Here is a 57,671-nt window from a genome sequence, read left to right as displayed (position 1 = left end):
TACACGCCATCGGAGTCCTCGGTAGCCTCGGGGCGTCCCATGGAGTCATAGAAGGTCTGCTGGAACCCTCCCATACCATCCGTCACCTGTGCGACGTGTCCACGCCGGTCATACGTGGTGGTCTGTGTCACCCCATCAGGATCGGTCATCGACGTCACCTGGCCAATGGCGTCATACGTGTAGGACGTGACACCGCCGCCGGCGTCAGTCACGGATGTGACCTGACCGAGCACGTCGTAAGCCGTCGTGGTGGTGTGTCCCAGGGCATCCGTGGTGGTGGTGAGTCGACCGGCGTCGTCATACTCATACGTGGTGACTGCACCGAGCTCGTCGGTGGTGGTCGCGACGCGACCTGCCCTGTCGTAGGAGGTCCGAGTGATGAAGTGCTCGGCGTCTCGGGTGCGGATCAGCCGGTCTGCAGCGTCGTAGTTGAACTTGGTGGGACGCCCCAGTGCATCGGTCGTCTGGATCAGTCCACCAGCCGCGTCGTACGTGTTTGTGGTGGTCGCCCCAGCGGGGTCAGTCGCGGTGAGCAATCGTCCTGCGACGTCATACGAGTAACTCGAGACTGCTCCCGAGGGACTCGTCGTCGAGGTCACCCGGTGTGCATTGTCATAAGTGGACGTGGACGTACGCCCGCCCGGGCTGGTGGTTGAGACCATGTCACCGGCAGCGTCGTAGGTGAACGTGGTGGTGCGACCCAACGGGTCCGTGGTGCTCGCGAGCAGATTTGCGGGTGCGGCACCTGTGCCATCGGTGTAGGTGTAGGCAGAACTTCCACCATCAGGGTTGTCGACCGAGGTCACCAGTCCTGCGGCGTTGTACGTGTACGTGGTGGTGTACCCGTCGGCATCGGTGTGGCTTGTGACACGGTCCTCTTCGTCGTAAGTCCACTCCTCCGTGTAGTTCAAGGGCGCCGGGGCGATCCGTTTCACCAGGCGGTCGCGCTCGTCATAGTTATTTCGGAATAGTTTGCCAGCGGCATCAACAACCGCTGCTTGGTTGTTGTCGCCATCGTAGAGTTGCTCGACGACCTGGCCATTGCCGTCAATCTGCTGGACGAGGTTAAGACCAACGTATACATCTGTGCGCACCTTGCCCGTCGGGTCAGTAATGGTGGCAGTCTGAGTGGACTCATCCCACCCGAAAGTGGTCTTCGCTCCTCTCTCGTCACGTTGGCTTGTGATGCGGCCAGCGGCGTCATACTTGTTGCGTGCGCTGACGTGGCCGAGCGGGTCTGTAATCGCGGAGATTCCACCGGTGGACGCATAGTCGTAAGTAGTGGCCGTCCCGTCAACGGCGGTCACTCCCGTGAGGCGCTTCGCACCGGCAGTGCTCGCGTAGGTGTAGCCCACCGCTCTGCCATCAGACGTGGTCGCAGAAGAGATACGTGCATCGTCTCCCGCGCCCGCATCCCATACGAACGTTAAGGACTGCCCCAACTCATCTGTGATGGTGGTGAGCTGGTCTGCGGTGTAACCCATAGTCAGACCCTGACCACGCTCATCGGCAGTAGCGATCAACGCACCGGTGGCATCAAACGTCATGGTGTCGCCCGACAAGTTACGCATCACCCTCGTGCCGTTCGGCCCGTCAGACAGGTCCGCGGACACCGCCGCATCGATGGGCGCATACCCTCCACCCAGAAGTGCACCGAAACGTGTTTGAGTACCAGAACCGTCACTGAACACAAACTCGCCGGCCTCGTTCTGTATCAGCGTTGCGCCGTACGCGTAGGACCAGCCCGGACCAAACGGCCCCGATGACGTATCCATCGAGTTGTAAGTGCGGGTCAAATTGATGGACTGGCCCAAACCCGCGAGCGACACGTCACCAAATATTTCCATCAACGCACCCGTAGCAGTGTTCACCGGGTCGGCAGCCAAAGCCTGATTTGTTGTCGACGTTCCAGCCCAACACGTGCAACCAAACGTCTGCTCAAGGGTCAGTGGACGTGGCACGGGGTAGCCGTCGTACACCAGACGTAAGTCGGGATCGGTTACACGAACCTCGTTTCCGTCGTGCCCAAGAGCAAAACCTGCGACTGGTCCGGTGGGGCCCTGTCCACTAGCCGCTGCTTGGACCGTTTCTGTGACGTCAGCCGAAAAGCGCACCGTCCCTTCGGGATTTGGGTCGTTCGATGGCCAAGTGAGCTCCGTCCAGCCCATTCCCGCGTCACTTTCCGCGCATAAAGCCCCCGCGAGGTCCGCACCCGAACTATCGGTGGTGATAGGGGAGCACAGCGGCTGAAAGGATCCTTCTTGCTGGTAGTACTCGTAACCACCCAAGACTGCCGATGAAATGTCACGTCCAGCCAAACCAGAGACATCAGCGCCGGGGACTCCGACGGCACCTACGACCTCACCAACCTCGACGCGTTCTACGACCCCATAGCAGTCGCACGCACCCACGACATCGTCATCGGAAACCGCCTGTCACCTCGCCCCAGCCGAAACTCCATGAGCAGCGTCAACTACGCCGGCAACCAGGCACTCTCCGCCCTCACGCGCATCGCAGCACGTACACCTGTCGGGACATCCACTGTGGTCTGCGGTCCTTCACACGCAGCTCAATGATGGACCTGCCCACCTGGAGCACCGGCATGGAGTTCGCAACCCACATGCTCACCCACGCCCAACACCACCAATTGTGCATCACCGAAACCCCGACCGCCCTAAAACCCGCCGCCCCAGGACGGCGATCTCACCTGCGCCCGTTTCGAGATGGACTGCGCCACCTCGCTGCTATTGCGCGCAAGGCCTGACCCGCGAGCCTTACTGGCGCAGGGCAACTCCTGTCACGGTGCGGTGCGAATGAGTTTCTTGTTCACAAACTCGTCCGCGGCCAACAGACCCATTTCACGCGAGGTCCCCGACCGCTTCACGCCGCCAAAGGGCAACTCTGGGCTGTCCGCGAGCACGCAGTTGATGTAGACCATGCCGGCCTCAATGGCATCGGCTACACGCGAAGCCTGGGCGGGGTCCGTGGTGTACACGTAACTGCCCAGCCCGTAGTCGGTGGCATTGGCGAGGTCGACCGCCTCCCGCTCCCCGGCAACCTTGTAGATGACCGAGGCAGGACCGAACAACTCCTGCCGGTACACGTCCATCTCAGGAGTGACATCGGTGAGCACGGTGGGCGCATAGAAGGCTCCATCGCGGGTCCCGCCCAGGGCCAAGGTGGCGCCCTGCGCGACGGCATTGTTCACCTGCTCCTCCAGGCGCTCCGCCGCGAGTAGCGAGGACAGCGGGCCGATGGTGCAGTCGTCAAAGCCGTCGCCCATGGTGGCGCTCTTCATCGCCTCGGTGAACTTTTCCACAAAAGCGTCGTAGATGTCCTCGGCGACAATGAACCTCTTGGGCGCGTTGCAGGATTGTCCGGAGTTGTCGAGGCGCGCCTCGACGGCCTGGTCAACCACCGAGCCCAGGCCCTCGGTCGACAGCACGATGAACGGGTCCGAGCCGCCCAGCTCGAGCGCGACCTTCTTGAGATTCGCTCCCGCCAGTGCGGCGACGGCGGACCCGGCACGCTCGGAGCCGGTCACCGACACGCCCTGCACGCGGCGGTCAGCAATGATGGTGGCCGCTTGTTCATTGGAGGCGTACACGTTGACGTAGGCACCCTCGGGGAAGCCGGCGTCCGCGTACATCTGGGCGATGGCCGCCGAGGACTCGGGGCACTGCGGGGCGTGCTTCAGGATGATGGTGTTTCCCAGCACGATGTTGGGGGCCGCGAAGCGTGCCACCTGGTAATAGGGGAAGTTCCAGGGCATGATTCCCAGCAGTGGGCCTATTGACGAGCGCTGGATGACCGCAGTGCCCTCCCCCAGAATCTCCAACGGGGTGGCACCCGTGAACTTGTCCCAGTTGTCCGCGTAGAACTCCGTGATGTCAGCCGCGAACTCCACCTCTCCGGTCGCGTGGGACAGCGGCTTGCCCATTTCGCGCACGATGATCGCGGCCAGGTCGTCCTTGCGCTCGCGGTGCAGCTCGGCCACCTTGCGCACCATGGCGGCCCGTTCCTCGGGAGAGGTCTGACGCGACCAGGTGCGGTGTGCGGAGTGGGCGGACGCGATCGCGGCCTCAATCTCCGCATCCGTGGCCTCCGGGTATTCGGCGTGGACCTCGCCGGTCGACGGGTTGGTAACTGCGTAGCTGCTCATGACTCTCCTCTATTGCGCGCTAATTCGCGGGGATCAGCGTGTACTTGGTGGACAGATATTCGTGAATACCTTCAAGGCCGCCCTCACGACCGAGGCCGGACAACTTGACGCCTCCAAAGGGCGCCGCGGCATTCGACACCACTCCAGCATTGAGGCCCATCATGCCGGTCTCCATGAGATCGATCATGCGGTGCCCGCGGGCAAGGTCCCTGGTATAGACGTAAGAGACGAGGCCGAACTCGGTGTCGTTCGCCAGCGCCACCGCCTCGGCTTCATCGGTGAAGGTGGCGACCGCGAGCACCGGCCCAAAGATTTCTGACGTGAGTATCTCGCTGCCCGGCTGCACATTCGCCACCACGGTGGGCGCGAAGAAGGTGCCCGGACCGTCGATGGCCTCCCCGCCGGTCGTGACGCGCGCGCCCTTGGCGACCGCATCGGCGATCAGGTTGGCCGAGGTCTCGACGGCGGAGTCGTTGATCAGCGGGCCGATGTTCACGCCGTCCTCGGTGCCCCGGCCCACCTTCATGGCGGAAACTCGCTCAGTGACCCGCTTGGTGAATTCCTCCGCGACGGACTCGTGCACGATGAAGCGGTTGGCGGCCGTGCAGGCCTGGCCGATGTTGCGGAACTTCGCGGCCATGGCGCCCTCGACCGCGGCGTCCAGGTCCGCGTCCTCGAAGACTACGAATGGGGCATTCCCGCCGAGCTCCATGGACACGCGCAACACGCGCTCCGACGCCTGCGAGATGAGTTTGCGGCCCACCTCGGTGGAACCGGTGAAGCTGAGTTTGCGCAGCCGCGGGTCCGCGATGATGGGGCCGGAGACCTCTCGCGAGTGGTGGGTAGTGATGACGTTGACGACGCCGTCCGGCACGCCCACTTCCTGCAGCACCTTGGCGAAGTACAGCGTCGTCAATGGGGTCAGTTCCGCCGGCTTGACTACCACGGTGCATCCGGCCGCGAGCGCGGGGGCAATCTTGCGCGTCGCCATCGCGAGCGGGAAGTTCCAGGGCGTGATGAGGAAGCACGGCCCCACGGGGCGTTGCGAGACCACCATGCGGCCGGTGCCCTCGGGGTTGAGCCCATAGCGGCCGGTGACTCTCACCGCCTCCTCGGAGAACCATCGGAGGAACTCGTTGCCGTAGGTCACTTCTCCGCGCGCCTCCGCGAGCGGCTTGCCCATCTCCAGCGTCATGAGCAGCGCGAACTCGTCGGTGCGCTCGCGCACCAGCTCGAAGGCGGACCGCAAGAGTTCGGCGCGCTCACGCGGCGCCGTGGCCGCCCAGTCGTCTGCCGCCGATGCCGCGGCACCCAGCGCTCGCAGGCCGTCCGCTTCTCGCGCCGATGCGATGGTCCGGAGTGTCTTGCCCGTCGCGGGATCGCTCACGTCGAGGGTCTCGCTGTCTTCGCCGTCTACCCATTGACCGCCAATGAACAGTTGATTAGGCACTGAGGCCAATAGGTCGTGTTCAGTGATCATGAGATCTCCTTCAAGGCCGCGGCAACCACGTCGAGGCCCTCGTCGAGTAAGTCGTCGCTGATCGACAGCGGCGGCAGGAAGCGCACCACGTTGCCGTACGTGCCGCAGGTGAGTAGCACCACCCCTTGCGCGATGGACGCCTTCGCCACGGCGACGGCGAGCGCCGCATCGGGCTCCCGCGTTCCCGGCCTGACGAACTCGGCCGCCACCATTGCACCGCGACCGCGCACCTCTCCAAGGCGCGAGTCGGCCGCCTGGATCTGCTGGAGCCTGTCGACGAGCTTGGCGCCGATCTGGCTCGCACGCTCCACCAGCCCGTCGTGCTCGAAGGCCTCGATGGAGGCGAGCGCCGCGGCACACGCGATGGGATTGCCGCCGTACGTGCCGCCCAGGCCACCCACGTGGGGCGCGTCCATGATGTCCGCGCGTCCCGTGACTGCCGCGAGGGGTAGACCGCCCGCAATTCCCTTGGCCGTGGTGATCAGGTCTGGGACGATTCCGAACAGCTCGGACGCGAACATCGCTCCGGTGCGCGCGAAGCCCGTCTGCACCTCGTCCGCGATGAAGACCACGCCGTTGGCGGTGCACCATTCGCTGATGGCGAGCAGGAAGCCATCCGCGGGGACGATGAAGCCGCCCTCGCCAAGGATCGGCTCAATGATGACTGCCGCGAGATTGCTCGCTCCCACCTGCTTGTCGATGACTGAGATGGCGCGCGTGGCCGCCTCGGCGCCGCTGAGCCCATCGTGGAAGGGATAGCTCACCGGGGCCCGGTACACCTCGCCGGCGAACGGGCCGAAGCCGCTCTTGTAGGGCATGGACTTGGCGGTGAGCGCCATCGTCAGATTGGTTCGGCCGTGATACGCGTGGTCGAAGGCGACGACCGCCTGGCGGCCGGTGAACTTACGCGCGATCTTGACGGCGTTCTCCACTGCTTCCGCACCTGAGTTGAAGAGCGCCGACTTCTTAGCGTGATCACCCGGAGTGAGCCGATTGAGCGCCTCCGCAACGGCGACGTAGCCCTCGTACGGCGAGATCATGAAGCAGGTGTGGGTGAAGGCAGCCGCCTGACGCGTCACGGCCTCGACCACGCGCGGGTTGGAGTTGCCGACGCCCGTCACGGCGATGCCGGAGCCCAGGTCAATGAGCGAGTTCCCGTCGGCGTCGACGATCACGCCACCACCGGCGGCAACAGCGGCGATCGGCACCGTGTGGGCGACGCCCGAGGCGACCGCCTCTGCCTTGCGCGCCAGCAATTCGCGCGACTTGGGGCCCGGAATGGCGGTCACCATCCTTCGCTCCTGCGGAAGCCCTGGCCCGCCGAGGACCGGATCAGACGTCATGGTGTCGGTCATGATTCCGACCCTAACCCCGGTACCTCGAGTGCCGCATTGTCTGCGACCTCGAGCGCCGCGTCTAGCACGTCCAGGCCCCGGCGAAGCTCGTCTTCCGTGATGACTAACGGCGGCGCCACGTGCATCCTGTTGAAGTGAATGAAGGGCCAAACCCCACCCTTCTTAGCGGCCGCAGCGAAGGCGGCCATGGGTGCGGCATCGGCGCCGGTGGCGTTGTATGGCACCAGCGGCTCGCGAGTGTCCCGATCGCGCACCAATTCCACGGCCCAGAACAGTCCCGTGCCTCGGATCTCGCCCACCGAGGGGTGGGTCTCAAGCCAGCCCTCGAGCACCGGCCGCACCACCCTCTCGCCCAGGTCCTTCACGTGAGCCAGGATGCCATCGCGCTCGAAGACCTCGAACGTCGCGACGCCCGCCGCGCAGGCCAGCGGGTGACCTGAATAGGTCAGGCCGCCGGGGAACGCGCGGTCGTCAAAGGAGCGTGAGATGCGGTCGCTGATGACCACGCCACCCAGCGGGACGTAACCGGAGTTGATGCCCTTGGCGAACGTGATCAGGTCAGGCACCACGCGGTCGTGTGAAACGGCCTGCGACTGGAACGCGAACCACTCGCCCACGCGACCAAAGCCCACCATGACCTCGTCAGCGATGAAGACGATGTTGTACTTGTCGCACAGCGCGCGGACGCCGGCCAGATACCCGGGAGGCGGGATGAGCACGCCGTTGGTGCCGACGATCGTCTCCAGCACAATCGCACCGATGGTGGACGCGCCCTCCAGGATGATGGTCTGCTCGAGGTGCTCCAGGGCGCGAGCCCCCTCCTGCGCCTCGTCACTCGCGTGAAACGCGGATCGGTACGCATAGGGCCCAAAGAAGTGCACGACCGATGGGTCCCCCGGATCGTTTGCCCAGCGCCTCGGGTCGCCCGTCATCGACATCGCGGTGGTCGTGTTGCCGTGATAGCTGCGGTACGCCGCGAGCACCTTACGCTTGCCGGTCGCAAGACGCGCCATCCGCACCGCATTCTCGTTCGCGTCCGCCCCACCATTGGTGAAGAACACCTTGGTAAACGACTCCCCCGCGACCCCCACAATGAGCCGAGCGAGCTCGCCGCGCACATCGTTCGCCACCGATGGCTGGATGGTGGCGAGCCTGCCCGCCTGCTCCTGAATCGCGGCTACGAGGTCGGGTTGCTGGTGGCCAAGATTCAGATTGACGAGTTGCGATGAGAAGTCGAGGTACCGGTTGCCCTGGTAGTCCCAGAACTCGGCACCCCGCCCGCCCGCGACGGGCAGCGGGTCGATGTGAGCCTGCGCGCTCCAGGAGTGAAACACGTGGGCACGGTCGTCCGCCCTGACTCGAGCCTCGGCGTCGGTTGCTTGGTTTGCGGTCATGATTCTCCTCGTCAGTGCCGGATCAGTGGTTGCTCGGAAAGCCGAGGTCGAGCTGCGACTCGCTGGGGTCGGGCCAACGCGTGGTCACCACCTTGGAACGCGTGTAGAAGTGGATGGACTCGGGCCCGTAAATGTGGGAGTCGCCAAACAGCGAGTCCTTCCATCCGCCGAACGAGTACGCGCCAATCGGGACGGGCAGCGGCACGTTGATGCCGACCATTCCCACCTCGATGTCCTCCGTGAAGCGGCGCGCGGTAGCCCCGTCGCGGGTGAAGATCGCGGTGCCGTTCGCGAACGCGTTGGCGTTGATGAGGTCGACCGCTTGGTCGTAATCGTCCACCCGCACTACGGACAGCACCGGCCCAAAGATCTCATCGGTGTAGACGCTCATCTGCGGCGTCACGCGGTCCACCAGGCTGACACCCAGGAAGAAGCCGTCCGAGTCGAACTCCGCGGACCGACCGTCGAGCACTACCTCCGCACCCTGCCCGGGGGCGTCGGCCACGTAGGACGCCACCTTGTCGCGGTGCTCACGGGTGATGAGCGGCCCCATCTGTGAGGCCGGATCCGTGCCGGCGCCGATCGTCAGGGACTCGGCGCGCTCGCGAATCTTGGCCACCACAGCATCGGCCGTCGCGTCTCCCACCGCCACCAGGACGGAAATGGCCATGCAGCGTTCGCCGGCGGAACCATAAGCGGCATTGACGGCGGCGTCCGCTGCGGAGTCCAGGTCCGCATCGGGCATCACAATCATGTGGTTCTTGGCACCGCCAAGTGCCTGCACCCGCTTGCCGTTGGCCGCGGCGCGCGAGTAGATGGCTCGAGCGATGGGCGTTGAGCCCACAAAGCTCACGGCGCCGATGCCGGGCGAGTCGAGCAAAGCGTCCACCGCCTCTTTGTCCCCGTGCACCACGTTGAAGACCCCAGGCGGAACACCCGCCTCTTCCCACAGGCGCGCGAGGATCATCGCGGTGGACGGGTCCTTCTCGCTGGGCTTGAGGATGACGGCATTGCCGGTCGCGAGCGCGGAGGCACTCATCCACAGCGGCACCATCGCGGGGAAGTTGAAGGGCGTGATGCACGCGACCACCCCAATGGGCTGCTTGAGCGTGTGCACGTCGACGCCCGTGGCGACGCCCGTGGAGTACTCACCCTTGAGGAGGTTGACGAGTCCAGCGGCGAACTCGACGTTCTCGATGCCGCGCGAGATTTCCCCTGCGGCGTCGGAGAGCACCTTGCCGTGCTCGGCCGTAATGGCGGCTGCAATCTCGTCGGTGTGCTCGATCAGCAGTTGACGCATCCTGAAGAACACGCCCGCACGCTTGACCAGGCCCATCTTCTGCCACTCGACCTGCGCCGCGGCGGCAACCTTCACGACGTGGTCGACCTCGCCGGCCGATGCGAACGCCACCGTCGCACTCTGCTCACCCGTCGCGGGATTAAAGACCGCCCCAGACCGGGCGGCCTCGCCACATGGGCCACCGGCCACGTGATGCTGAATGTTGATCATCGCATTCCTTCCTCAAGCACTCGGAGTCGCGAGGTCCGCGACGTTGCACACATAGATCTTGCGAAGCGTTTCGTGGACCGTCCAGGTGGTCCGCATTCCCGCTGACAGCCGTACGACGTCGCCCGCCGTGACGTGAAGCTCGCCACCGTCGACGATCGCGATGGTGGCGCTGCCGGAGACCACCACAAAGACCTCGTCTTCTTCTACGTCCGAGCTGGCACCGGCGGTGTGCTCCCACACTCCCACCTCACAGCCATCGAGCGTCGCGAGTGGCACGAGTCCCGCGCGCGGTTCCTGCGCGTCTGCATGGATGGCCTCGATCGGGACCTCGACGGCGGATGCCGACACGACTTTTCCACTGGCGAGCACATCCGTCATGAGTCGAACCCCATTCCCACCGCGTCCAAGGTCCGCAGGAGGGCGTCGCGCTTGCCCTCGCGATGATCTGCTTTATTCAGGGAGCGGCGGGTCAGGTTGATTCCGATCGATGCGATGGGCTCCGGCGGGAACGGGAGCGGGCGGCTACGTACCATGTCGGTTTCGGTGCGCTCCGTGGACTCGCCATCCAGCAGGTCGAGCATGACGTTGGCGCCAAAGCGGGTCGCAGCGACGCCGAGTCCGGTGAAGCCGAGCGAATACGCCACCGCTCCACCTCGGGCTGTGCCGAAGAACGGGCTGAACCTGCTGCACGTGTCGATGGCCCCAGCCCACCGGTGCGTGAACTTCACGCCGCTCAGTTGCGGGAAGGTGGTGAGGAAATGGCTGGCCAGCATCTCGAAGGTCTCACGCCGGTCCTCATACTCGCGTCGCACATGTCCGCCGGCGTGATAAATCGCGTCGTAGCCTCCGAACAGGATGCGGTTGTCGGCAGTGAGGCGGTAGTAGTGGAACTGGTTTCCCATGTCGCCGATGCCCTGGCGGCCTTCCCAGCCGATGCTCGCCATCTGCACCTCGGTAAGCGGCTCAGTGACCAGGACGTAGTCGTAGACCGCGACGGTCATCAAGCGATTGCGCTTGAGGAGAGGTCGGAAAGCATTGGTGCCCAAGGCCACCTGCCGGGCGCGCACCGTTCCTACTTTTGTCACGAGGTCGGTGCCGGTCATTGTTCGCACTGGCGTGCGCTCATGAATGCGCACGCCGAGTTCGGTAGCCACCCGCGCGAGCTCGATTGCCAGCTTGTACGGATGGACCAGCGCACCCTCACCGTCGAACTCCCCACCAAGGTAGGTAGGTGAGTCAACGAAGGACCGCACTGCCGCGGCATCGAGGGCGTCCTCCCCCAGCCATTCGAGCTGGTGCGGCTCCACCGCCACGGTGATTCCACCTGTGCGCTCAAACTCGGCGTCCATGCCGTACCGGGCGACCGTGGCTTCAATCTCGTCAAGGTTCTGTGAGCCGAGTGCGTCCAGTCGGTCGATCTCGTGGGGCCAGCGGCTCTCGCCGTTGGCACGGCCATGGGTCAGGCTGGGCTCGCAGAATCCACCATTGCGCCCGGAGGCTGCTCCTCCGACGCGCCCGCCCTCGAGCACGACCACGTCCCTCTTGGGGTCGCGCTCCTTGGCAAGGATTGCAGTCCACAGTCCGCTATATCCGCCGCCCACGATCGCCAGGTCTGCGTGGGCATCGGCTTCGAGGGGTGTGTAGCGGGGCCGCGCCACCGAGTCGATCCAGAAGGATCCGAGTTTGCTGCCCTCCAGCGCTGCGGACACGGCGGAAGCATCGGGAACACTTCGCTCAAAAACGGTCAAAACCACCCGTTTGCCCCCTTCGGCCGCGTCAATTGAGAGATGCGAAATCCGCAGTCAAGCATTGTCGGAACCGCGCATTTCTTTGTCCTGGCCCAATACTAGCGAAGAATCGGTTGCTTTTGTGACGTTGAGGCGCGATACTAGCGAAATGGACTACAACCAGATGCAGACTGCCGCCAAGGACAACCTGTGGATGCATTTCACCCAGCACCACCGCTACGCCGATGCCGACGTGCCCATCATCGTCCGCGGCGACGGCGCCTACATCTGGGACGTCAACGGCAAGCGCTACCTCGACGGTTTAGCCGGCCTCTTTGTTAACCAGCTCGGTCACGGCCGCGAGGAACTCGCACAAGCCGCCGCTGATCAGGCCAAGCAGCTCGCCTTCCACCCACTGTGGTCGTACGCGCACCCGGGTGCGATCGAACTAGCACAGCGACTCGCCGAGGCCGCTCCCAGCGAACTCAACCGCGTCTTCTTCACCACGGGTGGAGGCGAGGCGGTCGAGACGGCCTGGAAGCTCGCCAAGAACTTCTTCAAGCTCACCGGCAAGCCCATGAAGACAAAGGTGATCTCGCGTGCCGTCGCCTATCACGGCACCACACAGGGCGCGCTGTCCATCACGGGCATCCCCGAGCTCAAGCAGCAGTTCGAGCCCCTCGTTCCGGCGACCTTTCGCGTGCCAAACACGAACATCTACCGTGCAGGCGAGGTCACCGGCGGACTACTCGACGGCTCGGACCCCGAGGCCTTTGGCCGGTGGGCCGCGGACCAGATCGCGATCGCCATCGAGAACGAGGGCCCCGACACCGTCGCGGCTGTGTTCCTCGAGCCCGTGCAGAATGCAGGAGGATGCTTCCCTCCGCCTCCCGGTTACTTCCAGCGAGTGCGCGAGATCTGCGACAAGTACGACGTCCTCCTCGTCTCCGACGAGGTGATTTGCGCATACGGACGCCTCGGCACCATGTTTGGTGCGCAGCGCTTTGATTACGTTCCCGACATGATCACCACCGCCAAGGGCCTTACCTCGGGGTACTCGCCTCTGGGCGCGGTGATGATCGCGGACAAGCTCATGGAGCCGTTCCTCGAGCAGAAGATCGCCTTCGCCCACGGCTACACCTTCGGTGGCCACCCCGTCTCGACGGCCGTGGCGCTCAAGAACCTGGACATCTTTGCCGAGGAGAACATCTTCGGACACGTCAACGACAACAAGGATGCCTTCCGCGCAGTTCTCGAGTCGTTGCGCGATCTGCCCATCGTTGGCGACGTACGCGGTGACGGCTACTTCTATGGCATCGAGCTGGTCAAGGACAAGGCCACCAAGGAGACATTCAGCGACGACGAGTGTGAGCGCATCCTCCACGGCTACCTCTCGGGCGCGCTCTACGAGGCCGGGCTGTATTGCCGCGCCGACGACCGCGGCGACCCCGTCATTCAGCTGTCCCCGCCACTCATCATCGGCCAGGCCGAATTCGACGAGATTGGCAGCATTCTGAGGGAAGTACTGACCGAGGCGTACGCGCGTCTGTAGTACTTGCGAAACAAGTACGACCCCAACCGCATGATGCGGCTGGGGTCGTACTTGTTGGTGGCTAGTCGCTACCGATTGGCGAGCATCTTCGCCCGGCGTCGAGCGCCAATCTCACCAGCCGCCACGATGACCAACGAGATCAAGAACATCGCGGTGCCGATGACGTTCACCTGCATCGGGATCCCGCGCTGAGCGGAACCCCACACAAACATGGGGAACGTGACGGTGGTGCCGGAGTTGAGATTGGTGATGATGAAGTCGTCGAACGACAGTGAGAATGCCAGAAGGGCGGCCGCGAGAATTCCCGGGAACACGAGCGGGAACGTGATGCGCCAGAACGTCTGCCATTCATTGGCATAGAGGTCCATCGCGGCCTTCTCGAGATTCGAGTCGAGACCCGCCAGACGCGTCCTGACGGTGACCACCACGAATGACAGGCAGAACAGGATGTGGGCAATCAAGATAGTCACGAATCCCAGGCTGCCCCCCATGCCCGCGGCAACGAAGAGCGCCAGGAGCGAGGAACCCATGACGATTTCCGGGGTAGCCATTGGCAGGAAGATGAGGAGGTTCATCGTGGAGCGCCCCTCGAAGCGGTGGCGTACCAGAGCAAACGATGCGAGCGTGCCCAGGATCGTGGCGACAATTGTGGCCACCAGGGCAATCTCCACACTGACCTTGAGGGACTCGCACATCCCGTTCGGCGCACATGGATTGAGCCAGTTGTCCCAGGTAAAGGCCTGGAACTGGTAGAGGTTTCGGGACCCGGATGAGTCGTTGAAGGACATCAACGCCACGACAAAGTTAGGAATGTACATGTAGATCAGCACCAAGATCCCGAGCGTGATCATCAGGTGCTTGCCGATCCAGTTGCCAACGCGGTGCATCACAGTAGCTCCTCCGTTCCGGCGCGGCGTACATAGACCAAGACCATCACCAGGATCAGCACCATCAGGATCACCGAGAGGGCGGACGCGTGCGGATAGTCACCCGCTGTGGTGAACAGCGCCTGAATCTTGTTACCCACCATCTGGGTATTCGGATTTCCGAGCAGGGATGCGTTGATGTAGTCACCGGATGCAGGAATGAAGGTCAGCAATGTGCCGCCCACCACGCCTGGAATCGACAGTTTCCACGTCACGCTCCAGAACCCCTTCCACGGGCTCGCGTAGAGATCCTGAGAGGCCTCGAGGAGCTGCGGGTCAATCTTCTCCAAGCTCGCGTAGAGCGGGAGGATCATGAAGGGCAAGAAGTTATACGTGAGGCCAGCGATCACTGCGAACGGCGTCGCCAGGAGCCGACCATCCTCGCCCAGGATGTGTAGCCACTGCAAGGACTCCACCACGAATCCGTTGTCCGCAAGAATGAGCTTCCAGGAGAGCGTTCGCACCAGGAAAGACGTGAAGAATGGCGCGATTACCAACACCAGCATGACGGTCTTCCATCGCCCTGCCTTGAAAGCGATCGCGTAGGCGAGGATGTATCCCAAAATGAGACAGAGCACCGTCGCGATGCCCGCATACGTCAGCGAGCGCACAAAGTACGGCCAGTAGTCCGCGATCACGTCGACGTAGTTCGCAAATCGACCCGTGAGACGGTAGCCGGCGATGGGGTTGCCCGACGGGTCGGACAGCGAGGTCGTGAACAGCGACAGCAAGGGAACCAGGAAGAACAGTCCGAGCCACAGGGCGGCGGGGGCAATCAGCCAGTAGCCGACGTTCTTGCCGAAGACTCGCTGCAGCGAAGCCACGCTACTCCTCCTCGCGCCCGGCCTGGGCGTCCTGCGAAGAGTCAAGGAGGAACACGTATTCCTGACGCCAGGACACGTCGACCTTGGTGCCGAGCTCGACGATTCCACCGCGGACCCCGCGGTTCTGCTCGAAGCACATGAGCTCCTGGCCCCACGGCATCTTCAGCACGTACTCCGTGGATACGCCGAGGTAGCTCGCCCCAACGACGACGGCGCTGGAGAAGTGGTTGCCGGGGTCGGCGAGAGACGTGCCCTCGGGCTGGATCAACAGTTTTTCCGGACGGATACCGATCCACCCCTCCTTGGAAACCGTATGCACCCGGTCCTGTTTGATTGAAATCACGGTGCCGTGCATATCGACCTTGACCACAGCATCGGCGCCGGAACCTTCGCGACCGATCACAGTTCCCTTGATGAGGTTCGAGCGGCCCAGGAAGTTCGCGACAAAGGTGGTCTGCGGGTTGGTGTAGAGCTCGTAGGGCGAGCCCAACTGTTCAATCTCACCCTGGTTCATGACCGCGACGGTGTCGGCCATCGTCATGGCCTCTTCTTGGTCGTGCGTCACGTGGACGAAAGTGAGGCCCACTTCCTCCTGGATGCGCTTGAGTTCCCCCTGCATTGAGCGACGCAGCTTGAGGTCCAGCGCACCTAAAGGCTCGTCGAGGAGCAGCACCTCGGGGCGGTTGATCAACGCCCGCGCCAACGCCACGCGTTGCTGCTGACCTCCCGACAACTGCGCCGGCTTCTTCCCCGCCTGCTCCGTCAGCTCGGTGAGCTCCAGGATCTCCTTCACCTGTGCGGCGGACTCCTTGACTCCGCGGCGCTTGGGACCGAACTCGATGTTCTCCGCGATCGTGAGGTGCGGAAACAGCGCGTAGTTCTGGAACACCGTGTTGACGGGCCTACGGAACGGCTTCTCGCTGGTGATGTCCTGGTCGCCAATCTTGATGGAACCCGCCGTGACCTCCTCGAGGCCGGCGACCATGCGGAGCGTCGTCGTCTTGCCGCAACCGGACGGGCCCAACAATGCAAAGAACGAACCCTGCGGAATCACGAGGTCCAGCGACTTCACCGCGGTGAAGCCGTTGGAGTAGCGCTTGTGCAGCCCACTCAGGCGCAGGTCGCGCCGCGACTCACTAACCGATGACACTCGTGTATTCCTTCTCGAGGACTGCCCGCTCGTCGTCCGTGATCGCCTTGAAACCGTGAGTCTTGGACAGGTACTCGTCCGTGGGGAAGATCAGGGGGTTGTCCACGAGCGATGGGTCAATCGACTCCATCTCCGCCCGCGCACCTTCAACCGGGCAGACGTACCACACATAGGCGGCGAGCTTGGCGGCGACCTTGGGGTCGTAGTAGTAGTTGATCCACTTTTCCGCGTTCGCCTTGTGCAGGCCCTGGACCGGCACGAGCATGTTGTCGGACCAGATCATCATGCCCTCGTCTGGCGGCAGGAAGACCAAGTCCTCGTTGTCGGCCGCGGCTACGTCGCCGGACCATGCCACGCATGCGGCGATGTTCCCGGCGGCCAGGTCGTTGATGTACTCGTTGCCGGTAAAGGCGCGGATCTGACCTTCCGCACGTGCCTTCGACAGCTTGTCGAGGGCCGCCGCGTACTGGTCATCAGTGAAGTTCTCGGGGTCCGCCCCGTCCGAGAGCATCAGCAGGCCCATCGTGTCTTCCATCTCCGTCAGCAACGTGACCTTGCCCTTGAGGTCGGCACGCGTGAGCAACTCGTCCATAGTGCGCACCTCTGGGACGAGCGACTTGTTGTACGCAATGCCGGTGAAGCCGGCCTGCCACGGTGCGGAGTAGTCGCGGTTCTGGTCCCATGTGGGTGCTCGAAGCGACGAGATGAGGTTCTTGTCGAGGTTCGGCACGTTTGCCTTGTCGAGCTTCTGCGTCCACCCGGCCTGCACCATGCGCGCGGCCATCCAGTCCGTCAGCACAAACAAGTCCCGGCCCGTCGGCTGGCAGGCACCAAGTTGGTTGCGTACCTTGGCGAAGAACTCGAGGTTGTCGTTCACGTCCGGGGTGTACGTCACCTGGAGTCCGGAGTCCTCCTGGAACTGGGTGAGCGTTGACACGTAGTCGCCGTCATCGACGTCGATGTACTCGGGCCAGTTCGACACCGCGAGCGTGGGTTCCGAGGCCGACAGGTCGGTCGTGACGCAATCCGCGGTTGCGCTCCCGCCGCCTCCACCGCGACCACTCAGGAATGCGAAGGCCGCGATACCGGCCACACCTGCCGCGCCCCCAATCAGCACGCCCCTGCGCGAGACGCCCTTCTTGCTGTTTTCCTCCGGCGAGACTTCAGACACGTCAACCTCCTGGTGGTCAGTTCCAACGAAGGCGAACCTAGAGGTCCGCCTCACTTCGATGTGTGCACGGATCCTGCGTCAGCGGGATTCTGAAATTGATACTGGCATGAAAATACAGTCCTGGCGAGCATTTGCGCGGAAAAGAGCGATTTTCGCCGCTAATCCAGCGTAAGTATTTACAAGATTGTAATGAAACCGTAGGACTGAACCGCCTGGCGGGTTGACCGAACCCCTGGGGGCGACCACACTGCTAACCATGAACAATGCCGATGCCGCCAAGAACACTAGCCCGCTCGACCCCGTCAACAAGGTCATCATCGAGCAGCTGCAGCACGACGGCCGGCTGTCCTACGCGGCCATCAGCAAAGTGGTGGGACTGTCGGAGGCCGCCGTGCGCAGCCGTGTCCAGCGGCTCATCGACACCGGCGTGATGCAGATCATCGCGGTCACCAACCCCGTCGAGATGGGATTCGCGCGCCAGGCCATGGTCGGTATCAAGGTGTCGGGACCACCGGAACCAGTCGCCGATGCGCTGGAATCGATTGACGAGGTGGATTACGTGGTCATCACTGCGGGCTCCTTCGACCTTCTTGTCGAGGTCGTCTGCGAGTCCGACGCTCACCTGTACTCGCTGATTAGCAAGCAGATCCGCTCTATCCCGGGCGTTGTCACGACAGAGACCTTCGTCTATCTCGAACTCCGCAAACAGACCTATTCGTGGGGGGTGAAGTGACCGCACCCCCACCCTCACTATGGTTGGACGGGCTCGACTCCCCTATTACTCCCACCCGCCCCCTCGCGCGTGACATTGACGTCGACGTCGCGATCGTGGGCGCCGGCTTCACCGGCCTGTGGACCGCGTACTACCTCAAGCGCGCACGGCCCGATGCGCGCATCACCATCGTCGACAAGGAATTCGCGGGTTTCGGCGCCTCGGGGCGCAACGGCGGGTGGGCATCGGCGCTCCTGCCCACGTCCATCGCCACCCTCGCGAAGGAGCACGGCCGCGACTCGGCACTCGCCTTCGATGCCGCGATGCGGGCCTCGGTGGACGAGCTCATCGCTGCCGCTGACGACGTTTCCGCCGATGCCCACATCACCAAAGGCGGCACGGTGGTGGTGGCGCGCACCGAGCTTCAATGGGAGCGCGCGCAGGCGGAGGTGAGCGAGGCGGACGAGTTTGGCCTCGGGGATCGCGTCCACCTCCTCGACCGCGACGCCGCGGCGACACGACTCAACGCGACCGGAACCCTGGGCGGCACCTACACCCCGGACTGCGCCGTCATCCAGCCCGCGCGTCTGGTGCGAGCCCTGGCAGCAGCCGTGCAGGACATGGGCGTGGACCTCTACGAGGGCACGCCCGCCACCGCCATCGGCCCGCATCGTGTGGCCACCCCCGGCGGTGAGATCACGGCAGCGCACGTCATCCGGGCCACCGAGGGCTACACCGCCCAACTACCCGGGTACAAGCGCGCCGTGGCGCCCGTCTACTCACTCATGATTGCGACCGCCCCGCTGAGCGACCCGCAGTGGCAAGAGATCGGCCTAGCGCAGCGCGAGACCTTCAGCGACTACCGCCACCTGATCGTGTATGGGCAGCGCACGGCGGACGGTCGCATGATCTTTGGTGGCCGAGGCGCGCCCTATCACTTTGGGTCCGCGACCCGACCCGAGTTCGACACCCACACCAAGGTCTTCGCCAAGCTGCAGGCCAGCATCGTGGAGATGTTTCCCACGCTCGCCGGTACGCCGATCACTCACCGTTGGGGCGGGGCACTCGGCATCGCGCGCGACTGGCACGCCTCGGTGGGTCTCGACGCAGACACGGGCATCGGCTGGGCTGGAGGTTATGTCGGGGACGGCGTGACGACCACAAACCTGGCGGGCCGCACATTGCGCGACCTCATCCTGGGTGAGGACACTGCCCTGACTCACTTGCCGTGGGTGGGACACCGGTCCCGGCGCTGGGAGGTGGAACCCCTGCGCTGGCTGGGAGCGAACGCCGGCTTGGTTGGATTGAGCGTCGCCGATGCTGAGGAACGCCTCACCCGCCGCCCGTCGGTGATCGCGCGGGCACTATCTCCCCTCGTAGGCGGGCATCTCTAGCCTCGGGACGCCAAAACGCCCCGACCTCTTTGCAGAAGCCGGGGCGCGGTGGTCCGCCGGAGTGTCCCCGATCCGACGGAAATCTATACGGGGCGTTAGGCCTTAGCCTTGCGACCGCCCTTCTTGGGTGCGGGGGCTGACTCAGTGACCGCGCGGTCGCGGACCTCCTCGTAGCGGGCCCCGTAGTACGCGGATTCCATCATGATCTTCATGTCGTCCAGCATGGGCAGGCGGGGGTTCGCGGGTGCGCACTGGTCCTCGTAGGCGTTCATGGCCAAGGTATCGAGACTCGACATGAACGCCGCCTCGTCCACTCCCACCTCTTGGAAGGAACCCTCGATGCCGACCTTGACGCGTAGCTCCTCGACCGCCGTGGCGTAAGCCTCGACCGCGATCTCGGGAGTCTCGTGGGCCAGGCCCAGCATCTTGGCGATCTCCTGGAAGCGCTCGGGGGCGACGTAAGTCTCCTGCTTGGGCCACGACGTGGGCTTGGTGGGGACCTTGCCGTTGTAGCGGATGACGTGCGGGAGGTAGATCGCGTTGGTGCGGCCGTGGGCGACGTGGAACATCGATCCGGTCACGTGCGACATCGCGTGGACCAGGCCGAGGAACGCGTTTCCAAACGCCATGCCGGCGATGGTCGCCGCGTTGTGCATCTTCTCGCGTGCCTTGACGGCGGTGCCACCCACCGTGACGGACTCCTCGATGTTTTCGAAGACCAGGCGGATAGCTTGCAGGGCCATGCCATCGGTGAAGTCGTTGGCGTACACGGAGACGTACGCCTCGGTGGCGTGGGTCAGGGCGTCGAAGCCGGAGTCGGCGGCCACGCGGGACGGCAGGTTGGCCGTCAGCACGGGGTCGATGATCGCGACCGTGGGGGTCAAGGCGTAGTCGGCGAGCGGGTACTTGCGGCCCGTCTCCGTGTCCGTGATGACCGCGAACGGGGTGACTTCGGCGCCGGTGCCCGACGTGGTCGGGATGCACACCAGCTTGGCGAGTTCGCCCAGCTTGGGGAAGGTGAAGGCACGCTTGCGGACGTCGAAGAACTTCTCCTTGAGGTCAGAGAAGTCGACCTCGGGGTGCTCGTAGAGCAGCCACATCACCTTGGAGGCGTCCATCGGCGAACCTCCGCCCACCGCGATGATCGTGTCTGGCTTGAAGGCACGAATGGTCTCGGCTCCGGCCTTGACCGTGGCGATGGAGGGCTCGGGCTCGACGTTGTCGATGATCTGCAGTGCCACGTTGTTGTTGCGACGGCGCAGCACGTCGATGACCGTGTCCACGACGCCGATGCGGGTCATGGTGGCGTCGGTGACGATCGTTACCCGGTCGACGTCGGGCATGTCGCGCAGGTACTGGATCGCGTTGGGCTCGAAGTAGACCTTACTGGGCACCTTGAACCACTGCATGTTGTTGTTCCTGCGTCCAATTCGCTTAACGTTGATGAGGTTGACCGCGGTCACGTTGTTGGAGACCGAGTTGTGGCCGTAGGAGCCGCAGCCCAGCGTCAGCGAGGGCAGGAAGGCGTTGTAGATGTCGCCGATTCCGCCGTGGCTTGAGGGTGAGTTGCAGATGATGCGTACCGCCTTGACCCGGCGTCCGAACTCCTGAATCAGCGCATCGTCCGTCGCGTGGATGGCCGCGGAGTGGCCAAGTCCATTGAACTCCACCATCTGCTCGGCGTAGGCCAGGCCCTGCTCGGTGCTCGTGGCACGCAGCACGGCGAGAACGGGGCACAGCTTCTCGCGGGTGAGCGGCTCGCTCTCGCCTACCTCGGAGACCTCGGCCAGGATGATGGACGTCTCGTCGGGCACGGAGAATCCTGCCTGTTCGGCAATCCACTGCGGCGACTTGCCCACCACGTTGGGGTTGAGCTTGGCGCCGGCGCAGTTTGATCCGTCGGCAGCAACACCGAAGATGAACTCCTCGAGCTTGGCCTTCTCTGCGGGGGTGACCCGGTACGCGTGAAGGCGGTCAAAGAGGCTCAACGCCTCGTCGTAGATCTCGTCGTCCAGGATCACCGCCTGCTCCGATGCGCACACCATGCCGTTGTCGAACGCCTTGGAGATCACGATGTCGTTGACAGCGCGACCCACCTTGGCAGAGGTGTGAATGTAGGCGGGAACGTTGCCGGCGCCCACGCCGAGGGCGGGCTTGCCGCATGAGTAGGCGGCCTTCACCATCGCATTGCCGCCGGTGGCAAGGATTAGCGCGACGCCGGGGTGGTTCATGAGCAGGCCGGTCGCGTCGAGCGAGGGGGTCTCCACCCACTGCACGCAGTTCTCGGGGGCTCCGGCGGCAACGGCGGCATCGCGGACGATGCGTGCTGCGGCCACGGAGGACTGCTGGGCGTTCGGGTGGAACGCGAACACGATGGGGTTGCGGGTCTTGATCGCAATGAGCGCCTTGAAGATCGCGGTCGAGGTGGGGTTGGTCACCGGGGTGACGCCACAGATGACGCCCACGGGTTCCGCGATTTCGGTGATGCCGAGGATGGGGTCCTCGTTGATGACGCCCACGGTCTTCATGGGTCCCATCGAGTGGGTCACGTGTTCGCAGGCGAAGATGTTCTTGACGGCCTTGTCCTCGAACACGCCACGTCCGGTCTCCTTGACCGCGTGGACCGCGAGCTCGCCGTGGTGGTTCAGCGCGGCGACCGAGGCCTTCTTGACGATGTGGTTGATCTGTTCCTGGTCGAACGCGTCGTACTCTGCGAGTGCGGTCTGCGCTTTGTCGACCAGGGCATCGATGGCGGCGGCAACGTCAACGACGGCGCCTTCCTGCGCACTGGCGGTCGTCACGTCGGGGTTCGTGGTGGTCATTTCCGGACTTCTCCTAGAGTGGGAACTCGGCTCGGGATTCGGGTCGATGAACTACTTCCACGCTATGCCCGCAATGGACGGCTTCCTCGGGCCCTTGGTCCCAACTTTTTAGCCCCGATGCGGCGACGGCCAGGGAATACCGGCCACAGCATCGGCCGATGCTTGGGAACAGCAAAATCGACCGGCACCATGTCCCGTGGGCCGGTCGATCTTGTGTTGTCCCAGGCGAGGTGTCCGCTCGCCTAGAAGTCTGTTTTGCCTAGAACACCGTCAGGCCGCGGCGGGCGAACTGGGCGCGCACGCGTTCCTGGAGTTCGTCCGAGGGCGGCTTGGTGTCGGCTAGGGCGTACGCCTCGTCGAGCTCGGCCCACTTGTCCTTGCCCATCTGGTGGAAGGGCAGCACTTCGACGCGCTCGACGGTGTCGAGGCTCGCGAGGTAGTCGGCCACCGCCTCGACGTTGTCTTCGCCGTCAGTCAGACCTGGCACCAGCACAAACCGGGCCCAAATCTTCTTGCCCTGGGCGGACAGGCGGCGACCAAAGTCAAGGGTGGGCTGCAGTGGGCGGCCCGTGGCCTTGCGGTAGACGTCCGGCAGGCCGGACTTCACGTCGAGTAGCACCAGGTCGGTGTCGTTGAGCAGTTGGTTCGTGGCGCGACCTCCCAGGAACCCGGAGGTGTCCAGGGCCGTGTGGATGCCGAGCTTCTTGCACTCCGCGAAGATGCTCTCCACGAACTGGGCCTGCAGCAGCGGCTCGCCACCCGACAGGGTGACTCCCCCGCCGGTTGCCTGGAGAACCGGCGCGTAACGGCGCACCTTGGCCATGACGTCGTCGAGCGTGTGACGCTCGCCGCGGCGCATCTGCCAGGTATCGGGATTGTGGCAGTACAGGCAGCGCAGTGGGCAGCCGGCCAGGAAGATAGTCAGTCGACTACCCGGACCGTCCACCGAGGTGACGAGCTCCCACGAGTGGATGGAGCCTGCCTCGCCAGGGTTGCGGAGCGAGTGACGAAGGTCCTCGTCGGCGACTGAGATTGACGGTGACTTGATGAGATCCGGGGCGATGCTCATGATGTGCTCCTAGAGTCCTGCGTGGAAGGTGCGGGAGAGGACGTCGAGCTGCTGCTCGCGAGTCAGGCGCACAAAGTTAACGGCGTATCCGGAGACGCGGATGGTGAGCTGCGGGTAGTTCTCCGGGTGCTCCATGGCGTCCTCGAGAGTGGCACGGTTGAGAACGTTGACGTTCAGGTGGAAGCCATCCGAGATGTTGTAGGCGTCCAGGATTCCCACCAGGTTCTTGACCTGTTCGGCCTTGTCGCGTCCCAGCCCCGCAGGGACCACGGTGGTGGTCAACGAAATGCCGTCCTGAGCATCGGCGTACGGCAGCTTGGCCACCGACAAGGCCGAGGCGATCACGCCGTGGTTGTCGCGTCCGTTCATGGGGTTGGCTCCGGGAGCGAAGGGCTCGCCTTCGCGGCGACCATCCGGGGTGTTGCCGGTCGCGGTGCCGTAGACCACATTGGAGGTAATGGTCAGCACGGACTGCGTGTGCTTCGCATTGCGGTACGTGGGCTGCCGGCGGACCTTGGCCATGAAGCGGTGGACGAGGTCCACGGCGATGTCGTCGACACGATCGTCGTCGTTACCGAAGGTGGGGTACTCGCCGTTGACGTTGTAGTCGACGACCAGGCCGGTCTCGTCACGCACAGGACGGACGGTCGCGTACTTGATGGCCGACAGCGAGTCAGCCGCCACGGACAGGCCGGCGATGCCGCAGGCCATGGTGCGCAGGACGTTGCCGTCGTGCAGCGCCATCTCGATGCGCTCGTAGGCGTACTTGTCGTGCATGTAGTGGATGCAGTTGAGCGCGTCCACGTAGGTCTGTGCGAGCCAGTCCAGCTGGGTGTCGAAGGCCGCGAGGACCTCGTCGTAGTCCAGGACCTCGTCGGTGAGCGGTGCGGAGACCGGCGATACCTGCTTGCCGGAGACCTCATCGCGGCCACCATTGATCGAGTACAGCAGTGCCTTGGCGAGGTTGACGCGAGCTCCAAAGAACTGCATCTGCTTGCCCACCTCCATGGCGGACACGCAGCACGCGATGGCCGCGTCGTCGCCGCACTGGGAGCGGATCAGCTCGTCGGACTCGTACTGAATCGCGGACGTGTCGATCGACACCTGGGCGCAGAAGTCCTTGAAGCCCTGCGGCAGCTTGTCCGACCAGAACACGGTGAGGTTCGGCTCGGGCGCAGGGCCCAAGTTGTACAGGGTCTGGAGAAAGCGGAAGGAGTTCTTGCTGACCAGCGGGCGGCCGTCGTCGCCGATGCCGCCGATGGACTCCGTCACCCACGTTGGGTCTCCCGAGAACAGGTTGTCGTACTCGGGGGTGCGCAGGAAGCGGACGATGCGCAGTTTGATCACGAAGTCGTCGATGATCTCCTGAGCCTCACCCTCGGTGAGTACTTCGCCGTCGAGGTCACGTTGAATGAAGATGTCCAGGAAGGTGGAGGTACGTCCCAGCGACATCGCCGCGCCGTTCTGCTCCTTGACGGCCGCGAGGTACGCGAAGTACAGCCACTGAACGGCCTCCTTGGCGTTGCTGGCGGGGCTGGAGATGTCGAAGCCGTAGCTGGCAGCCATCGTCTTCAGCTCCTTGAGCGCCTTGACCTGCTCGGAGTTTTCCTCGCGGTCGCGGATGATGTCCTCGGTGGAACGCTCCATGTCCAGGCCCACACGCTCGAGCTTCTTGGCTGCGATGAGCGCGTCAACCCCGTAGAGCGCCACGCGGCGATAGTCACCAATGATGCGGCCGCGGCCGTACGCGTCGGGCAGCCCGGTGACGATGTGGCTGGAGCGCGCAGCGCGCACGTCCGGCGGGTAGGCGTCGAACACGCCGTCGTTGTGGGTCTTGCGGTAGTTGCTGAAAATGTTCTCGAGCTCGGGATCCACCGCGTACCCATAGGTCTCCAGCGCCTTGGCGACCATGCGCCAGCCACCGAAAGGCATGATGGCGCGCTTGAGCGGGGCATCGGTCTGGAGGCCAACGATGACCTCCGCGTTGCGGTCGATGTAGCCGGGCTTGTGCGCGGTAATGGACGATGGCGTGGCGGCGTCGACGTCGTAGACGCCCTTCTCGCGCTCCTCAGGGAAGAGCTTGGTGATCTCCTCCCACACGTGCGTGGTGCGCTTGGTGGCACCGGCGAGGAAGTCAGCGTTGCCCTCGTACGGGGTGTAGTTGCGCTGAATGAAGTCGCGCACGTCGATCGCGTCGCACCAGGGCCCGGGCGTGAACGTTGCCCACTGCGTAGGCTGCTCATTCGCGGCGGAGGTGTTGGTGCCGGTTGCGCCGTTGCTCGCAGCGGCTGATACGGCTGGGGTGTCGATGCTCATGATGGTGCGCTCCTCTTGCTCGCCATGGGTGCTGGCGAGGGTGCCTGTGCGCCGGGTCCTGGTTGGGCCAACGCGATAGTTCAACGCTACGTCTGGCCGCGCACAATAAACCGGGACCAAGGGCCCTCATCGCGGTCCGGTACGTACCGAGGATCCGGGTTCGCCGCTAGGAAGCGCGCGCTGTGCCGGTCGCCGTCAGATTCACCCCGCTGAGGAACGGCAAGATGCCCTCGGCTCCGAGCATCGGATGCACGGTGAGGCCGACCGTCACGACGGCACTTTGACCATCCGGTGTCGTCACGTGAAGAACCTGAATATCAGCCAGCCTGGAGCCAGAGGCAGCAACACGATCCGCGACGGCGCGCTGCATCGCCTCACTCGACAGCACCACGCCGTGGTTGCCGGCCAAGACCTCCTCGGCTTCCCCGGTGAAGTAGGCGTCGAGGTCTGCGGCATCGGCGGCATCGAGGGCAAGTTCATCAGCGACGGCAGCCAGGCGCATGTGCTGGGTATGCACAGTCGTCACCGCGGAGACCACCAGAATCAGGGCGAGAGCGAGCACTGTCATACCCAAGGTGAGCAGCCCGATGGTGCCGTCGTCGCCGCGCGGGCCCGACGCATCGGCCGGCAGCCGTGCGGCAAGCCTTCTCATGGTCCTACGTGTCATGGCGCGCCCACCGCGAGCCACTCGTCTCCGCCGATCCCACCCACCGGCGAGGCCGCGTCCGCGCTCACCGTCACGGCCAACGGCACCGCGCCACGCAGAAATGACGGCACGCCGGGTAGCGGCACCGTCACGCTTACCCGTGAAGTGACTTCGCTTCCCGGAGTGAAACAAGGGTCCTCGGAACACGACAACTCGATCGTGCTCGTCGCGGCACTTCCCAGCCCAAAGTCCGAGATCGCAACGGAACTCGCCGCGTGGGCATAGCCGTCCGCGATTCCGAGCGCATCCGCCTCAGTTTCTCCGTCCTCCAGTGCGGCGACTCCCGCCACCACGGCGCCGCGCGCAGCGGCTCTCGCGCTTGCCTCGGCCGCGAACGTACCCGCCTGGATTTGACCGACCGCGATGACGAGGTAGACCAAGGGAACGAGCAACAGCAGGGTGAGCGCGATGAATTCGAGGCTCGCGCTGCCCTCGTCGCTCAACGTGCGCAGACGTGAGGGGCGTAGCCTACCCACGTGGCACCTCCGCGAGCGCGTGGGCGGTGATGTGCTGCTCGCCGGCGCCCCACATGCCGACAAGGGGGACGCGCGCCGTGACCGTCATTTCAATAGCGGGCAACCCGTCGATGACAGTCTGCTGCGCAGAAAAACTGGTGGGGACCCCACCCAAGGATCCATCCATCAGCACCTCGGCACGGGCCTCGCCGTCGTCCAGTGACTTGTCCGCGAGCGCCGCATACTGCGCCCCCTCGTGAGCGCTGGAAATCAGGATGTTGCGCACGTGGAGCGCTATGGCTAATTGAATGACCCCGAGCGCAACCGCCACCACCAGCACGGAGACGAGAAGAAATTCGACCGTTGCGCTGCCGGCGTCGCGGGCTCGGCTAGCCCCCGGTGACGGAATCAATGGCTGAGGTGAACACATCGGCCAGTCGGGGTCCAGCGATGCCCCAAATTAGGGCAACTAAACCAGCCGTCATGAGCGTGATGAGCACCCAGCCGGGAACATCTCCTCGGTCGGAGGAGCCACCCTCGTCACGCAGTTGGCGCAGAAACTTCTGAAACGCAGTCATCTGTTCTCCTCTTAGTTGATAGACGCGGGTCTAGCCGCCTAGGTCGATGGCAATGAGTCCGGGAAAGACCGCGAAGACGATCGTGATGGGCAAGATGAGGAACACCACCGGGACCATCATCGCGATCTCCTTCTTGCCGCCTTGCTCCATGAGCTCGCGCCTGCCAGTCGCACGCGCATCCTGCGCCTGCGCCCGCAATACGGCGGCGAGTGGGGTGCCGCGATCGATGGCGGTGGCCGTCGCATCGGCGAACCGCCGCACTCCGCTGGCGCCAGTGCGCTGAGCCAGCCCCCGAAGTTCCTCGCTCAGGGGCGAGCCACCACGCACCTGCGCGAGCGTGTGAGACAACTCATGCGCGAGTGCGCCCGACGTCGTCGCGACCACGCGCTCCAAGGCGCCCAGCGCTCCCTCACCTGCCCCCACTGAGAGCGCGAGGAGTTCGGCGATGGTGGGCAACTCTGCCACCATCGCGGACTCGCGGCGGGCGACGTCACGGGTCAGCATGTAGTCCCTGGCGGCGAATGCGGCCCCGCCCAACGCCACCGTCAGCACCAAGAGGACGAGCGGCGATGACGCGCGTGTGGACACCAATATGCCCGACACCACCAGACCCGCAACCAGACCGGCGATGGCCCACACCACCTGCTCGGCGCGAAACTGATCGACACTCAGACTCGACCCTGCGCGGCGCAGGCGAACTTCTAGTTCTTTTGTGGGCGACCCCCATTTTGCGACCACACCTACCCCGTCGCGCAGCGCGGGCGCGAGTAGTCGCTCGACGACCGAGCGTGCGGGCGCCCCGCCCCCGCGGGTCACAAGACCGTGCTCGCGCAATTGAGGCGCCACCCTTTGCTCAAGGGTCGCTCGGCGCGCGCCAAACCAAGACGCGACCAACACCAGACCAATTCCCAGGGTCAGTCCCCACGCCATCGCGGCGGGCGTCATCGAAGCACCCGCACTTCCACCGGTAGCCGGCCGATGCGCACCATGAGTCGGTAGGCCACCACAGTGACGATTCCGCCGACCGCGAGCACCATGAGGCCAGCGGGGCTGTTGAAGGCGGCAGTGTTGCTCGGCTGACTGCTGAGCAATGCGAGCACCACCCACGGGGCCGCGACCGCGAGCCGGGCCGCGTTGACCGTCCAACTCTGGCGAGCCTCAATCTCTCCCCTGGCCCGAGCATCGTCCCGGAGAAACTCGGCGAGGGTGCGCAGCACGTGCCCCACGTCGGATCCGCCGACGTCACGGGTGATACGGATCGCCTCAACGATGCGATCGGCCACGGGATCCGCGACGCGCGCCTTGAGCGCGTCCAGGCTGTCCGCGAACCTGCCGGTGGCCCGGTAGTCCTGGGCGAACGCGTCGAACGCTGGACGCACCTGCTCGGGCCCGGTCTCTGCCACCTGAGAAAGCGCCTCGGCGAGAGGGAGTCCCGCCCTAATCCCCGACGCAAGATTGTCCACCACGTCCGGCCAGACCGTGCGCATCGATTCGCGACGCCCCCGGGCACGCATCGCCACAAGAGCGCTCGGCGCGCGGCCCGCAAGGATGCCGAAGCACAGGCCGATCGGGAGAGATGCAGCCAGGCCACCCACGGTGAGCGCGACGAGGCCACCCGCAATGACCGAGGCTGCGACGAGTGCGCCTGGCGTGAGGTTCGGCATTCCCGCTTGGACCAGGGAGTCGGCGACGTTTGCCCGCCAACGCGAGTATCGCGGATGCGCGGCCGGCTCTCCGGCCCACATCGAGCGCCAGACCAGAAACAGCCCCGCACCGAGACACAATCCCCACACAGTGGTCACGATGCAGAACCGCCCAACAGTTGCATCAGGTCCAGGCCGTGGTGAGCAAACCGGTCCTCATGCGGCGGGAACCCGGTGCCACGGACCAGGCCGCCGTTCTCAGTCTTGAAGATGTCCGAGACCTCGACTACCCCGTCCTCAACGCGCCCCGACAGACCAACGATCTCGCGCACGTGGCGCTTCCCTCGATGGTCAAGGTCAAGGTGAATAACTAGATCAATCGCCGATGCGACGGTGGGCACCACGAAGCGGTCGGATACGTTCTCTCCCGCCAGGAGTGGCAGTGTGCAGAGCTTCACGACGGCGTCTCGCGCCGAGTTCGCGTGGATGGTCGCCATCCCGGGAATTCCGGCATTGAGGGCGACAAGCATGTCCAGAGATTCGGCTTCTCTGACCTCGCCAATGATGATGCGGCTAGGGCGCATCCGCAGCGCCTCCTTGACGAGCCGGCGCAAGGGAATCTCCCCGGTTCCCTCGAGGGACGGCTGGCGGCACTGAAGGCCCACCACGTCGCGCTGCGCGATTTTAAGTTCGAAGACTTCCTCGCACGTCACGACCCGTTCGCGCGGTGGAATGCATCCCGCGAGCGCGTTCAACATCGTTGTCTTACCGGCCTGAGTCGCCCCTGAGACCACGATGTTGAGTCCCGCGGCCACAGCGGCGGCGAGGAAGTCCGCGGCTTGCTGCGTCAGTGACCCGAGGTCAACGAGATCCTGCACGTGACGCGCGCGGGCAATGTATTTACGGATGTTGACCGCCCAATGCGCCCGAGTCACGTCAGGGATGACGGCGTGTAGTCGCTCGCCTCCCGGCAACGTCGCATCCACGAATGGGCTCGACAAGTCCAGCCGCCGCCCAGACACCTTGAGCATTTGCTCCACCAGGTCGCGCACCTGGGTGGCGGTCAGCATGGTGGTGGTTAACTCCGCCTGGCCGTGGCGGGCGACGTAGACCTGCGAGGGCTCGTTGATCCAGATCTCCTCGATCTCCGGATCATCGAGGTAGCGCTGCAACGGGCCCAGTCCGGCGACGTTGTCGACGACTGACTTCGCAGTCGACTCGCGGTCATGCACCGGCGCGACTGCGCCGACCAAAGCCCTCTCGTCCCAGGCCTCGAGTGCCTCCTCGACCAGGTCACGCACCATCGCGGCCTCACGCAACGGATCCACACCGCGCTCGCGGATTTGATCGCGCACCTGCGCCTCGATAGTCGCGGCGGCGTCGGCGGTCATGCCAATAGACATTAGGGGAACCACCAGTTCCTCGCATCTTCTTTGTGGATAACCTCTGCGCTCACGCACAAACGGGCCCGTCGTTGAGTCCGCGCACACTACTCAGCGCACCGTCCGCACCCTAGAACCGCACTGCGGATCCGCCGTGGTGCGTAGTGCATCGGGAGCAACCCAGATCTAGGGTGCGGACGTAGACACGGCGAGGCAGACTAGAGGCATGTGCGGCCGCTACGCGAATTTCCTGTCCGAGCAAGAGCTGATCGATGCCTTCGAGATCGCCACCCTCGCCGACGACGCGCGCCTCCTCGGCCCGTCATGGAACGTCGCGCCAACTCAGAAGGTCATCTTGGTGACCGCCTCTAAAGACGACCCAAGTCAGCGCATCGGCGAGACGGCCAAATGGGGCCTGGTGCCGTCCTGGGCCAAGGACCCCTCGGTGGGGTCGCGCATGATCAACGCGCGCGGCGAGACCGTCGCGGATAAGCCCTCCTTCCGCTCCGCCTTCGCCAAGCGCCGCTGCCTAGTCCCCGCGAGCGGCTACTACGAATGGCACACCGAGGGCGGCGTCAAGACGCCTCACTACATCCACACATCGGACGATGCTCCCCTGGCCTTTGCGGGCCTGTACGAGTTCTGGCGGGAGAAGGGCTCGGCCGATGACGCGCCATGGCTGGCCACGTGCACCATCGTGACTACCGCTGCGCGCGACGAGATGCGCGAGCTACACGACCGCCAACCCGTGATGCTCACCGAGGATCAGCGCGACCTCTGGCTGGATCCTGAATCGGACAAGGACTCGCTGCTCGACGTCATCGCCGCCCCGGCGCAAGAGGTCGAGTGGTACGCGATCGACAAGGCCGTAGGCAACGTCCGCAACAACTCCGCGGCACTGTTGGAGCCCGCAGGGTAGCAATTCCACCGCGCTGAGACGTGCCGCGGTCCCTTCCTGAAGGACAATCCACAGGTACGCCTTCAGGAAGGGTCATGAGCACCCTCGTGAAGGACGATTCTCACATTCGTCCTTCACGACGGGACGGCGCTGGTGAACGTGGGACCTGCGGAAGGAGGCGCGACGGTCGCCTGGGGGCTGGCGGAAGGAAGCAGAACGGCGGTGGTGAACGTGGGACCTGCGGAAGCGAGCGGGACACCTCTGGTGCTTGAACGTGGGACGTGCGGAAGGAGGCGCGACGGCGCTGGTGGTTGGGTACGCGAGACTCAGGCGCGACGGACGCGCACGTCTCCAGCCAATATCTCGCGGCGCTCTCCCGAGGAGGTCTCAACCAGGAGTCCACCCTGCGGGCTGAGGCCCACCGCGCGGCCGTTCACCGGCGACGCGCCAGGTACATCCACCGCGACGTCCCAGCCGATGGTCGCGCACACGGCACCCACGGAGGCGGGAATCGCGCCGCGGTCGTCGGTGCCCTCCCACATGCCCACGGCATCGGCGAGTTCGGCGGTCAGTACCCGCAGCAGCGCCACGCGATCCAGCTTGGTCGCGCCCAGCGTGGCGAGTGAGGCCGCGTGGGGCACCGGCAGCTCGCCCGGGGATTGGGAAACATTGATGCCGATACCAGCGACGATTGCGTCCTGGCCGGGCACTGTCTCACACAAGATGCCCACCACCTTGCGCCACTTGCCCCACTCGGGGATCTCACGCACACCGGCCTCGACCACCACGTCATTCGGCCACTTCAGCATGGCACCCACACCAAGCGTCCTGAGAGCGCGCACCGTCGCGAGGCCCACCACCAACGGCGCCCAGCCGTACGCATCCCGTCGAACACCCGCGGGGCGGATGACAACAGAGATAGTGCACGCAGCCGCAGCGGGAGTCTGCCACTGGCGACCCGAGCGCCCCCGTCCCGCGGTTTGGTGATCCGCGACGAGCGCGCTCATGTGGGGCCACTCGTCCGGCTTCGCCTCGGCCTTGGCCAACACCGCAGTGTTAGTAGAGGGAGAGGTGGGGACCACCGTGACCTGAGACAGGGGGCGGTTGTCCCCCACCAGCATCGAAAGCCCCTCAGTAGTAAGGGGTCGGCGGGAATGGGCGACGGCTGCAGGCGAAGGGGTACTCACCGGGCTAGGCTACTGGCAGTTCATTCAAGGGGGACACGTGTCGACCAATAGTCCAAGCAAGACCACCGCGAGCCAGCTCGAGGACCTTCGCAAGAAGACCACCGCAGCACACACCACCGCCGAGGCGACCGCGCAGGAAAAGCAGCACGCCCGTGGCAAGAAAACTGCCCGTGAGCGCATCGACATGCTGCTCGACGAGGGCTCCTTTGTCGAGCTCGACGCACTCAATCGCCACCGCTCGCGCAACTTTGGCCTGGACAACAACCGCCCGTTCGGCGACGGCGTGGTCACCGGCCACGGAACCATTGACGGCCGTCAGGTGTGCGTCTACAGCCAGGACTTCACCGTTTTTGGCGGCTCGTTGGGCGAGGTCCACGGTCAGAAGATCGCCAAGATGCAGGATTTTGCGCTACGCACCGGCGTCCCGCTGATCGGCATCTCGGACGGCGGCGGCGCGCGCATTCAGGAGGGCGTCGCGGCCCTCACCCAGTTCGCGGAGATCTTCCGCCGCAATGTCGCAGCATCGGGCGTCATCCCCCAGATCTCCATCATCCTGGGCCCGTCCGCGGGTGGCGCGGTGTACTCCCCCGCGCTGACCGATTTCATCGTGATGGCCGATGGCACGTCGCAGATGTTCATCACCGGGCCCGACGTCATCAAGTCGGTCACCGGCGAGAACGTCACCTTCGAGGAACTGGGCGGCGGCCAGACCCACAACCAGAAGTCCGGCGTCGCGCACTACCTCGCCGAGGACGAGGCCGACGCCATCGAATACGTGCAGCACCTGCTCCAGTTCCTGCCGCAGAACAACCTGTCCGACGCCCCCACGTGGGAACACGAGGCGGATTTCGAGGCCACCGACACGGACACGGCGCTCGATACGATCATCCCCGACAGCCCCAACCAGCCCTATGACATGAAGACCGTCATCGAGGCCGTGCTGGACGAGGGCGACTTCTTTGAGATCCAGCCGCTCTTCGCTCCCAACGTCGTCGTGGGCTTCGGCCACGTCGAGGGACACTCGGTAGGCATCGTCGCCAACCAGCCGCTCGCCAAGGCCGGCACGTTGGACATCGACGCCGCGGAGAAGGCTGCGCGATTCGTGCGCACCTGCGACGCGTTCAACATTCCCGTCGTGACGTTCGTGGATGTACCCGGCTTCCTGCCCGGAGTGGACCAGGAGCACCAGGGCATCATCCGCCGCGGCGCCAAACTGATCTACGCCTATGCCGAGGCCACCGTGCCACTCGTCACCGTTATCACTCGCAAGGCGTACGGAGGCGCGTACATCGTGATGGCCTCCAAGCAGTTGGGTGCCGACGTGAACCTCGCGTGGCCGACCGCACAGATCGCCGTCATGGGTGCTGCGGGCGCCGTCAACATCCTGCAGCGCCGCACCCTCGCGACCGTGGCCGAGCAGGGCGGGGACGTCGAGGCCGAACGCCAGAGCCTGATAGACGACTACGAGGAGCGGATTGTGAACCCCTACGACGCCGCCGACCGTGGCTACGTGGACGCCGTCATCGAGCCGTCCGAGACGCGCGAGCAGGTGGTACGAGCCCTACGTGCACTACGGACCAAGCGCGCCGCGATGCCGCCCAAGAAGCACGGAAACATCCCGCTGTGACGCCCGACGCAACTGACCAGAACCAGGGCGCCGCAGCATCGTCCGCGGGCATGCGGGTGGTGCGCGGCACCCCCGACGATGCTGAGCTCGCGGCATTGGTGGCCGGCATGGCGGCATTTACCGTGGCCGATGCGGAGGAGGACGAGCCCGGCTCCCCCACCTCCGCTTGGATGGACAGGGCACGCAGCATGCGCGGCAGTCGCGCCAACGGCCCCTTGGGCCGCGGCGCCTCCGCCTGGCGCCACTCCCTGCGATGAACGACCGCGGCACGTCCGCGCTGCGGATCGCCGGTAGTGCCGCGCTCGCGATGGGGGCCGCCATTGCCCTGCCCACCGCCGTCACGCGAGTCACTACCGCGGCCAGCGTCAAGCCCGTCGAGGCCGACTTTGCTCATGCCGATGCCGCGCTGATCCTGGGCGCCCGGGTGTGGCCCGATGGCCGCCCCTCACGATTCCTGCGTGAGCGCGTCGAGACCGGGGTCGAACTCTTCAAGCGGGGCGTGGTCGACACCCTGATCATGAGTGGCGACGGCATCCACGCGCACTCGTTCGACGAGCCTGCCGTCATGGCCCGGGTCGCGATCGACCTGGGCATCCCGGCCTCGGCGATTACCGCGGACCCCCGCGGTGTGGACACCTACTCCTCGGCGCATCGGGCGCGGCATGTCTACGGAGTGAAAAGCGTGATTGCGGTCAGCCAGGAATTCCACCTGCCCCGTGCGGTCTGGCTGTGCGAACGACTCGGCATCTCTGCGCAAGGCGCGTATCCGCCCGTGATCGTCCGCGAGCACACCGCGATGGGCTACGTCCGCGAGACGGCGGCGACGGTCAAGGCCTTTCTGGACGTCGCTCAGCGCCGCGTGCCCGACGGCACCACGTAGGCCGATGCCCTGGGCCGGTTCGCCCCCTGGGGTTTAACCTTTCGTGGCGGGAAGTCCCGCGCGCAGCGTCTCAAGAATGTCACCGAACTGCGCGAGCTGCTCCTCGCTGAGCACCTGAAGCTGACGGCGCCGCCCCTCCCGTGCCGCCCCCACAATGCCCTCGATGAACTCGCGGCCGTGATCGGTGAGCGACAGCCTGCGGATGCGGCGATCCTGCGAGTCCTCAAGGCGGGTGACGTATCCGCGGCCCACGAGCTTCTGCACAATGCCCGTGCCGACGCTGGGGTGAACACCCACGTAGTCGGCCAGGTCAGTGGTGGTCGCGTTGTCGTGGACGAGCACGAACACCAGCGCGCGGAACTGGTGTGGCGTCAGGTTCGCCGTCGCAACGGAGTCGCCCTGCTTGGGGTTTGAGGCGCGCAGAAACTGCACCAGCGATTCGAGCGTGTTCTCGAGCAGTTCGTCCCGCTCCATGAGGTCCCCATTTCGGTTTGCAAGAAACTATAGCGAGGTCATCCTCTCAGGCGTCAGTTGATAGTTCATAAAACATAAAGTATTCTGATGACATTCCCCCGGCGCAGCGACGCGCGTTCACTCGAGAAATTTCAGGAGAACTGCATGGCCAAGCCCGTCACCACGAGCGTCACCGTCCTCCAGGCGCAAGCCGAGGCCGAGGGTATCGCTCCCGACGTGTTCCGCCGTCGCTGGACGATTCTGGCGGTGCTGTGCACCACACTCCTCACGGTGGTGCTCGCCAACTCCAGCCTCAACCTCGCGCTGCCCTCGTTGGCACGCGACCTGGGCGCCTCGCAGCTCGACCTGACCTGGATTGTCGAGGCTTTCACCCTGGTGTTTGCCTCGCTGCTGATGGTGGCGGCGGGAATCTCGGACCGCTACGGCCGCGCCAAGCTCATGATCATCGGCCTCGCGATCTACGCCATCGCCGCGGCCTACGCTGCGGCCTTCGCTGGCTCACCCGCCGAGGTGATCGGCACACGTGCCGTGATGGGCCTCGGCGCCGCGCTCGTCATGCCCAACACGCTGTCCACCGTCAACGTGGTCTTTCCCAAGTCCGAGCGCACCAAGGCCATCGCCATCTGGTCCGCCATCTCTTCAGCCGGGATGATCCTGGGCTCGATCGCGTCTGGGTTCCTACTCGAGTCCTTCAGCTGGCACTCACTGTTCATTCTCAGCGCCGTCGTCGCCGTCGCGTCTCTGGTGGGGGTCGCGCTCATCGTCCCCAACTCGCGCGACGAGAATCGCAACCCCGTGGACTGGTGGGGCGGACTGTTCGTCACCATCGCGCTGACGGGAATCGTGTTCGGCATCATGGAGTCCCCTCTCAAGGGATTGGGCTCCACCGAGGTGCTGATCGCGCTCGGCATCGGAGCGGCGGGCCTGCTGGCATTCATCGTCTGGGAGCTGCGCGCACCATTCCCGTTGCTGGACCTGCGCCTATTCAAGAACCCCAGCTTCGCCGTCTCTGCGCTCGCCGTCACGCTCGCGTTCTTCGCGATGATGGCGGCGTTCTTTGGCAATAGCCAGATCTTCCAGCTTGTCCTGGGTTACGAGCCATTGACCGCCGCGTACGCGTTCATTCCCATCATGCTGCCGATGCTCATCCTCACCCCCTTCGTGCCGAACATCGTGGCGCGGCTGGGCGCTCGCTGGACCGTGACGCCCGGACTGATCCTGGTGGCGTTGGGCTTCGCATGGATGTCGCAGTGGCCCACCGATCTCACCTACGCCGAGGTGTTGGGCGCCATGGGGCTGCTGATCGTGGGAATGTCGCTGACGATGACGCCTGCGACCGCGATGATGATGTCGTCCGTGCCCAAGAACCGCTCCGGCATGGGTTCCGCGATGAGCAACACCACGCGCCAGGTGGGCGGCGCGCTCGGCGTCGCAATCCTGGGCTCCATGATCAGCGCCGGCTATCAGACGCGCATGAGTGATGTGGTGGCGGGCACAGAACTACCCGCCCGGGCGGCCGATGCTGCCCAGAGCTCCCTCGCCGGGGGGCTTCAGGTCGCGGACAGTCTGGGCGACCAAGGAGCGGCGCTGGCGGAGGCCGCCAAGGACGCCTACATGCTCGGCAACTCGACCGCCATGTGGGTGGGAGCCGGAATCGCGTTGGCCGCGGCCTTCATCGCGGTATTCGGCATCCCCAAGCGGGTGCCGCGCGCGGCGGCTGTCGAGGCGGGTCTGGCGGACAGCATCGTCGTGGTGGACGACCCCGTCGACGAGTCAGCGGTGGTCGGCGCCGGTCTCGGTGGCCACCAGCGCCTTGCCGGTCGCGAGTAGCGAGCTGACGACCGCCGCGGCCGTCAGGGCCACGATGACCGCGACCAGCGGCTCGTTGAGCACGATCATCGCAACGCCACTCGCCACAGCAACGACGACAGCCGCGAACTTGAGGAAGTCGTTGACCCCCGAGGCTCGGGCGACCTCGGGCAGTCGCGACGACGCCCTCAGCGCGAGGATGCCGTGCACCAACATAATGATTCCAAACAGGATTACCGCGACACAGAACACACCCTGGTAGGCCACGGACGACGCCCCCGGTTCTGCGCGGGCCACGTCGATGGCACCCGCGACGCCCACGATGAGGAGTAACGGGCCCGCGATGAGCCCCACTACTCCGACTCGGCGCAGGAGTTGACGTGGTGTGACTCGAGTACGTTCGGCCATGCCCTAACCTCTCAAAGTTTTTAGTCCATCGAGAGCCTAACGCGCGCAGCCGAGGCCGCGTTAGGCTCGCCACCATGACCGTTTCTTTTGTGCTCGCCTCGCAATCCCCCGCCCGCCTCAGCACGCTGCGCGCGGCAGGCATCCACCCACGCGTCATCGTCAGCGATGTGGACGAGGATGCGGTGCTGGCGGCCACCCGCGCATCGCACGCCGCCGCCGGCCTCGGCGACCTCTCCCCCGCCGATGCCGTGCTCGCCCTGGCACGCGCCAAGGCTCAAGAGGTGTCGAATACCAATGGCACCGACGCCATCGTGCTGGGCTGCGACTCGATGCTGGAGATCAACGGCGAGATCCTGGGCAAGCCCCAGACGGCCGAGAACGCCCGCGAGCGCTGGCATGCGATGCGCGGTTCTTCCGGCACCCTCCACAGCGGCCACTGGCTGATCGACGACCGTGACGATGGCTCCTCCGGGACCCTGGGCGCCACCTCGTCTACCGTGGTGCACTTCGCCGATCTGAGCGACGCGGAGATCGACGCCTACATCGCTACCGGGGAGCCCCTACAGGTGGCCGGAGCGTTCACCGTGGATGGCATCGGCGGCCCCTACGTGACGGCGATCGAAGGCGACTATCACGGTGTGGTGGGTGTGAGCCTGCCGCTGCTCCGGGAACTGTTGCTCGAGCTGGGCGTCGCCATTCACGAGCTTCGCACCTCCTCGTCAGGCGGCACATCGCTATGACCTGGCCGCGAGCGATTGAGCTCGAGACGGAGCGCTTTAGCCTTGAACCGCTGGCGGTCCACCATGCCGTGGAGATGACGACAGTCCTCGCGCCTCTCAGCCTCTATGAGTACACCGGCGGAGAGCCACCCACCGTCGATTCCCTGCGCGAGCGTTACGGCCGGCAGAGCGCCGGCCACTCCCCCGCGGACGATGCCGGCTGGCTCAATTGGATCGTTCGCACGACCGATACTCGCGGCGCCATCGGCTATGTGCAGGCGACACTGACGCATGAGGAGGACGAATTGGTTGCGGATCTGGCGTGGCTCATCACTCCCGACGCACAGCGGACCGGCGCCGCCTCCGAGGCGGCCGCCGCGATGGTGACCTGGCTGAACACTCAAGAGGTGAGGCGCCTCCGCGCCTTCATCCGGCCCAACCACCGCGCATCGTCACGCGTCGCGGAGAACCTCGGGCTACGACCGACCGAGGCCATGCACGACGGCGAGCGCGTTTGGGAGGCATCGCGCGGCGGTGCTCCGGCCAATAACTGATCGCCACCACCGCATCTCTTTGTGGACGGCACACAACCTACGCGGCCGTAGCCGCATTTTCACCCAATTTCCTTGTGTGATCCCACCAAAACGCGACGCAAGCACTTATGTTCGCTTCCAAACTTGGCGAGAACCGCCGCCAGAGATCGTCGCATCGGAGGCCCGCGCGCTACCGTGGCGGAGTGCCCGCCTTCTCTAGTGTCCTCATCGCCAATCGTGGCGAGATCGCCGTCCGCATCATTCGCGCTTGCGCCGACGCGGGGCTCCGATCCATCGCCGTGTACGCGAACCCGGACCGCGAGGCTCCCCACGTGCGCCTGGCGGATGACGCCTTTTCGCTAGAAGGAGCACTCGCCCGCGAGACGTACCTGGATATCGACAAGATCATCGCGCTCGCTCACCGCTCAGGAGCCGAGGCCGTTCACCCCGGCTACGGCTTCCTTGCCGAGAACGCCGATTTCGCGCGCGCCGTGATCGACGCCGGCCTGGTGTGGATCGGCCCCAGCCCCGCGGCGATCGAGGGCCTCGGCGACAAGGTCAGCGCGCGTCACATCGCCCAGCGAGCCGGCGCCCCCCTGGTGCCAGGCACCAAGGAACCCGCAGCATCGGCCGATGAAGTGGTGGCCTTTGCCGACGAGTTCGGTCTCCCCGTGGCCATCAAGGCAGCTTTTGGCGGCGGCGGCCGTGGTCTCAAGGTCGCGCGCACCCGCGAGGAAATCCCCGAGCTCTTCGACTCAGCCACCCGCGAGGCGATTGCCGCCTTTGGTCGCGGCGAGTGCTTTGTGGAGCGCTTCCTCGACAAGCCGCGGCACGTAGAGACGCAGTGCCTCGCGGATGCTCACGGCAACGTCGTCGTGGTGTCCACCCGGGATTGCTCCCTGCAGCGCCGCCACCAGAAGCTTGTCGAGGAGGCGCCCGCACCATTCCTGACCGACGAGCAGAACGCCAGGCTCATCGAGGCCAGCGAGAACATCCTGCGCGAGGCCGGCTACCAGGGCGCTGGCACGTGCGAGTTCCTCGTGGGCACCGATGGCACCATCAGCTTCCTTGAGGTCAACACCCGCCTGCAGGTGGAGCACCCCGTGACCGAGGAGGTCACCGGCGTGGACCTGGTCGTCGAGCAGTTCCGCATCGCCGCAGGCGAGCCGATCTCCAACCTGAACCCCGTCACCCGCGGCCACTCCATCGAGTTCCGCATCAACGGCGAGGACCCGGGAGCGAACTTCATGCCCGCCCCCGGCCGCATCTCGCGCCTGCATTTCCCGTCGGGACCCGGCGTGCGCGTCGACGCCGGCGTCGTTCAGGGCGACACCGTCTCCGGCAACTTCGACTCCATGATTGCCAAGGTCATCGTGACCGGCTCGACCCGCGAGCAGGCCATCGCACGGGCGCGCCGGGCGCTGTCGGAGATGATCGTCGAAGGCATGCCCACCGTGCTGCCCTTCCACCGTGCGGTACTGAACGCCCCCGAGTTCGCGGCGGCCGACGGAAACTTTGGCGTCTTCACCACGTGGATCGAGTCCGACTTCGCCGATGTCGTGGCTGGGTTGGGCAAGGCACCCGCCAATGGCGCCGATGACGATGAGTCAGAGGCAACCGAGCGTGTTGTTGTCGAGGTGGGCGGCAAGCGCCTCGAGGTGGTTCTCCCCGCCGCCCTGGCCCAGGCCGGTCGTGCGGGTGGCCGCAGGCCGGGCCCTACCCGCCGTGGCGCACGCAAGCCCGCGGGCTCGGCGCGCGCGGCAACGGGAACCACGCTGACGTCACCTATGCAGGGCACCATCGTGAAGGTGGCCGTCGAGGACGGCGCAACTGTGGCCGCAGGCGACTTGATCGTGGTCCTCGAGGCCATGAAGATGGAGCAGCCCCTCGTGGCGCACAAGGGGGGCACCGTGCGCGGACTGACGGCCGCCGTCGGCGCATCGGTCAGCTCGGGCACGGCCATCTGCGAGATCGCGGACATCGCCGCGGTCACCGACGCCTCGTAGTCACGACCGTCACGCCCCTTCGTGCCACCCTCTAGCAGCGCCCGTGTTTCCCTGCGGTCCATGGCTGCGGTTTTGGCACCTACATCCGCACTCACGTACCACTGGGGCGCAGGGCGCCCGGCTCAGACGGCACTCCACCTAGCCCCGGCATCGGCCGCCGGCATTTAAGCAACACCACCGTTTCTTTTCTTTGACACGCGGTCGCCCATCCCCTACGCTCGCGGTAATGAGGTAAGGCAATCCTTATTTCGTGTCCCCATGTGTGAGAGGCGACGCCGTGTTCGCGAACTACCTGATCGGCCTGCGAGAAGGCCTCGAGGCTGCACTTGTCATTGGCATCCTGGTGGCGTACCTCGTCAAGACCAACCGTCGCGAGCTCCTCCCCCAGGTGTGGTTGGGCATCGGCATCGCCGTTATCGTCTCCTTCGCGTTCGGCGCGATCCTCACCCTCGGACCTCAGGGACTGAGCTTTGAAGCCCAGGAAGCCATCGGCGGCACGCTCAGCATCGTCGCCGTGGGGCTGATCACCTGGATGATCTTCTGGATGGGCAAGACCGCCCGCTTCCTGAAGACCAACCTCGAGACCGCGCTCGAGAAGGCCATCGCGGTCGGCAAGGGCGCGATCGTCGGCATGGCGCTCATCGCGGTGGGCCGCGAGGGACTCGAAACCGCGCTCTTCCTGTGGGCCGGCATCGAAGCTGCGGGGTCAAGTACTGGGCCCATCACGGGAGCGGTCCTCGGTCTGCTCACTGCGATCGCCCTGGGATACCTCATCTACCGCGGCGCGGTGAAACTCAACCTGCGCGCATTCTTCCAGTGGACCGGAGTCTTCCTCGTGATTGTGGCCGGCGGCGTGCTCGCGTACGGCATTCACGACCTACAGGAGGCCGGTATCTTGCCCGGCCTGAACAACCTCGCCTTCGACGTCAGCGCCCAGGTGCCGCCCAGCTCCTGGTACGGCACCGCACTGAAGGGCATCTTCAACTTCTCCTCCGCGACCACCGTGCTCCAGGCCATCGCCTGGGTCGCCTACGTAGTTCCTGTCATGTGGCTGTTTGTACGCATGGCATTTGGCGGCCCCAAGCGTCCCGCCACCAAGCCCGAACCGTCGGCGCCAGCCACCAGCGCGCCTCTCACGACCACCACCGCCTAGCACCACTCAACCTCAAGGAATCCCCATGAACGCCCGTCTTGTCCTGCCCGCGCTCGCCCTCGGCACGCTCGCCCTCAGCGGCTGCGTATCCAACGACACCTCCTCCGCCGACGGCACGATCGATGTGTCCTCCACCTCCGACGGTTGTGAGCTGACCACCAACACGGCCCCCTCGGGTTCGATGGTGTTCAAGGTCACCAATGACGGCGATGACGTCACGGAGTTCTATCTGCTCGCGGACGACGGACTGCGCATCATCACCGAGGTGGAGAACATCGGTCCCGGCCTGTCACGCGAGCTCGTCGCCCAGGTCCCCGCCGGCGACTACATCACCGCCTGCAAGCCGGGCATGGTGGGCGACGGCATCCAGGCAGCATTCACTGTCACCGACTCCGGCGAAGAGGTCGGCCCCACGGGCGAGATTGGCGAACAGCTCCAAGCGGCGTCCGACCAGTACCTGCTTTATGTTCGCGACCAGGTTGCGACGCTCGTGACCAAAACTGACGCCTTCGCCGACGCGTACCTCGCGGGCGACGACCAGGCGGCCGCCGACATGTACGCGGACACCCGCGTGCACTGGGAGCGCATCGAGCCCGTCGCCGAGGCCTTTGGCGACCTGGACCCGTCCATGGACCTGCGCGAGGCCGACCTCGCGGAGAACGAGGAGTGGACCGGCTGGCACCACATCGAGAAGAACCTGTTCCCGCCCGCGGAGGGCTACGAGCTCACCCAGGAGGAGCGCCAGGCGCTCACCGACCGCCTTGTCTCTGACACCGCCGAACTGAACAAGCGCGTCAATGCTGAGGACTTCAAGATCGACGCCTTCCAGATCGGCAATGGCGCCAAGGAGCTCCTCGACGAGGTTGCCGCTGGCAAGATCACCGGCGAGGAGGAAGCCTGGTCGCACACCGACCTGTGGGACTTCCAGGCAAACCTCGATGGCGCATCGGTCGCATTTGGGGTGCTGCGCCCCGTGCTCGAGCAGACAGACCCCGACCTGGCGACGGAGCTCGACGCGCGCTTCGATGCCGTGCAGGTGCTCCTCGCGGCGCAGGGCTCGGTCGAGGACGGCTTCACGTACTACACGGACCTCACCGACGATCAGATCCAGGAACTTGCGCGCGCCGTGGACGCCCTGGGCGAGCCGCTGTCACGCCTGACTGCAGCCGCGGTTCTCTAAATGAAGGGGTCGGGTAACGCGGCGTGTTTCGTGGCACCCCGCGCGTTTGGAACAATGACCCCATGACCGACGCCGAGAAGCCCGAGTCGTCCGACGTTTCTGACGCAACGGATGGAACCACGGACGATGCCCAGGCGGCCGATGCTGCCCACGGCTCGGGCCTCTCGCGTCGCACGGTCTTTGGCGTCACGGGCGCCGTCGTCGGCGCGGCGGCCGTCGCGGGCGCCGGCGGGTTTGCGGTGGGCCGCAGCACGGCTCCCACGACGACCACGGCGTCCTATGAGTTCCTGGGCGACCACCAGAGCGGCATCGTCACCTCACAGCAGGACCGCATGCACTTTGCGGCCTTCGACGTCACCACGTCGTCGCGCGACGAACTCATTGCCCTGCTGCGTCGATGGTCGCAGGCGGCCGCGACGCTCATGGCCGGCTCGGAGCTCGGCACCGGTGCTGCGGGGGGCAACTACGCCGCTCCCCCGGACGACACCGGTGAGGCGCTAGACCTACCCGCCGCCAAGCTGACCATCACCTTTGGATTCGGCCCCACACTGTTTGAGAAGGACGGCGAGGATCGGTTTGGGCTCGCGGACAAGCGACCGGACCAACTGATTGACCTGCCAAAGTTCGCTGGCGACACCCTGGACCCCACCTTCGTGGGTGGGGACATCTGCATACAGGCCTGCTCGGACGACCCACAGGTGGCCGTGCACGCGATCCGCAACCTGTCACGCATCGCCTTTGGCGCCGCGGCCATCAAGTGGAGCCAGCTCGGGTTTGGGCGGACCTCGTCGACCACCTCGGACCAGGTCACTCCCCGCAACTTCATGGGCTTCAAGGACGGCACGCACAATATGCGCGCCGAGGAGACCGAGTTGGTCAACAAGTGGCTGTGGTCCGAGCCAGAGGACGGCCAGGCCTGGATGGGCGGCGGCTCCTACCTCGTCGCACGGCGGATTCGAATTCTCGCGGAGATCTGGGACCGCACATCGTTGGGCGAGCAGGAAGCTCTGGTGGGGCGCACCAAGGGCAGCGGCGCGCCGCTGTCAGGCGGAGGCGAGTTCACCGATCCCGACTTTGAGCGCGAGGGCCGCGACGGCGAGCCGCTGATCGCCCCCGACAGCCATATCGCGATCGCTCACCCCGACCACAATGGCGGGGCGGTCATGCTGCGCCGTGGATACAACTTCACCGACGGCGCCGACAACCTGGGGCGGCTGGACGCGGGGCTGTTCTTCCTGGCGTACGTGCGCGATCCACGCACTCAGTTCGTGCCGATCCAGGAGCGCATGGCACGCGATGACCTGATGACCGTCGAGTACCTGCGTACTACCGGCTCGGCCCTGTTCGCGGTTCCCCCAGGGATCCCGCTGGGTTCCGAGTTGGGACCGGACGGCGCGTACATCGGGCAGACGCTATTCGCCTAGGCGACAACCCCCCAACCCACCGGGCGAAGGATCCCGGCCACAGCATCGGCCGGTGAAGCATCGGCGCCTCGTCGCCCTCAGGCGACGCTAGACCTGGGCCTTCTGTGGGTCCGTCATGTTGTGCAGGCGGCGGGCGGCTTCGGAGATGGTGCCCGACAGCGACGGGTAGACCGTGAACGCCTCGGCAATGTGGTCCACCGTGAGATGCTGCGACACCGCGAGGGACAGGGGGAAAATGTGTTCGCCAGCACGCGAGCCAACGATCACCGCTCCCAGCACCTGACCGGTCACCGTGTGACCGAAGATCTTGACGAAGCCCTGATCGATGCCGAGCATCTTGGCGCGCGGATTGCGCGCGAGATCCATGCGTGAGACCTCGTAGAAGATGCCGCGCTCCTTGAGCTGCGCCTCTGTCGCTCCCACGGACGCGATCTCCGGCGTGGTGAAGACGTTCGCGGAGATGTGGCCCAAGTCGAGCGGGGAGACGGCGTCGCCGAGGGCGTGAGCCATGGCGATGCGACCCTGCGTGGCGGCCACCGATGCGAGGGGGAACACGCCGGTGCAGTCACCTGCCGCGTAGACGCCTCGCGCGCTGGTGCGCGAAACCCTGTCCACTTCGATATAGCCGTTCTTGTTCAGGTTGACTCCGGCATCCTCGAGCCCGGTGTCGGCGGTGTTGGGGATGGAACCCACCGCCATAAGGCAGTGCGAGCCTTCGATGACGGTGCCGTCTGAAAGCGTGACCTTGACCCCGTCGCCGGTGCTGACGGCCGCACTCGCGCGCGCGCCTCCCACCACCTTCATGCCGCGGGTAGCGAATACCTCGGTGATGAGCGCGGAGGCCTCGGGGTCCTGATTCGATAGCACACGGTCGCCCGAGGAGATCAGGGTGACCTCGCTGCCGAGCAGTCGGTAGGCGCCGGCAAACTCGGCACCGGTGACACCGGATCCCACCACAATCAGGTGCTGGGGAAGTTCGGTGAGGTCGTAGAGCTGGGTCCAGGTGAGAATCCGCTTGCCATCGGGCTCGCAGGTCGGAAGCGTGCGGGGGCGGGCGCCGAGCGCGAGGAGGACGGCATCGGCTTCAAACGTGTCGTTCTCGGTCTCGACGGTGGTGGGGCCGACCAGCCGGCCGGTGCCCTCGACCACTTGCACGTCGTTCTTTGCCATGCTCTGGGCGATGTCAAAGGACTGCTTGAGCACCAGCTTTTGGATGCGCTCGTTGACTGCTGCCATGTCCACGGAGTGCTCCGAAAACTCGGCGGTGTCGGAGCCGTCGGAGTCGCGGATGCCGAGCGACGGGGCGCGGTCCGCAATGGTGCGCCACTCCGCCGTGGCGATGACCGTCTTGGACGGCACCACGTCCGTGAGAACCGCGTTGCCTCCAAGTCCCTGACGCTCGATGAGCGTGACCTCGGCCCCTTGCTTACGGGCGACGATTGCCGCTTCGTAGCCTCCGGGACCTCCACCAATAATGACGACGCGTGATGCCATGTACCTATTGTGTCTCACGTTTCGCGTGCGCGTCTCCGCCTCGGCATTGGCCGCTACGAGGGGCTACGCTCGAGTAATGGACACTGCCTTCGAACTTGCCTCAGAATCAGCCGCGCAGCTCGCCTCATCCACCGGGGTTGAGCACCACGACATCGCGTTGGTGTTGGGATCCGGATGGGGTGGCGCTGCCGACCTCATTGGCGAGGAGGTGGCATCGGTGCCGGCGGAGCAGATCTCCGGCTTCAACACGCACGCCGTCGCCGGTCACAGCTCGGTATTTCGGTCACTGCTGACGCCCAACGGCAAGCACGTGCTGGTGCTGGGCGCGCGGCAGCACTACTACCAGACGCTCGATGCGGTGCGGGTGGCGCATGGCGTCCGCATGGCGGCGGCCGCCGGGTGCAAGCAGCTAGTCCTCACCAACGGTTGCGGATCGACGCGGCCTGACGTGGGGCCAGGATCGGTAGTGCTGCTCGAGGACCACATCAACCTGACGGGCGTCACCCCGCTTGAAGGTGCGACCTTCGTGGACATGACCAACGTGTACACGCCGCGACTTCGCGACGTGGCGCGGGCAGTAGACCCCTCACTGCCGGATGGCATCTACGCACAATTCACCGGGCCCCAGTATGAGACTCGCGCCGAGGTGCGCATGGCCGCCATCCTGGGCGCAAACCTGGTGGGAATGTCGACGGCTCTCGAAGCGATTGCCGCGCGCGAACGGGGCATGGAGATCCTGGGACTGTCACTCGTGACGAACCTCGCCGCCGGGATCGGTGGCGAGGAACTGAATCACCAGGAGGTGCTGGACGCCGGCCGCGACGCCGGGCCGCGGATCTCGGCGCTGCTCGCCGAGATTGTGAAGGGCATGTAATGGACGCGTCGCTTCACGAGATTGCCGAAGCCTGGATCGCCGACGATCCCGATCCCGCGACGCGCGCTGAGCTGCGCGCCGTGCTCGACGCCGATGCGGCGGGCGACTCCGCCGCAGGGGTTGACCTCGCGGACCGTTTCCGGGGTTCACTGGAGTTCGGCACCGCCGGCCTCCGAGGACACATCGGAGCCGGTCCCAACAGGATGAATCGCGCGGTCGTGATCAGGGCTGCTTCCGGCCTCGCCACGTACCTCACTGATGCGTTGGCGGAGCTTGGCGTCGAAGGGCCCGCTCGTGTTGTCGTGGGATACGACGCGCGCCACGGATCGCAAGACTTCGCGGTCGACACGTGCGCCGTCATGGTCGCCGCCGGGCACGAGGCGATGCTGATGCCACACCTGCTCCCCACTCCCTTGGTCGCGTATTCGACGCTCGCCCTCGAGGCCGATGCTGGGGTCATGGTTACCGCGTCGCACAACCCACCGCAGGACAACGGCTACAAGGTTTACCTGGGGGGACGGGTCGTGACCGACTCCGGACAGGGGGCACAGATTGTGCCACCCTACGACGCGGAGATCGCGTCGCGCATCGCCGCCGTGCCAACCGTTGAATCGGTGGCGCGTGCGACCGAAGGCTGGTCGACGATCGACGACTCCGTCGTCGAGAAGTACATCTCCTCGGTGGCAGCACTCGCAGGCCCGGTAGCTGGTCACGAGACCGAACGTGAGGCCATCCGCATCGTCCTCACGCCTTTGCATGGGGTAGGCGACGCCACCGTCACTTCAGTACTGAGGAAGGCGGGATTCACCGACCTCCACTCCGTACCCGAGCAACGCGAGCCCGACCCCGACTTCCCCACCGTGGTGTTCCCCAATCCCGAGGAGAAGGGCGCGATCGACCTCTCGCTCGCGCTGGCAACCTCGATTGATGCCGACGTGGTGATCGCCAACGACCCCGACACCGATCGCTGCGCCGTCGCCACCGTCATCGACGGCAAGTGGACGATGCTGCACGGAGACGTCGTGGGATCGCTGCTGGGGGAGCGCGTCGCGTCCGGCTTGAGCGAATCCGAGCGGGCCGACGGCGTTCTGGCGAACTCCATCGTCTCTTCGCAGCAGTTGTCTGCAATTGCGGCGCGGCACGGGCTCGACTATCGCGCCACCCTGACCGGGTTTAAGTGGATCGGCCGGGAAGAAGGCTTGGTCTATGGGTACGAAGAGGCGCTCGGATACTGCGTCGCTCCCGATCTAGTGCGCGACAAGGACGGAGTCTCGGCGGCGGTGCTGATCGCCGACTACGTCGCGGAGCTCAAGGCCGCGGGGCGCACCCTTTCCGATGCGATTGACGATCTCGCGCGGGCGAATGGCGTGTATCTGACTCGTCAGGTCGCGGCTCGGTTTGCCGACGTGTCGCTGATCGGCGAGACGATGACGCGGCTGCTCGATGCTCCCCCGGCGACGCTGGGCGGCTCGCCGGTGACCGCGACGGACGACATGTCCAAGGGTCTCAACGGTCTGCCAGGAACGACGGGGCTGCACCTGGCCACGGCATCGGGTGCGCGAGTGATTGTTCGTCCGTCCGGCACAGAGCCCAAGGTCAAGGCGTACCTCGAGGTGGTCCAGTCCGTCGACGGTGACGACGTTCGCGCCGCGCGCGATGCCGCCACGGCTGCGATGGACGAACTCGAGTCTGACGTGCGTGGGGCGCTGGGGCTTTAGGCCACTGCTGTCGGTTGTTGCTGGTTGCTGGTTGCTGGTTGCTGGCTACCGGTTACTGATTGCCGGTTGCCGGATGCCGTTCACGCTGCGCACCGCCCGCCGGTCGACGGTTGCCGTTCACGCTGCGCACCGCCCGCCGGTCGACCGCTCACCGCTCACCGCTCACCGCTCACCGCTCACCGCTCACCGCTCACCGCTCACCGCTCACCGCTCACCGCTCACCGCTCACCGCTCACCGCTCACCGCTCACCGCTCACCGGATCATTGTGGTGCACAGGAACTCATTTGAGGTATTTTTCCACGTTTAATCCGGTTTAATGTATTTACACCCCATTTGTCAGACGCCAGTGATTGACTGTGGGCATGACCATTTCACTGGAGTCTCTCGCCGCAGAGGTTGGAGCCTTGCGCGATTTCGAGGGCCGCGAGGAGTCAGACCTCACGCCAGCGGAGCTTCACGAGTACACGGCGGGGATGGGTCGGATCAAGAGGTCCTACGATGGCGCTGTGGCCGCTATGTCGTGCGAGGTCGCCCGCCGGAGCAAGCCAGAACTGGGAGCCGGCGGAATGGCTCGCAAAGAGGGATTTTCAAATCCTCAGCAATACCTCGCGGACACCTTGGGCACCACGCCTACTGAGGCGAGCAAGTTGATCGATGCTGGTCGCGCGCTTACACCGCTCCCGCCATCGAGTGATGAACTCGCCATGCTCGCGGGGCTGGAACTCAACGACAATGCCGCGCCCACGCCCTCCAGTGAGATCTCAGAGGGGCCACGCTTCCCCTTCATCGCGCGGGCGCTACTTGCCAAGGCAATTGCGGCCGATGCCGCGGCGATCGTCACTCGTACGCTAGAAGCAGTCGCGAGATCTTTGGTGGAGGAGCGGGCCGCGGCGCGCAATCCACAAGCGAAAGGCGATGCGCCAACCTCCTCCCGGGCTGACCAGGACTCGCTCCGTACCGACTTGGCCGGACTTGAACGCAGACTCGTGGAGAAGGCTCAAACCCTCACGCTGTCCGAGCTCCGCAAGGTATGCGAGCGCGAGCGCGCATGGCGGTTCCCCAAGGAACTGGCGGCAAAGGAAAAACTGCACCGTGAGGACCGTGCCCTTTATTTTCACGAAGATGCCGATGGCATGACGGTGATGACGGCACGGATGGATGCCGCCAGCGCTGCGCCCATCAAGGCATACATCGATGCCCAGACTCGCTGGGCGTTCCAACAACGCAGAAATGTCGAGCACGGCGGTAGCGGAATCGACGACCCTCGATCGGCCGCGCAGATTCGCATCGACGCTCTCACGTCCCTAGCGCTTCATGGGATGGACTGCGAGTCGCCCACGTCTGGCGTGAAGACCACCGTGGTGATCCGCATCAACAAGAAAGACCTTGCGGACGACCTCGGTCTTGGCGAATGCGACGAGATTTCGAGTCCCATCACCATAGGAACGCTTCGTGCCATGGCGGTGGACGCGGCCATCCTGCCCGTCACCATGGGAGGAGATTCACTCCCACTCGACCTGGGACGTACACGAAGACTGTTCTCGCCCGCGCAACGCCTCGCACTGGCGGAACGGGACGGAGGTTGTAGTTGGTGTCACGCCCCACCTTCATTCTGCGAGGCGCACCACATCAAGTGGTGGGATAGAGATGGAGGGAAAACGGATCTCTCGAACGGGGTCTTGCTCTGCACCAGATGTCACCATCGGGTTCACCGTGATGGCTGGAAGGTCGACATCAATGACGGCCAGGTGTGGATCACCAAACCGGGCGAGCCCGATCGCGGAGTACATGACGCAACCCCGAGACCGCGACCCGGGGGCAAAGCGCACCTAGCGCTGAGCACCTAGACATGAGCGCTCAGTACGTAGCCGACGGCGCTGGTCACATGAACACGCGAGTCCGACGTACAAAGGGTCCGTGAAACTAGTAGCCCGAGGAGTCCTCCGCGCTGGCGTTGCCGGTGCCATCCGACGATGATCCGCCCGCATTAATCTCGTCCAACCCGTCGAGCACTGCAGCCGTGCCCGACAGACCAAGCCGCGTGGCCCCCGCCTCAATCATCTCGAGCGCTGCCTCGGCCGTACGGACCCCACCTGAGGCCTTGATCCCGAGGCGCCCGCCCACAGCCTGAGCCATCAATTCGATCGCATGCTTGGACGCGCCGCCAGCAGGGTGGAAGCCGGTCGAGGTCTTCACGAAGTCGGCCCCCGCGGCCTCAGCCGCGTGGCATGCACCCGTGATGGCCTCGTCGGAAAGCGCCGCAGACTCGATGATCACCTTGAGTATCTTGCCCTCAGGCACCGAGGAACGAACGGCCGCGATATCCGCTTGAACGGCCGCAAAGTCACCCTCGTTGGCTGCGGCAATATCGATCACCATGTCAATCTCGTCGGCCCCATCTGCGATGGACTGTGCCGCCTCCGCAGCCTTCACCGACGAGTGGTGCTTGCCCGACGGGAATCCACAGACGGTGGCCACCGCAAGACCAACAGGAACCTCGAGGGGGAGCATCGACGGCGAGACGCAAACGGAGAAGACTCCGAGCTCGGCCCCCTCAGTCACCAGCGCCGCCACCTGTGCAGGGGTAGCCTCCGGCTTAAGGAGAGTGTGGTCGACGTACTGGGCGAGTTCGCTACGAGTGAGAGTCATGTCTTCCTCCGGTTTAGTGCGCGACGCGACGCCCCGGCGGGGTGCGCGATGCATCTCCCTTCAGCCTACGCGGAACACACCCAAGTACGCACAAGGTGTGAACACGGGCCGGCCAACCTGCCACAGAATCCGGTCGCGGCGGCTTCACTCGTGACGACGATGCACAGCGATGGAGCTGGGTGCGATGACCACCGGCTCCGGCACCTCGACCAGGAAATGCGGGTCACTGGTGGTGAGAAAAGTCACCACCACTGGCCCCCGACGTACCTACGTGCGAGAATAAATTCAGAGCCCAAAACCGGCTTCCGGACGAGTGGTGACGTACCCGGCACGCGACAAGACGACGCCCGAAGGGTTCCTCATGTCTTGGCTCATCCTCATCCTCTCCGGCGTCCTCGAAGCCGTCTGGGCAACCGCGCTCAGCAAGACCGCCGGGTTTACCAAGCCGGTGCCCATCACGGTCTTCCTCGTCGCACTCGCAGCCTCTATGGCCGGCCTTGCGTATGCCATGCGTGACCTTCCCGTGGGCACCGCCTACGCGGTGTGGGTCGGCATCGGCGCCTCGCTGACCGCCGGATACGCGATGGTGACGGGCGCCGAGGCATTCTCGGTGGTCAAGCTGCTCCTGCTACTCGGCATCGTCGGCTGCGTGATTGGGCTCAAGCTCACCCACTAGTCGCCACCGCGCACAGCGCACTTCACCATGCCGACCGATCACCAAGCACGATGCCCCACACGCCCGCGCCACTCACCCCACAGCGCGTGCAACGCAAGACCCGTCACCTGGCACACAGGACGCTCTGTGCACCACCGCCAGGCGTCAGTGAGCACCCATGAAACGCAACATGGCGGTCGCCGAACCGAAGTTCAGCGACCGCCATGTTGCCGTTCGAGTAAAACTAACGACCAACGGGTCGCACGATCAAAGTGCTACAGATCGCCCAAGTCGACGCCGAAGCCCTCCAGGACCAACTCGGCCAGATCCCCACGCTCCTCGTATGGCAGGAAGGCGGCCCAGGCGGCAATCAGCGTCGCCTCCAGCAGGTCCTCCTTGGTCCAGCCCACCTTGACGAGTTCCTCGAACTCACCGCTCATCGAGACACCCGACACCAGTCGGTTATCGGTGTTCACCGTGACGGCAAATCCCAGGTCGCGCAGCGCGTGCATGGGGTGCCCCTCGAGCGAGGGTGCCGCCCCCGTCTGCACGTTCGACGTGGGGCAGCATTCCAGCGGAATCTGCTGGTCGAGCGTGTGCTGAGCGATCACGCCCAGCGTCGGCGCGTCGGAGTCGATGTCCGTGATGTCCTCGTGGACACGCACTCCGTGACCGATACGACGCGCAGCACCGAGGCCCAGCGCCTGACCTACGCTCTCCGCGCCGTCCGCCTCACCGGCGTGAATCGTGACGGGCATGTGGTTGTCACGAAGCAGCTCGAATGCCGCGCGGTGGTTCTCTACCGGGAAGCCCAACTCGGGACCCGCGATGTCGAAGCCGACGCAGCATCGGCCGCGGTTCTCGAGCGCCAGCTCGGCGATCTCGAGCGATCGGTCCAGGTGACGCATTGCGTCGAGCAGCGCACCCACACGAATCGTGTGGCGCGCCTCGCTGGCCTCCGCCACACCCTCGTCGATTCCCGCCTGCACAGCCTCAACGACCTCCTGCAGCGTAAGCCCACCCTCGAGGTGCTGCTCGGGTGCATAGCGAAGCTCCGCATAGATCACGCCGTCGGCGGCAAGGTCGACCACTGCCTCGCGCGCAATGCGACGAATGTTGTCGGCACTCTGCATCACAGCAGCGGAGTGCGCGAACGCCTCCAAGTAGCGCACGAGGTCACCCGATGCAGCGTTGGTCGCGAAGATCGCAGCCAGTTCGTCGGGGTCGGTCGAGGGCAGCTCGTGGCCCACCTCGGCGGAGAGCTCGATCAGGGTCGACGGGCGCAGACCGCCATCGAGGTGGTCGTGCAGCAGGACCTTGGGCAGGGCAACAATCTCGTCAGGTGTAAGTGTCATGCCTCAAGTGTAGGAGCCAAGTCCTCTGCGGGAGCCAACGAGGTCGCGCGGACCGCACCCCGACTAGTTTCTCTTGCGGGGCACCGGCAGCACCAGGCAGCAGATTCGACTCCAGTGCCCGAGCGCCGGGCGCACCGTGCCGTCCTCGAGCCACAGCGCCGCGGGTAGCTCCCGCAACTGGCCCGACGAGGGCTCGTAGATCAAGAAGACGTGATCCGTCACCGAGGTCAGCAGCACCACGTGGCGGGGCACCATGGCCGCCACCCCCATGCGCGAGTCGCCACCCGTATACATCGGCACCGGAATCGACTCCCGCAGCGCGGCCGATGCATGGGCCACCATTGCGGCCACGTCGTCAACGCGTGAGTCGTCCAGCAGGGCAGTGGCAAACCTTAGCCCTGCCACACGTGTGACATTGTCGACCCGCCACGGCGCCGTCCCCCACGCCCGCGGCCAGGGCAATCCCACCACCGCGCGACGGGACGTCGCCAGGTGGAGCGAACGCTGCAAAGCACGCCACCGTCGTTCCGTGGAGCGTAGACCCCGCCCAAAGTCCTCGATCGCGGCAATCTCCGCGGGAACGTAGCCGCCGAGCAGCCGGCCGCTGGTCACCCACAACGCCACGAAGGGATCCGTCATCATCAGTTCCATGGCGATGACTGCCGCGCCACACGTGGTCTGGTCGACCTGCTTGGCCGTGGTGTCGCCCCACGTCACCGGACCCGGCGTAGTGCGCCCCAACGGATTGCGAACCAGGTCGCGCGTCGCTTCAGGAAGGCGATCCCAACCCTCCGCCAGGGCGGCGATTGCCGCCAAGGGGGCGCCCGATGCTGCGGCTCGCTCGATGACGGCACCATCGAGCACTACCTGGTCACGGCAGGCGGCGAGGGCCTTGCGATCGGCCGGGCTGGAAGCAGTCATCCGCGCGTCGTACACGCGCGCGTACACGGTGTCGCCCGTGGCCCGCGAGCCGCGCTGCGCTACCCCGGCGGCGTGGGAGACGGAGTACGGCGAGCGCCATCGCCCGCGCATTCCGACGGAGTGAGCGAGACGTGCCACGGAGGCGGAAAGCGACCAACCCATGAACTAACAACCCATCCTGTAGAGATCCGCGGCGGGCGACAAACCCCACGCTAGCGGCCCGCCCCGGAGACGACCTCCTGGGCGAGCGTGAAACCCGAGGCTAGCGGCCCGAACCGTTCGTGTCCTCCGCGCCAATACGGTCCAGGATGATGCGGCGGTCCACCGGGGAACTACCAATCTCCACCGTGCCCGCGCCCTCGCAGGCCTCAGTCAGCGCCGCCAGGCCACGCGGCATCTTGTCTTCCGACTCCGCGTGCAAGGTCATGATGACGTCGCCCTGACGCACCTCGTCACCCAGCGTCTTGTGCAGAAATACTCCCGCGCTCAGGTCGAGCACGTCATCCTTGCGCGCGCGCCCAGCACCGAGCCGCCACGCAGCAAGGCCGGCGCCCATCGCATCGAGTCGCGTGATGTATCCGTCGGACTCCGCGCGTACTTCCTCGACGTGCGGTGCCGTGGGCATCGGCGCATCGGGGTCTCCGCCTTGGGCGGAAATCATCTGGCGCCACTTGTCCATGGCGCGCCCGTCCTTGAGAGCCTCTGCCGGATCGACACCTGTGACGCCCGCACCCTCGAGCATCGCGCGTGCCAGCTCGACGGTGAGCTCGACCACATCAGCAGGTCCGCCACCGGCGAGCACCTCGACCGACTCCGTCACCTCCAGTGCGTTGCCGATGCCCTGGCCGAGCGGAGTCGACATGTCCGTCAACAGCGCAGTGGTCACCACGCCCGCGTCCGTGCCGAGCGCCACCATCGTGCGCGCCAGCTCGCGCGCGTCGTCGATGTTCTTCATGAACGCGCCCGTGCCGACCTTGACGTCGAGGACCAGTGCCCCCGTGCCCTCCGCAATCTTCTTGGACATGATGGACGCCGAGATCATAGGGATGGACTCGACTGTCCCAGTCACGTCGCGCAGCGCGTAGAGCTTCTTGTCGGCGGGAGCGAGTCCCGTGCCAGCCGCACAGATGACGGCACCCACGTCGAGTAGTTGCTGGCGCATGTCGGCGTTGGACACGTCAGCGCGCCACCCCGGGATGGACTCGAGTTTGTCGAGCGTGCCTCCCGTGTGGCCGAGCCCGCGACCCGACAACTGTGGGACAGCTACGCCGTACGCAGCCACCAACGGCGCGAGCGGCAACGTGATCTTGTCTCCGACACCGCCCGTCGAGTGCTTGTCCGCCGTAGGCACCCCCAGGTCGGTGAAGTCGAGTCGCTCCCCCGACGCGATCATCGCGGCGGTCCAGCGTGCAATCTCGCTGCGGCTCATGCCGCGCTGCAGGATTGCCATGGTGAGCGAACTCATCTGCTCGTCGGCCACCACTCCTCGCGTGTAGGCGTCGACCACCCAGTCGATCTGGTCGTCGCTCAGCGTGCCCCCGTCGCGCTTGGTGACAATGACGGAAATCGCGTCGTGACGCTCAGCCATGAAAAACCTCCAGGTGGTCGGGGCCGAATGCCCCAGGTAGCAAGTGATCGACGGTGACAGGACCGTCCGCGGCGTCAATCAGCATCGTCGGCCCGCCGTGCTCAAAAAGCAACTGCCGGCATCGGCCACACGGGGTCAAGACCTCGCCGTTGCCGTCCACGCAGGCGAGCGCCAGCAGGCGCCCACCGCCGGACGAGTGCAACTGAGAGACCACCGCACACTCGGCGCACAGCGTGAGACCGTACGAGGCGTTCTCCACATTGCAGCCGGCAATCACGCGGCCGTCGTCGGTGAGCGCCGCAGCGCCCACCGGGTACTTTGAATACGGAACGTAAGCGGAGGCAGTAACCGCGCGCGCAGCGTGGCGTAGTGCTTCCCAATCGATGTGCGTCATGACGCTCACTTCTTGTAGGGGATGCCCTCTGCCGCGGGTGGTCGCGCGTGACCCACGAGTCCGGCCACGGCAAAGATGGTGGCAATGTACGGGAGCATCGCGAGGAACTGCGATGGAATGGGTGAGCCGATGATTCCCAGCTGGTCCTTGAGCGCGATCGCGAAGCCGAACAGTACGGCGGCGCCGAGCGCACCCATGGGACGCCAGCGTCCAAGGATCATGGCGGCAAGGGCGATAAATCCTGTGCCTGCCGTCATCTCCTTGCCGAAGGCGAGTCCCGAGGCAACGGTGAAGAATGCGCCACCGAGTCCAGCGATCGCTCCACCCAGGATGGTGTTGCGCACTCGCGTGCGGTTCACCTTGATACCGACGGTGTCGGCCGCGGTGGGGTGTTCACCCACGGCCCGTACTCGCAGGCCCCAGCGTGACTTGAAGAGCATCACACTCAGGATGGCAACGACAATGTACATGAGATAGACCAGCAGGTTGTGGTCGAACAGTACCGGCCCAATGATTGGGATCTTGGACAGCACCGGGATGGGCAGATCAGCCATTCCGAGGTTCTTGTTCAGGTTGCCGCTCTCGCGCAACAAGGTGCCGAACAGGAAGTTCGTGACACCAATAACGAGCACGTTGAGCACCACACCAACGACGATCTGGTTGACCCAGTACTTCACGGTGAAGAGCGCGAGAAGCATGCCGACCAGGGCACCCGCAATGGGAGCCGCAACGAGGCCGATGTAGGCGTTTCCAGTTGCCGATCCGACTACGGCCGCGAGGAACGCGCCAGCAAGCAGCTGGCCCTCGATCGCGATGTTGATGATTCCCGAGCGTTCACACACCACACCTGACAGCGCACCGAACACCAGCGGCACACTCAGCACCACCGCGCCGGTCAGCAGTCCAGTGATCTGAATGTCGGTCGCTCCACGACCCGCGCCGGCCCATGCGAGCAGCGCAAACATGATCGAGATGCCGAACACCACCGGCAGCCACCAGCCAGCCTTGCGCGACTGCGACACGGTCCAGGCGCTGTACGCGGCCAGGGCGAGTGCCACCAGCGACGCCACAATGGCTGTGGTTCGTGACGGCAGGTCGAAGGTGTCGACCGTGAAGAAGTCGGTCGAACGAGAGATGGAGAACGAGGTAATTTCACCCGCAACGGAACCGAGGCCGAACACCACCAGTGAAAGAAGCGCGACAACCGCCAGGATGATCGGCGTGCGCCACCGCTTGGCGGCGACGACGGGATCATCCTCGAGCGGAGCCGTGGACGCTGGAGCGACGGCGGTCATACCGTGACCTCCTTCTCGTGCTTGGGTGTAGGCAATCGGAACAGGAATCTGACCAGCGGCGGCGCCGCGATGAACAACACAATCAGGGACTGCACGACGAG

The 57,671-nt window shown here is 65.2% G+C and carries 51 protein-coding genes and 1 riboswitch (2 of these 52 only partly in view); of the genes, 18 read left to right on the top strand and 33 right to left on the bottom strand.

Features of this window, described 5'->3' with window-relative positions; translation table 11 throughout:
- From AOP73_RS06530 to AOP73_RS06495, 8 genes are all read right to left on the bottom strand, one after another.
- Nucleotides 1–1,886 carry the 5' portion of an RHS repeat-associated core domain-containing protein gene (locus tag AOP73_RS06530; protein ID WP_160295443.1) on the bottom strand. 2,806 nt of this gene lie to the left of the window's left edge, so the window shows 1,886 of its 4,692 coding nt (coding positions 1–1,886); it begins with the start codon at nt 1,884–1,886; its stop codon lies off the left edge, out of view.
- A gap of 911 nt (nt 1,887–2,797) precedes the next feature.
- Nucleotides 2,798–4,162, bottom strand: a complete 1,365-nt coding sequence (locus AOP73_RS06525) for an NAD-dependent succinate-semialdehyde dehydrogenase (RefSeq protein ID WP_061964032.1) — start codon at nt 4,160–4,162, stop codon at nt 2,798–2,800.
- Nucleotides 4,163–4,181: 19 nt separating this feature from the next.
- Complete coding sequence (locus AOP73_RS06520; RefSeq protein ID WP_061964030.1) at nt 4,182–5,642, bottom strand: NAD-dependent succinate-semialdehyde dehydrogenase; 1,461 nt, start codon at nt 5,640–5,642, stop codon at nt 4,182–4,184.
- Complete coding sequence (gene gabT / locus AOP73_RS06515) at nt 5,639–6,997, bottom strand: 4-aminobutyrate--2-oxoglutarate transaminase (RefSeq protein WP_061964028.1); 1,359 nt, start codon at nt 6,995–6,997, stop codon at nt 5,639–5,641. Before gabT ends, AOP73_RS06520 begins: the two co-directional genes overlap by 4 nt.
- Nucleotides 6,994–8,391, bottom strand: a complete 1,398-nt coding sequence (locus AOP73_RS06510) for an aspartate aminotransferase family protein (protein WP_061964026.1) — start codon at nt 8,389–8,391, stop codon at nt 6,994–6,996. Before AOP73_RS06510 ends, gabT begins: the two co-directional genes overlap by 4 nt.
- A gap of 22 nt (nt 8,392–8,413) precedes the next feature.
- Nucleotides 8,414–9,901 (bottom strand): CoA-acylating methylmalonate-semialdehyde dehydrogenase, encoded by a 1,488-nt coding sequence (locus AOP73_RS06505; protein ID WP_061964024.1) that lies wholly within the window; start codon nt 9,899–9,901, stop codon nt 8,414–8,416.
- A gap of 12 nt (nt 9,902–9,913) precedes the next feature.
- Complete coding sequence (locus AOP73_RS06500) at nt 9,914–10,279, bottom strand: cupin domain-containing protein (protein ID WP_061964022.1); 366 nt, start codon at nt 10,277–10,279, stop codon at nt 9,914–9,916.
- Complete coding sequence (locus AOP73_RS06495; RefSeq protein WP_061964020.1) at nt 10,276–11,655, bottom strand: NAD(P)/FAD-dependent oxidoreductase; 1,380 nt, start codon at nt 11,653–11,655, stop codon at nt 10,276–10,278. Before AOP73_RS06495 ends, AOP73_RS06500 begins: the two co-directional genes overlap by 4 nt.
- A 142-nt stretch (nt 11,656–11,797) precedes the next feature.
- Here AOP73_RS06495 and AOP73_RS06490 point away from each other — a divergent pair, with 142 nt between their 5' ends.
- Nucleotides 11,798–13,180, top strand: coding sequence for an aspartate aminotransferase family protein (locus tag AOP73_RS06490; RefSeq protein WP_061964018.1), 1,383 nt, complete (start codon nt 11,798–11,800; stop codon nt 13,178–13,180).
- A gap of 68 nt (nt 13,181–13,248) precedes the next feature.
- Here the strand turns inward: AOP73_RS06490 and AOP73_RS06485 are convergent, their stop codons facing one another.
- From AOP73_RS06485 to AOP73_RS06470, 4 genes are read right to left on the bottom strand one after another with little or no spacing between them, the layout of a single operon-like run.
- A complete protein-coding gene (locus tag AOP73_RS06485; protein WP_061964016.1) occupies nt 13,249–14,067 on the bottom strand; it encodes an ABC transporter permease in 819 nt (272 codons plus the stop codon).
- Entirely contained in the window at nt 14,067–14,930 is an 864-nt protein-coding gene (locus AOP73_RS06480) for an ABC transporter permease (RefSeq protein WP_201774495.1), read from the bottom strand. Before AOP73_RS06480 ends, AOP73_RS06485 begins: the two co-directional genes overlap by 1 nt.
- Nucleotide 14,931: 1 nt before the next feature.
- Nucleotides 14,932–16,080: an ABC transporter ATP-binding protein gene (locus AOP73_RS06475; RefSeq protein WP_061964014.1), complete on the bottom strand. Its 1,149-nt coding sequence runs from the start codon at nt 16,078–16,080 to the stop codon at nt 14,932–14,934.
- Entirely contained in the window at nt 16,067–17,251 is a 1,185-nt protein-coding gene (locus AOP73_RS06470; RefSeq protein WP_061964012.1) for an ABC transporter substrate-binding protein, read from the bottom strand. The genes AOP73_RS06475 and AOP73_RS06470 overlap by 14 nt, the downstream gene beginning before the upstream one ends.
- Nucleotides 17,252–17,507: 256 nt before the next feature.
- Here AOP73_RS06470 and AOP73_RS06465 point away from each other — a divergent pair, with 256 nt between their 5' ends.
- Both AOP73_RS06465 and AOP73_RS06460 read left to right on the top strand, forming a co-directional pair.
- Nucleotides 17,508–17,984, top strand: coding sequence for an Lrp/AsnC family transcriptional regulator (locus tag AOP73_RS06465; protein ID WP_061964010.1), 477 nt, complete (start codon nt 17,508–17,510; stop codon nt 17,982–17,984).
- Complete coding sequence (locus AOP73_RS06460; protein WP_061964008.1) at nt 17,981–19,357, top strand: NAD(P)/FAD-dependent oxidoreductase; 1,377 nt, start codon at nt 17,981–17,983, stop codon at nt 19,355–19,357. Before AOP73_RS06465 ends, AOP73_RS06460 begins: the two co-directional genes overlap by 4 nt.
- A 95-nt stretch (nt 19,358–19,452) precedes the next feature.
- On the opposite strand, the gene adhE is transcribed toward AOP73_RS06460, so the two are convergent.
- The 10 genes from adhE to AOP73_RS06410 form a co-directional block, all read right to left on the bottom strand.
- A complete protein-coding gene (gene adhE / locus AOP73_RS06455; RefSeq protein WP_061964006.1) occupies nt 19,453–22,179 on the bottom strand; it encodes a bifunctional acetaldehyde-CoA/alcohol dehydrogenase in 2,727 nt (908 codons plus the stop codon).
- A gap of 259 nt (nt 22,180–22,438) precedes the next feature.
- Nucleotides 22,439–23,248 carry a pyruvate formate-lyase-activating protein gene (gene pflA, locus AOP73_RS06450; RefSeq protein ID WP_061964004.1) on the bottom strand — a complete coding sequence of 270 codons (810 nt, stop codon included), beginning with the start codon at nt 23,246–23,248 and terminating at the stop codon, nt 22,439–22,441.
- 9 nt (nt 23,249–23,257) lie between these two features.
- The gene (gene pflB / locus AOP73_RS06445) at nt 23,258–25,564 is read right to left on the bottom strand and encodes a formate C-acetyltransferase (RefSeq protein WP_061964002.1); all 2,307 of its coding nucleotides are present in this window, start codon (nt 25,562–25,564) and stop codon (nt 23,258–23,260) included.
- A gap of 166 nt (nt 25,565–25,730) precedes the next feature.
- On the bottom strand, nt 25,731–26,216 hold the full coding sequence (locus tag AOP73_RS06440; protein WP_061964000.1) for a hypothetical protein: 486 nt from the start codon (nt 26,214–26,216) through the stop codon (nt 25,731–25,733).
- Between the two features lie 11 nt (nt 26,217–26,227).
- Nucleotides 26,228–26,746 (bottom strand): hypothetical protein, encoded by a 519-nt coding sequence (locus AOP73_RS06435; RefSeq protein WP_061963998.1) that lies wholly within the window; start codon nt 26,744–26,746, stop codon nt 26,228–26,230.
- Nucleotides 26,739–27,137, bottom strand: coding sequence for a TadE/TadG family type IV pilus assembly protein (locus AOP73_RS06430; protein WP_236683522.1), 399 nt, complete (start codon nt 27,135–27,137; stop codon nt 26,739–26,741). The genes AOP73_RS06435 and AOP73_RS06430 overlap by 8 nt, the downstream gene beginning before the upstream one ends.
- Nucleotides 27,115–27,303, bottom strand: coding sequence for a hypothetical protein (locus AOP73_RS06425; protein WP_061963994.1), 189 nt, complete (start codon nt 27,301–27,303; stop codon nt 27,115–27,117). Before AOP73_RS06425 ends, AOP73_RS06430 begins: the two co-directional genes overlap by 23 nt.
- A 30-nt stretch (nt 27,304–27,333) precedes the next feature.
- The gene (locus AOP73_RS06420) at nt 27,334–28,248 is read right to left on the bottom strand and encodes a type II secretion system F family protein (protein ID WP_061963992.1); all 915 of its coding nucleotides are present in this window, start codon (nt 28,246–28,248) and stop codon (nt 27,334–27,336) included.
- Nucleotides 28,245–29,105 carry a type II secretion system F family protein gene (locus AOP73_RS06415; RefSeq protein ID WP_152650553.1) on the bottom strand — a complete coding sequence of 287 codons (861 nt, stop codon included), beginning with the start codon at nt 29,103–29,105 and terminating at the stop codon, nt 28,245–28,247. Before AOP73_RS06415 ends, AOP73_RS06420 begins: the two co-directional genes overlap by 4 nt.
- Entirely contained in the window at nt 29,102–30,349 is a 1,248-nt protein-coding gene (locus tag AOP73_RS06410; protein WP_236683521.1) for a TadA family conjugal transfer-associated ATPase, read from the bottom strand. The genes AOP73_RS06415 and AOP73_RS06410 overlap by 4 nt, the downstream gene beginning before the upstream one ends.
- Nucleotides 30,350–30,554: 205 nt before the next feature.
- Between AOP73_RS06410 and AOP73_RS06405 the strand changes: the two genes are divergently transcribed.
- The gene (locus AOP73_RS06405; protein WP_061963990.1) at nt 30,555–31,247 is read left to right on the top strand and encodes an SOS response-associated peptidase; all 693 of its coding nucleotides are present in this window, start codon (nt 30,555–30,557) and stop codon (nt 31,245–31,247) included.
- 305 nt (nt 31,248–31,552) lie between these two features.
- Here AOP73_RS06405 and AOP73_RS06400 read toward each other — a convergent pair whose 3' ends face one another.
- On the bottom strand, nt 31,553–32,413 hold the full coding sequence (locus AOP73_RS06400; RefSeq protein ID WP_236683520.1) for a biotin--[acetyl-CoA-carboxylase] ligase: 861 nt from the start codon (nt 32,411–32,413) through the stop codon (nt 31,553–31,555).
- Between the two features lie 37 nt (nt 32,414–32,450).
- Here AOP73_RS06400 and AOP73_RS06395 point away from each other — a divergent pair, with 37 nt between their 5' ends.
- From AOP73_RS06395 to AOP73_RS06385, 3 genes are read left to right on the top strand one after another with little or no spacing between them, the layout of a single operon-like run.
- Nucleotides 32,451–34,040, top strand: a complete 1,590-nt coding sequence (locus tag AOP73_RS06395) for an acyl-CoA carboxylase subunit beta (RefSeq protein ID WP_061963986.1) — start codon at nt 32,451–32,453, stop codon at nt 34,038–34,040.
- On the top strand, nt 34,037–34,297 hold the full coding sequence (locus AOP73_RS06390) for an acyl-CoA carboxylase subunit epsilon (protein ID WP_236683519.1): 261 nt from the start codon (nt 34,037–34,039) through the stop codon (nt 34,295–34,297). The genes AOP73_RS06395 and AOP73_RS06390 overlap by 4 nt, the downstream gene beginning before the upstream one ends.
- Nucleotides 34,294–34,920 (top strand): SanA/YdcF family protein, encoded by a 627-nt coding sequence (locus AOP73_RS06385; RefSeq protein WP_061963984.1) that lies wholly within the window; start codon nt 34,294–34,296, stop codon nt 34,918–34,920. Before AOP73_RS06390 ends, AOP73_RS06385 begins: the two co-directional genes overlap by 4 nt.
- Before the next feature lie 33 nt (nt 34,921–34,953).
- Here AOP73_RS06385 and AOP73_RS06380 read toward each other — a convergent pair whose 3' ends face one another.
- Complete coding sequence (locus AOP73_RS06380) at nt 34,954–35,394, bottom strand: MarR family winged helix-turn-helix transcriptional regulator (protein ID WP_061963982.1); 441 nt, start codon at nt 35,392–35,394, stop codon at nt 34,954–34,956.
- 144 nt (nt 35,395–35,538) lie between these two features.
- Here AOP73_RS06380 and AOP73_RS06375 point away from each other — a divergent pair, with 144 nt between their 5' ends.
- Nucleotides 35,539–37,224, top strand: a complete 1,686-nt coding sequence (locus tag AOP73_RS06375) for an MFS transporter (protein ID WP_061963980.1) — start codon at nt 35,539–35,541, stop codon at nt 37,222–37,224.
- Here the strand turns inward: AOP73_RS06375 and AOP73_RS06370 are convergent.
- Complete coding sequence (locus AOP73_RS06370) at nt 37,168–37,611, bottom strand: hypothetical protein (RefSeq protein WP_061963978.1); 444 nt, start codon at nt 37,609–37,611, stop codon at nt 37,168–37,170. The two genes, AOP73_RS06375 and AOP73_RS06370, sit on opposite strands and share 57 nt — an antisense overlap.
- A gap of 74 nt (nt 37,612–37,685) precedes the next feature.
- Here AOP73_RS06370 and AOP73_RS06365 point away from each other — a divergent pair, with 74 nt between their 5' ends.
- From AOP73_RS06365 to efeB, 6 genes are all read left to right on the top strand, one after another.
- Entirely contained in the window at nt 37,686–38,351 is a 666-nt protein-coding gene (locus tag AOP73_RS06365; RefSeq protein ID WP_061963976.1) for a Maf family protein, read from the top strand.
- The gene (locus tag AOP73_RS06360; protein WP_061963974.1) at nt 38,348–38,884 is read left to right on the top strand and encodes a GNAT family N-acetyltransferase; all 537 of its coding nucleotides are present in this window, start codon (nt 38,348–38,350) and stop codon (nt 38,882–38,884) included. The genes AOP73_RS06365 and AOP73_RS06360 overlap by 4 nt, the downstream gene beginning before the upstream one ends.
- A gap of 182 nt (nt 38,885–39,066) precedes the next feature.
- Entirely contained in the window at nt 39,067–40,869 is a 1,803-nt protein-coding gene (locus tag AOP73_RS06355) for an acetyl/propionyl/methylcrotonyl-CoA carboxylase subunit alpha (protein ID WP_061963972.1), read from the top strand.
- Between the two features lie 277 nt (nt 40,870–41,146).
- Nucleotides 41,147–42,022, top strand: coding sequence for an iron uptake transporter permease EfeU (gene efeU / locus AOP73_RS06350; RefSeq protein WP_061964903.1), 876 nt, complete (start codon nt 41,147–41,149; stop codon nt 42,020–42,022).
- A 25-nt stretch (nt 42,023–42,047) separates the two neighbouring features.
- Nucleotides 42,048–43,202, top strand: a complete 1,155-nt coding sequence (gene efeO, locus AOP73_RS06345; RefSeq protein ID WP_061963970.1) for an iron uptake system protein EfeO — start codon at nt 42,048–42,050, stop codon at nt 43,200–43,202.
- 62 nt (nt 43,203–43,264) lie between these two features.
- Complete coding sequence (gene efeB, locus AOP73_RS06340) at nt 43,265–44,626, top strand: iron uptake transporter deferrochelatase/peroxidase subunit (protein WP_061963968.1); 1,362 nt, start codon at nt 43,265–43,267, stop codon at nt 44,624–44,626.
- 87 nt (nt 44,627–44,713) lie between these two features.
- Here the strand turns inward: efeB and AOP73_RS06335 are convergent, their stop codons facing one another.
- Nucleotides 44,714–46,120, bottom strand: a complete 1,407-nt coding sequence (locus AOP73_RS06335; RefSeq protein WP_061963966.1) for an NAD(P)H-quinone dehydrogenase — start codon at nt 46,118–46,120, stop codon at nt 44,714–44,716.
- A 76-nt stretch (nt 46,121–46,196) separates the two neighbouring features.
- Between AOP73_RS06335 and AOP73_RS06330 the strand changes: the two genes are divergently transcribed.
- From AOP73_RS06330 to AOP73_RS06315, 3 genes are all read left to right on the top strand, one after another.
- Nucleotides 46,197–46,994 carry a purine-nucleoside phosphorylase gene (locus AOP73_RS06330; protein ID WP_061963964.1) on the top strand — a complete coding sequence of 266 codons (798 nt, stop codon included), beginning with the start codon at nt 46,197–46,199 and terminating at the stop codon, nt 46,992–46,994.
- The gene (locus AOP73_RS06325; protein ID WP_061963962.1) at nt 46,994–48,712 is read left to right on the top strand and encodes a phospho-sugar mutase; all 1,719 of its coding nucleotides are present in this window, start codon (nt 46,994–46,996) and stop codon (nt 48,710–48,712) included. The genes AOP73_RS06330 and AOP73_RS06325 overlap by 1 nt, the downstream gene beginning before the upstream one ends.
- Nucleotides 48,713–49,075: 363 nt before the next feature.
- On the top strand, nt 49,076–50,560 hold the full coding sequence (locus tag AOP73_RS06315) for an HNH endonuclease (RefSeq protein ID WP_061963958.1): 1,485 nt from the start codon (nt 49,076–49,078) through the stop codon (nt 50,558–50,560).
- Between the two features lie 76 nt (nt 50,561–50,636).
- Here the strand turns inward: AOP73_RS06315 and deoC are convergent, their stop codons facing one another.
- Nucleotides 50,637–51,362, bottom strand: a complete 726-nt coding sequence (gene deoC / locus AOP73_RS06310; protein ID WP_061963956.1) for a deoxyribose-phosphate aldolase — start codon at nt 51,360–51,362, stop codon at nt 50,637–50,639.
- 285 nt (nt 51,363–51,647) lie between these two features.
- A riboswitch (guanidine-III (ykkC-III) riboswitch) is annotated at nt 51,648–51,712 on the top strand.
- Between the two features lie 11 nt (nt 51,713–51,723).
- Between deoC and AOP73_RS06305 the strand changes: the two genes are divergently transcribed.
- Entirely contained in the window at nt 51,724–52,038 is a 315-nt protein-coding gene (locus AOP73_RS06305; RefSeq protein WP_061964902.1) for a DMT family transporter, read from the top strand.
- 254 nt (nt 52,039–52,292) lie between these two features.
- Here the strand turns inward: AOP73_RS06305 and AOP73_RS06300 are convergent, their stop codons facing one another.
- From AOP73_RS06300 to AOP73_RS06275, 6 genes are all read right to left on the bottom strand, one after another.
- Entirely contained in the window at nt 52,293–53,372 is a 1,080-nt protein-coding gene (locus tag AOP73_RS06300; protein ID WP_061963954.1) for an adenosine deaminase, read from the bottom strand.
- A 63-nt stretch (nt 53,373–53,435) separates the two neighbouring features.
- Nucleotides 53,436–54,455, bottom strand: coding sequence for a hypothetical protein (locus AOP73_RS06295; RefSeq protein ID WP_061963952.1), 1,020 nt, complete (start codon nt 54,453–54,455; stop codon nt 53,436–53,438).
- Nucleotides 54,456–54,555: 100 nt separating this feature from the next.
- Entirely contained in the window at nt 54,556–55,881 is a 1,326-nt protein-coding gene (locus AOP73_RS06290) for a thymidine phosphorylase (RefSeq protein ID WP_061963950.1), read from the bottom strand.
- Nucleotides 55,874–56,275: a cytidine deaminase gene (locus AOP73_RS06285; RefSeq protein WP_061963948.1), complete on the bottom strand. Its 402-nt coding sequence runs from the start codon at nt 56,273–56,275 to the stop codon at nt 55,874–55,876. The genes AOP73_RS06290 and AOP73_RS06285 overlap by 8 nt, the downstream gene beginning before the upstream one ends.
- A 5-nt stretch (nt 56,276–56,280) precedes the next feature.
- Complete coding sequence (locus AOP73_RS06280) at nt 56,281–57,570, bottom strand: ABC transporter permease (protein WP_061963945.1); 1,290 nt, start codon at nt 57,568–57,570, stop codon at nt 56,281–56,283.
- On the bottom strand, nt 57,567–57,671 hold the 3' portion of the coding sequence (locus AOP73_RS06275) for an ABC transporter permease (protein ID WP_061963943.1). It continues 1,257 nt past the right edge of the window; the window shows 105 of its 1,362 coding nt (coding positions 1,258–1,362); the start codon falls outside the window, past its right edge; its stop codon occupies nt 57,567–57,569. Before AOP73_RS06275 ends, AOP73_RS06280 begins: the two co-directional genes overlap by 4 nt.

Source organism: Demequina aurantiaca (genome assembly GCF_000975135.1).
In the GTDB taxonomy this organism is placed as follows: domain Bacteria; phylum Actinomycetota; class Actinomycetes; order Actinomycetales; family Demequinaceae; genus Demequina; species Demequina aurantiaca.
The sequence above is the reverse complement of the archived record's forward strand: the minus strand, read 5'-3'. Positions and strand labels throughout refer to the sequence as shown.

Bases quoted from the DNA above. Each gene is read 5' to 3' on its own strand.
- AOP73_RS06325 (WP_061963962.1), top strand. From the start codon at position 46,994: ATGGACGCGTCGCTTCACGAGATTGCCGAAGCCTGGATCGCCGACGAT.
- AOP73_RS06405 (WP_061963990.1), top strand. From the start codon at position 30,555: ATGTGCGGCCGCTACGCGAATTTCCTGTCCGAGCAAGAGCTGATCGAT.
- AOP73_RS06305 (WP_061964902.1), top strand. From the start codon at position 51,724: ATGTCTTGGCTCATCCTCATCCTCTCCGGCGTCCTCGAAGCCGTCTGG.
- AOP73_RS06295 (WP_061963952.1), bottom strand. From the start codon at position 54,455: ATGGGTTGGTCGCTTTCCGCCTCCGTGGCACGTCTCGCTCACTCCGTC.
- AOP73_RS06440 (WP_061964000.1), bottom strand. From the start codon at position 26,216: ATGAGAAGGCTTGCCGCACGGCTGCCGGCCGATGCGTCGGGCCCGCGC.
- AOP73_RS06330 (WP_061963964.1), top strand. From the start codon at position 46,197: ATGGACACTGCCTTCGAACTTGCCTCAGAATCAGCCGCGCAGCTCGCC.
- AOP73_RS06420 (WP_061963992.1), bottom strand. From the start codon at position 28,248: ATGACGCCCGCCGCGATGGCGTGGGGACTGACCCTGGGAATTGGTCTG.
- AOP73_RS06465 (WP_061964010.1), top strand. From the start codon at position 17,508: ATGAACAATGCCGATGCCGCCAAGAACACTAGCCCGCTCGACCCCGTC.
- AOP73_RS06520 (WP_061964030.1), bottom strand. From the start codon at position 5,642: ATGATCACTGAACACGACCTATTGGCCTCAGTGCCTAATCAACTGTTC.
- adhE (WP_061964006.1), bottom strand. From the start codon at position 22,179: ATGACCACCACGAACCCCGACGTGACGACCGCCAGTGCGCAGGAAGGC.
- AOP73_RS06525 (WP_061964032.1), bottom strand. From the start codon at position 4,162: ATGAGCAGCTACGCAGTTACCAACCCGTCGACCGGCGAGGTCCACGCC.
- AOP73_RS06315 (WP_061963958.1), top strand. From the start codon at position 49,076: ATGACCATTTCACTGGAGTCTCTCGCCGCAGAGGTTGGAGCCTTGCGC.
- pflA (WP_061964004.1), bottom strand. From the start codon at position 23,248: ATGAGCATCGCCCCGGATCTCATCAAGTCACCGTCAATCTCAGTCGCC.
- AOP73_RS06380 (WP_061963982.1), bottom strand. From the start codon at position 35,394: ATGGAGCGGGACGAACTGCTCGAGAACACGCTCGAATCGCTGGTGCAG.
- AOP73_RS06490 (WP_061964018.1), top strand. From the start codon at position 11,798: ATGGACTACAACCAGATGCAGACTGCCGCCAAGGACAACCTGTGGATG.
- AOP73_RS06370 (WP_061963978.1), bottom strand. From the start codon at position 37,611: ATGGCCGAACGTACTCGAGTCACACCACGTCAACTCCTGCGCCGAGTC.
- AOP73_RS06505 (WP_061964024.1), bottom strand. From the start codon at position 9,901: ATGATCAACATTCAGCATCACGTGGCCGGTGGCCCATGTGGCGAGGCC.
- pflB (WP_061964002.1), bottom strand. From the start codon at position 25,564: ATGAGCATCGACACCCCAGCCGTATCAGCCGCTGCGAGCAACGGCGCA.
- AOP73_RS06410 (WP_236683521.1), bottom strand. From the start codon at position 30,349: ATGTCTATTGGCATGACCGCCGACGCCGCCGCGACTATCGAGGCGCAG.
- AOP73_RS06285 (WP_061963948.1), bottom strand. From the start codon at position 56,275: ATGACGCACATCGATTGGGAAGCACTACGCCACGCTGCGCGCGCGGTT.
- AOP73_RS06300 (WP_061963954.1), bottom strand. From the start codon at position 53,372: ATGACACTTACACCTGACGAGATTGTTGCCCTGCCCAAGGTCCTGCTG.
- efeB (WP_061963968.1), top strand. From the start codon at position 43,265: ATGACCGACGCCGAGAAGCCCGAGTCGTCCGACGTTTCTGACGCAACG.
- AOP73_RS06280 (WP_061963945.1), bottom strand. From the start codon at position 57,570: ATGACCGCCGTCGCTCCAGCGTCCACGGCTCCGCTCGAGGATGATCCC.
- AOP73_RS06385 (WP_061963984.1), top strand. From the start codon at position 34,294: ATGAACGACCGCGGCACGTCCGCGCTGCGGATCGCCGGTAGTGCCGCG.
- AOP73_RS06425 (WP_061963994.1), bottom strand. From the start codon at position 27,303: ATGACTGCGTTTCAGAAGTTTCTGCGCCAACTGCGTGACGAGGGTGGC.
- AOP73_RS06500 (WP_061964022.1), bottom strand. From the start codon at position 10,279: ATGACGGATGTGCTCGCCAGTGGAAAAGTCGTGTCGGCATCCGCCGTC.
- AOP73_RS06365 (WP_061963976.1), top strand. From the start codon at position 37,686: ATGACCGTTTCTTTTGTGCTCGCCTCGCAATCCCCCGCCCGCCTCAGC.
- AOP73_RS06375 (WP_061963980.1), top strand. From the start codon at position 35,539: ATGGCCAAGCCCGTCACCACGAGCGTCACCGTCCTCCAGGCGCAAGCC.
- AOP73_RS06510 (WP_061964026.1), bottom strand. From the start codon at position 8,391: ATGACCGCAAACCAAGCAACCGACGCCGAGGCTCGAGTCAGGGCGGAC.
- AOP73_RS06335 (WP_061963966.1), bottom strand. From the start codon at position 46,120: ATGGCATCACGCGTCGTCATTATTGGTGGAGGTCCCGGAGGCTACGAA.
- efeO (WP_061963970.1), top strand. From the start codon at position 42,048: ATGAACGCCCGTCTTGTCCTGCCCGCGCTCGCCCTCGGCACGCTCGCC.
- gabT (WP_061964028.1), bottom strand. From the start codon at position 6,997: ATGACCGACACCATGACGTCTGATCCGGTCCTCGGCGGGCCAGGGCTT.
- AOP73_RS06290 (WP_061963950.1), bottom strand. From the start codon at position 55,881: ATGGCTGAGCGTCACGACGCGATTTCCGTCATTGTCACCAAGCGCGAC.
- deoC (WP_061963956.1), bottom strand. From the start codon at position 51,362: ATGACTCTCACTCGTAGCGAACTCGCCCAGTACGTCGACCACACTCTC.
- AOP73_RS06360 (WP_061963974.1), top strand. From the start codon at position 38,348: ATGACCTGGCCGCGAGCGATTGAGCTCGAGACGGAGCGCTTTAGCCTT.
- AOP73_RS06485 (WP_061964016.1), bottom strand. From the start codon at position 14,067: ATGCACCGCGTTGGCAACTGGATCGGCAAGCACCTGATGATCACGCTC.